Here is a 42,096-nt window from a genome sequence, read left to right on the forward strand (position 1 = left end):
AATACACCATTTTTTGTTTAAACCCCAAAGAAAATTTCAGGTTTTAATCTAAGCATTAAACAATATGCAGCCAAACTAGCTTGTTCTCTTGTGTAGTTTCTATTGCCTTGTATGTGAATGCATTCTTGTAAAAAGGTTCCATCTTTATACATAGCTCCTATGTAGATGGTGCCTGCTTTGGTATTTTTATCATTTTCTTCCCCAGCTACCCCACTAAGTGCTAAAGCAAAATCACAATTTGTGGTTTTAAAAACCCCTTTTAGCATAAAATAAATACAACGATCAGAGTATTCTCCAACACTTTCTAAGGTATCATTGCTCACCCCAAGCCAAGAATTTTTCAAACGATTAGAATAAGTCACCAAAGAGCCTTCAAAAATGCTAGAAATTCCAGAGATTTCAGCAAATTTTGAAGCACAAAGTCCAGCTGTGCAGCTTTCTGCAAAGGAAATTTTTAAGTTTTTTTCTAAAAGTTTTTTAGCTATAAATTTAATAGGATCATTCCCTAAAAATACTTTGCCCGTAAAAAGTTTAAAAACTCCCTTTAAAAAGCCTTCTAGTTTTCCATACTGACTAGTGCTTGCTCTAATACAAATGAGATTATCTAACAATGCACTTGAGCTAGTTTGAATTTCAAAAGAAGTAGTAAGTGTGCTAAGTAAGATATTTGCACTCATTTCATCTATATCTAAAAGACAAAAATAGGCATAATCAAGTTCAGGATTTTGTAAAATCATAGGCAATTTTTGCTCTATATTTATGTTTAATAAATTAATATAGCATTTTTCAAAAGAGCTTAAAAAGGAATTTTTTTCACGTAAAGCTTTTGAGGGTACTAAAGTATCATTTTCTAAGATTAAAACATCATCATTTAAGGTTGCTATGATTTTAGCTATGGTTGCATAGTATTCGCTAATGCTAAAAATGGTTATATAATCATATTCTTTAGAAAGTTTTTCAAGTAAAAAAGGAAGTTCTTTGTCAGGTTTGTTTATAAATTTTAGCTCATGAAGTTCTAAAAATTGTTTTTTGTATTCTTCTTGTATATAATGCATATAATTTTCATTAATAATAATTTCACTACCTATAATGATGATAAGATGTTTCATGGTTTTCCTTTTTTTCTTGCGATTATAACAAAAAAATAAGTGCAAATTAAAAGTATTTTAAGTAGAATTTACTATTTTTAAATTTTTCAAGGTGGATTATATGGATTATAAAGATACGCTATTGCTTCCAAATACGACTTTTGCAATGCGTGCAAATTTAGCAGAGCTTGAGCCTAAGCGTTTTAGCAAGTGGTTTGAAAACAACTATGCTTATGAAAAAATGAAACAAAAAAGACAAGGGGTAAGTGAGAGTTTTACTCTGCATGATGGACCTCCTTATGCTAATGGACATTTGCATATTGGCCATGCTTTAAATAAAATTTTAAAAGATATCATTATAAAAATGCATTATTTTCAAGGTAAAAAAGTGCGTTTTACTCCGGGTTGGGATTGCCATGGTTTGCCGATAGAACAGCAAGTTGAAGTTAAACTTAAAGATAAAAAGCAAAGTTTAAGTAAAAAAGAAATTCGTGAGTTTTGTAGAGAGCATGCGAGAGAATTTGTAAATATCCAAAGAGATGAATTTAAGTCTTTGGGTGTGATTGCTGATTGGGATGAGCCATACTTGACTATGAAAAATGCTTTTGAAGCTGACATTTACAAAGCTTTATGTAAAATCGCTAAAAAAGGACTTTTGTTAGAAAGAAGCAAGCCTGTTTTTTGGAGCTGGGCTGCTAAGAGTGCGCTAGCAGAAGCTGAAGTAGAGTATGAAGATAAAGAAGATTATTCTATTTTTGTAGCATTTGAGCTTGATAAAACTTCGGTTGAAAAATTAGGAGTTGAAAAAGCAAAAGCGGTAATTTGGACTACCACACCTTGGACTTTACCGGCAAATCAAGCTATATCTTTAAATCCAAATGAAAAATATGTTATCACTGAAGAAGGTTATATTTTTGCTAAAGCCTTGCTTGAAAATATGATCAATAAAAATTTCACTCAAGGAAAAATTCAAAAAGAACTTTTGGGTGTTGAATTTGAAAATTTAAGTGCTATTAATCCACTCAATCAAAGAAAATCCACTCTTATTTTAGGCGATCATGTTTTAATGGAAGGTGGAACAGGGCTTGTACATACTGCACCAGGACATGGTGAGGATGATTATTATGTGTGCTTAAAATATGGCATTGAAGTGATTATGCCAGTAGATGATGGTGGGTGTTATGATGAAACGCTAAGAGCTAAAGGGCTTTTGCCAGAGCATTTATTAAATGAGTTTATAGGACTTCATATTTTTAAAGCAAATGAGCGTATTTTAGAACTACTTGGCGAAGCTTTGCTTGAAAGTTCTAAATTTATACATTCTTATCCATTTTGTTGGAGAACACATAAACCAGTTATTTATAGAGCTACAAAACAATGGTTTATTTTAATGGATGAGAAAAAGTTAGATGGAAAATCTTTAAGAGAGTTAGCGCTAGAGCAGTTAAATAATGTGAAATTTCACCCAGAAAGTGGGGTAAAAAGACTTAGTTCTATGATAGAAAATCGTCCTGATTGGTGTATATCAAGACAAAGAGATTGGGGTGTGCCTATCGCATTTTTTAGAGATAAAAGCACCAAAGAAGTGATTTTTGATGATGATGTTTTAGATCATTTGGTGGGAATTTTTGAAGCAAATGGAGCTGATGCGTGGTGGGATTTAGAAATAAAAGATTTATTACCGCCAAATAGCAAATATGATCCAAATAATTTAGAAAAAGTTTATGATATTTTAGATGTTTGGTTTGATAGTGGTAGTACTTGGGAGGCAGTGTTAAACTCAGCTAGATACGATGCGGGAGAATACCAAGCTTCAATGTATCTTGAAGGAAGCGATCAGCACCGTGGATGGTTTCAAAGCTCACTTTTAATTTCCACTGCGATTAATCACAAAACCCCATATAAAAACATACTTACTCATGGCTTTACCGTTGATGAGAAAGGTCAAAAAATGAGTAAATCAAAAGGCAACGTGGTTTTACCTCAAAATGTAGCTAAAAATTATGGGGTAGAAATTTTAAGACTTTGGATAATGCTTAGTGATTATTCAACGGACTTAAAAATTTCAGATAATATCTTAAAACAAGTAAGCGAGCAATATAGAAAGATAAGAAATACTATAAGATTTTTACTTGCAAATACTAATGATATGGAATTTTTAGAAACAAAAAATTTCACACTTTTAGACAAATGGATCTTAATGCGTGCGAAAGTTGCTTTTGAAGCATGTGAAGCTGCTTTTGAAAAATATGAATTTGCAAAGGGCTTTAGTGTGCTTTTAAATTTCTTAAGTGCGGATTTAAGTGGAATTTATTTAGATGTGTGTAAAGATAGATTATATTGTAATGCAAAAGATGACACAAAGAGAGTAAGTGCGCAAAGTGCTATGGTGCTAATAGCTAGAAAACTTTTTACGCTTTTAGCTCCAAGTTTAACTTATACCATAGATGAAGCTTTAGAGCATGCAAATGTGGCTATTAAAGAAAATGCTAAAGATGTGTTTGATTTGGTGTTAAAAAATGGCTTTGATTATGAGTATAAAATCGAAGATGATTTATTTATAAAATCAAGAGAAAAATTCTTTGAACTTGTTGATGTATTAAAAAAAGATAAAATCATCAAATCAACTTTAGAGTTAAGTTTGCAAACAAGCGCAAATGAGCTTTTGAGTGAAGATATTGAAGAAGTAGCTGATTGGTTTATGGTAAGCTTGGTAGAAAGCTTAGATGAAAAAGAAGCTTTGAGTGAGTTTAAAATAGATGATCATAGTTTTAAAATCGTGCGTTCTTCATTACACAAGTGTCCAAGATGTTGGAAGTTTTTAGCAAAAGAAGAAGAATGTTTATGTCCAAGATGTAATAGCGTGGAAAAAGCAAAAAATGTTTGAGCAAGCTTTACCTTTTAGCGTGGTAGTGATTACTTTATTAGGCTTTTTATTTATCACGCTTTTTTTGTTTTATTTGGTTAAAAAATTTAAGGATAAATAATGGTAACTTTAAAAGAAGCTTTGAAATTTTCAAATGAAGAATTAGAAAATCTAAAAAAAGAATTAAATGAAAAAGCACATCAGCAAAAGCATTTGGGTGCTTATGTAGAGCAGTTTTTAAATAAAGACTTAAGCACTTCAGGCGCTGGCGTACCAGTAGCTATAAAAGATAATATTAGCGTAAAAGATTGGGAATTAACTTGTGGTTCTAAAATTTTACAAGGCTATGTAGCTCCTTATGATGCAAGTGCTATTGTGAATTTACGCAAAAATAATTTTGCTCCATTTGGAAGATGTAATATGGATGAGTTTGCTATGGGAAGTACGAGTGCGACTTCTTTTTATGGTAAGACTTTAAACCCGCTTGATAATACTAAAGTTCCAGGTGGAAGTAGTGGAGGGAGTGCTGCTGCAGTTGCTGCGGGGATAGCTTTGGCAAGTTTGGGCTCAGATACGGGTGGTTCGGTAAGACAGCCTGCTGCATTTTGTGGTTGTGTTGGGTTTAAGCCAAGTTATGGAAGAGTTAGTAGGTATGGTTTAGCAGCGTATTCTTCAAGTCTTGATCAAATCGGAGTTTTAACGCAAAATGTTGAAGATGCTGCGATTTTGTATGATGCTATTGCAGGTTATGATGAAAAAGATAGCACAAGTGCAAACATAGCTTTTGAACCAACTGCACCAAAACTAAATGCAAATAAAAAGCTAAAAATAGCTGTGATTAAAAACTATGTAGAACAAACCAATGATGATGTAAAACAAGCCTTATTAAAAACCATAGATATGTTAAAAGCAAATGGACATGAGATTGTTTATAAAGACTTAATGGATTCTACATTTGATGTTGCAGCTTATTATATCATAGCAGCAGCTGAAGCAAGTGCAAATTTGAGTCGTTATGATGGTGTAAGATATGGTAGAAGAAGCGAAAAATGTGATAATCTTAGCCAAATGTATGTAAATAGCAGAAGTGAAGGCTTTGGCGAGGAAGTAAAAAGAAGAATTTTACTAGGAACCTTTGTTTTAAGTAGTGGGTATTATGATGCATACTATATCAAAGCACAAAAGGCTAGAAGATTTATCAAGCAAAAATATGAAGAAATTTTAAATGATTGTGATTTGATTTTTATGCCAGTTGCTCCAAGTGTTGCTTTTGGCTTTAATGATGTTAAAACCCCTATTCAAATGTATTTAGAAGATGTATTTACTATTTCAGTGAATTTAGCAGGACTTGGTGGCATTAGCGTGCCAGTAGGAAAAAATGAAAATGGACTTAATATCTCTGCGCAGCTTATCTGTAAAGCTTGCGATGAACAAACTTTACTAGATGGCGCTTTAAGCTTAGAAGAAATTATTAAAAATAAATAAAGGAAAAATTATGAAAATCATCAAACGCGCTTTGACTTTTGAAGATGTTTTACTAGTTCCTCAATATTCTGAGGTTTTGCCTAAAGAAGTAGATATCAAAACAAAACTTACAAAAAATATTACCTTAAATATGCCTTTAATTTCAGCTGCTATGGATACGGTTACTGAGCATAGAGCAGCTATTATGATGGCAAGACTTGGTGGTATAGGGGTGATCCATAAAAATATGGATATAGCTTCACAAGTTAGAGAGATAAAAAGAGTTAAAAAAAGCGAAAGTGGCGTGATTATGGATCCTATTTACATAGGGGCTAAAGCAAGCGTTAAAGAAGCGCTAGAACTCATGGCTGAATATAGAATTTCAGGAGTTCCTGTGGTAGATGAAAATAAAACCCTAATAGGAATTTTAACTAATCGTGATTTGAGATTTGAAACTAATTTTGATAATTTAGTAGAAAATGTAATGACAAAAATGCCTTTAATCACTGCTAAAAAAGGCTCTACTTTAGATGATGCAGAAAGGATTTTCTCTACTAATAAAGTAGAAAAACTTCCAATCGTAGATGAAAATAATCGTTTAGAAGGTTTGATTACTATAAAAGATTTAAAAAAACGTAAAGAATATCCAAATTCAAATAAAGATGCCTATGGAAGATTAAGAGTAGCTGCAGCCGTGGGTGTAGGTCAGCTTGATCGTGTAAAGGCTTTAGTGGAAGCTGAAGTTGATGTTATAGTAATGGATAGTGCGCATGGACATTCTAAAGGTATTATTGATACATTAAAAGCAATTAAGGCTGAGTTTAATGTGGATGTGATAGTAGGAAATGTTGCAAGTGCTAAAGCGGTTAAAGATTTATGTGAAGCAGGCGCGGACGCTGTTAAGATAGGTATAGGGCCTGGAAGTATTTGTACTACACGCATTGTTTCGGGTGTGGGTGTGCCTCAAATTTCAGCCATAGATGAATGTGCGATAGAAGCAAGTAAATACGGCGTGCCAGTAATCGCTGATGGGGGTATAAAATACTCAGGCGATATTGCAAAAGCTATTGCAGCAGGTGCAAGTAGTGTGATGATAGGTTCACTTTTAGCAGGAACAGATGAGAGTCCAGGTGAGTTATTTACTTATCAAGGAAGACAATATAAGAGTTATCGTGGTATGGGAAGCTTAGGTGCTATGCAAAAAGGAAGTTCAGATAGATATTTCCAAGAAGGTACAGCTCAAGATAAACTTGTGCCTGAAGGTATTGAAGGTAGGGTGCCTTATGTAGGAAGTATAAAAAGTGTAGTGCATCAACTTTTAGGTGGGCTTAGATCTTCTATGGGTTATGTAGGTGCAGTAGATATCAAAGCTTTCCAAGAAAGAGCTGAATTTGTAGAAATCACCGCAGCAGGATTAAAAGAAAGCCATGTGCATGATGTAACTATCACTGCTGAAGCACCAAATTATAAGGTAAGTAATTAATGGAATTTGAAGATCATATCAAACAAGCCGAGCTTTCTTTGGAAAAACTTAATGATAAAGATTTGGACCTTAAAACTTGCGTAGAAATTTATAAAGAAGGTTTAAAAAGTATCAAGCAAGCAAGAACTATGCTTGAAAATGCTAAATTAGAAATCGAGCAAGTAGATGAGTAGTGTTGTAGCTTTACAATTTCCCACTTTGGCTTTGAGTGAATCAAGGCTTGATTATTATCTAAAAGCTGCTAAGGAAAGTGGTGCGAATTTGGTGGTTTTAGGCGAGTATGTTTTAAATAGCTTTTTTAGTGAGCTTAAGAGCATGCCAAAAAGTATGATTAAAGAGCAAAGCCAAAGTAAAAAGGCAAGCTTGATAAAACTTGCTAAAAAGTATGAATTAAACATCATTGCACCGTTCATAAGTGTAGAAAATGATGGTTTAAAAAAACTATGCTTAAAGGTAGGCCCGCAAAATGTAAAAATGTATGAGCAACAAATTTTAATGCCTTATGCACACTGGAATGAAGAAAAATTTTTTAATAATAAAAAAACTGATAAACTTAAACTTTTTACTTTCACGCATGAGGGTTTAAAATGCGCTTTGCTTTTTGGCTTTGAGGCGCATTTTGATATCTTTTGGCAAATGATTATGAAAAAAAAGATAGACTTAGTCATCATTCCTACAGCTAGTACTTTTGAAAGCAATCAAAGATGGCTAGAGCTTTTAAAAACAAGAGCCTTTTTAAACTCAACAAGCATTTTAAGGGTTAATCGCATAGGTAGCCCAAAGCAAGAAAATGATTGGAAATTCTATGGAGATAGCTTTTTTATCAATGCTTTTGGGGAAGTGCAAGAACAACTTGGTGATCAAGAAGAAATGCTTGTGATAGAAGTTAGCAAAGCAAATGAGGCTAGAAATTTATGGGGCTTTGATAAGCTTGTGAAAAATTATGAAGAGTAATCTTTTTAACAAGAAAATATTATTAAAGGTGTATAATGAGAAAAATTTTATTGCAAATTCTTTCTTTTAGTTTTATTTTTATGGGAATTTTTGCTTTAGTTAGGTTTTTGATGATAAAAAATTTAACCAATGAAAGTGAAAATACCTTAATGGTATATGTATATGGACTAGGTCATGATATGAGAACCTTTAGTGCTATTTTTTTACCTCTATTTTTGTGTGGTTTATTTTCTTATATAAGTTTGGTTTTTAAGGATAGAAAATACCACGCTACGGGGGGGGGGTAATCGCTAAATTTTATATTTATCTTTCTAGTTTTTATGTAGCTTTTATAGCTTTTGTTGTTTTAATTTCTGCGTTTATACATTATTATTACTTTCAGCTTTATGCAAGCAAAATTGATATTTTTATTTTTGGTTTAAAAGATGATAATACTAAGGCGATATTATCTATAGTCTTTTCTGATTATCCCATTATAAAAGCATTGTTATTAGCTGTAATTTTTAGCGTATTTTGTTTTTATCTTAATATTAAAATTCTTAGCTTAAAACTAGAGACTATTAAAGTAAAACTAGTATTTTTTGTTTTATTAAACATTTTGCTAATTTATGCTTATGTTATAGCGCTAAGAGGACATTTTACTTATAATGCATTGAGAGCTTCAAATTATGAATTTAGCACCATAAAAGCTTTTAATGAAATTTCTACAAATCCTTTGATGGCTTTTTCATGGGCATATAAAGAGTATAAAAATCAACAAGAATTTAAAAGCGTGGATATAAAACAGCTTAATCAACTAGAAGAAAAGCTTTTTCCTATGTTTGATACTACTTTGATACACCAAAATCATGCTAAAAATCATATTTATATTAATATTATGGAAAGCTTTGGCTTAAATTTAGCTGAGTTTGGCACTGAAAATACTAATCTTTTGGGAAATTTAGAAAAACATTTTGAGCAAGATATTATTTTTACTAGATTTTTATCCAGTGCAAACAATACCATAGAAAGTTTTAATCGTTTGGTTTTTTTAAGTCCAAATATTATTTCAAATGGATTATATCAAAAAGAAAAATTAGCCTTTACGCCTTTGCAAATTTACAAGAATGCAGGGTATAAAATAGTTTTTGTTTATAGTGGTAATGCTTCTTGGTATAATCTTGGCAATTATTTTAAAAATCAAGGTGTAGATGAAATTATAGATGAAAATACACTGATGCAAGATTTTCCACAAGCTAGAAAAACAAAACATAAATACGGTATAGCCGATGAGTTTATGTATAAAAAAATATATTCTATATTTGAAAATGCTAAAAATCCTACGTTAGTTATTTCTCTTAGTATTTCCACTCATAGACCTTATATACACAAAAGCAAAACACAACTTATCGATGAGAATGCTTTAGATAAAAAGATATTAAATCAATTTATTATCGGTGATTTTATAGGTGCTTTAAATGCTTATGCGTATGCAAATGATGAATTTGGAAAATTTTTAGATCGCATAAAAGAAAGTAGTTTTGGGGAAAATATTATTATTGCTGCTACAGGTGATCATAGATTTAGAGATATTAAAATGGATATAAAATCCCAAAAAGCTTTTGCTTATAGTGTACCTTTTTATTTATATCTTCCAAAGTATTTAAAAAATGATATTTATTATGATAAAAATCGTGTGGGTTCGCATAAGGATATTTTTCCAACGCTTTATAATCTTACTCTTAGTGATACAAAATATTTAAGTTTAGGAGGAAGAGATATATTAGCACCTATAAAAAACGAAAAGCTAGAATTTGGTTTTAATGAGCTTGTTTGGATTGATCAAAATGGAGTGTATGATGGAAATAATGGTTATTATTTTGAAAATAATACTAGTATAAAAGATACAAATAAGGCTTTTGAGTTAGATTTATATCATAAAAATTTTTCAAAAAATTATAAAGACTTGTTTCAAAAGCAATTAAATTATAGACTAATTAATCTTAAAACATCAAACAATGGTGATTAGATTTTATTTATAAAGATTTTTTATATTTTATTTTTAGTAAATAAATGATAGAATTTTGCCTTAAATTTTCAAAAAATTTGAGGCAAGAATGCAAAAAATTCATTTTATAGGTATAGGTGGTATTGGAATTTCAGCTTTGGCGAGATTTTTAAAAGAACAAGGCTTTAAGATTAGTGGTTCTGATATCAAAGAAAGTAAAATCACAAAAGAATTAGAAAAAGAAGGTATAAATATAAAAATTCCTCATCATAAAGACAATGTCAAAGATGTGGATTTAGTGGTGTATTCAGCTGCTATCAAAGAAGACAATGAAGAATTAATTAGTGCAAAAAAACAAAACATCACAACACTTTCAAGAAAAGAAGCCTTGCCTATGATTTTAAAAGACAAGAGAGTTTTTGCAGTTGCGGGAGCTCATGGCAAAAGCACAACTTCAAGCATTTTAGCAAGCTTGATAGAAGCCTCTGTGATTATTGGTGCGGTGCTAAAAGAAAGTGGCACTAATATGCTTTATAAAGAAAGTGAAAATCTCATCTTTGAAGCTGATGAGAGTGATAGTTCTTTTTTAAATTCAAATCCTTATTTAGCTATAGTGACTAATGTTGAAGCAGAACATTTAGATCATTATGGAAACGATCTTGCAAGATTACACAAAGCTTATGAAGACTTTTTGCATTTGTCTAAAATTCAAGTGATTAATGCTGAAGATGAGTTTTTATCAAGTTTAAATTTAAATAATGCAAAAAAGCTTTATCCAAGTAAAGATATCACAAATATTTATATGAAAGTAGAAAATTTTAAGCCAAAAACCTATTTTACGCTTAAAGATTTAGGTGAATTTAGTGTTTTTGGTATGGGTGAGCATGTAGCGATGGACGCTGCTTTGGCTATTTTGGCTGCGAGTGAATTTATAAATATAGAAGAGCTAAAAACTAAGCTTTTAAAATATCAAGGGATTAAAAAAAGATTTGATATTTTGTTTGCAAATGAAAATATGGCTTTGATTGATGATTATGGACACCATCCAACAGAAATCAAAACAACACTTAAAGCAGCAAGTGAGTATGCAAGGCTAGCTGGATATGAAAAAATCATAGCTATTTTTGAGCCTCACCGTTATACGCGTTTAAGTGCAAATATAGAGTATTTTAGCGAGGTTTTAGCAAATGTTGATGAGCTTTATATTTTACCTGTGTATGCAGCAGGGGAAGCTAAGATAGAAATTAATATGCAAAAATACTTTCCAAAAGCTAAATTTATAAAAGAAATCAAAAGAGAAGAAAATGCTATTTATCTTGATGATGAGTTGATTGAAAATGGTTTGGTAATTGGCTTTGGTGCGGGAGATATAAGCACAAAGCTCAGGGGCAAGTATGTTTAAGATTTTTTTATATATCTTAGCTTTTTTTGCGATTTTGCTTTTTTTCATTTTTTTGCGTAAAAAAATAGGCAAGATTAGTAATTATCTTTTGATTTTAGTCTTGATTTTAATGATTGCTTTTGCGATTAAATTTGAGCTAAGTGCTACAAGAAGTGGGGTTTTAAAAAAAGAAACACTCAATGCATTTTTACAAGGACAAAGTCTAATTTGCAAAGATATTAATGTCACTAAAGAGTATTTTAACTTTGAGCATGGAACACAAAGTTTTATTTCAAATGGTAAAAATAAACAATTTAAAGCCTATGTTTTTGATATAAAAGATTGCAAGGTAGATAAATAATGCAAGAGCAATTTTTTAAAAAGCTAGATTTAGATGGCTATATAGAAGACTTTAAAGGGCTTTTTGCAAGAGATAAAGAAATTTTTTTACAAGGTGATAGCAAGCTTCATTATAAAAGGATTAACGAACTTTCGTTGATTGATTTTAATCCTCCGCCTATGATAGAAGAGTTAAATAGTGCTTTAACTCATCTTAGCAAGCAAGGAATTTTACATTTAAGCCAAAGCTTTGAATTTATTAAAATCTGTATGTATTTTAGTTACTTAAAGGGCTTAAAATTTGAAGAAAGTTTAAAAGAGTGGCTTTTAAAAATAGAAATTCCACAGGCTATTTTGGAGCTTTTTGAGTATTTTGATGAAAAGGGTGAGATTAAAGAAAGTGTTGATGAAAGACTTGTTAATCTAAATTTAGCTCTAAAAATGAAAAAAGAAAGCTTGGTAGCTGAGTTTAAAAAACTTACCTATACTAAAAATCTTAGCGCTTATTTAATTGATACGCAAATTCATCTTATCAATGGTATGGAAGCTTTGCTTTTACGTGGCGGGTTTAATCATGTCTTAAAAGCAAAAATCATAGGTAGAAGTAGCGGCGGTGGATTTTATGTGGTGCCTTTAAGTGTAGAAAAAATCCAAAGTCAAATAGATGAAATCAAAGATGCCAAAGAAGAAATTTTTTATGAATATGCTAAAAAAATCAGTTTGATTTTTTATAAAAATTTGATGTTTTTGAAATTTATTAATAATGCTTTTGATTTATTTGATCATTATAGTGCTAGAGTTATGATGGCTAAAAAACATGATTATGAGTTTGTTTTAGCTGATAGTTCTAATAATTTAAGCTTATATAACTTCGCACATCCGGCTTTAAAAAATGCAAAAAGCGTTAATATAGAGTTTAATAAAAAAGTTTTAATCATCACAGGTGTAAATGCGGGTGGTAAGTCTATGCTTTTAAAAGGAATTTTAAGTGCAGCTTTACTTGCAAAGCATTTGCTTCCTATGAAAATTAACGCACAAAAAAGCCAAATAGGGAATTTCAAAGAATTTGATGCGATTTTAGAAGATCCACAAAATGTAAAAAATGATATTTCTACTTTTGCAGGAAGAATGTTGCATTTTTCTAAGCTTTTGGGTAAGAAAAATGTTTTATTAGGGGTTGATGAGATAGAGCTTGGGACAGATTTTGAAGAAGCTGCGTGTTTATATACTGAGCTTATTTCTAAGCTTTTAGAGCAAGATAATAAAATCATCATTACAACCCACCACAAACGCCTTGCTATGCTTTTGGCCAAAAATTCACAAGTAGAACTCATCGCTGCTTTGTATGATGAGGAACTATCACGCCCAAAATATGAGTTTTTAAAAGGCACCATAGGTAAATCTTATGCATTTGAAACGGCTTTAAGATATGGTATAAGTGCAAATTTAGTGCAAAATGCTAAAAAGCTATATGGAGAAGATAAAGAAAATTTAGAAGAAATGGTAAGTAAAAATATCAATCTTGAACTTTCTTTACGCAAGAAAAATGAAGAACTTGAGAAAAAAGAAGCTAAGGTAGATGAAATTTTACTTTCACTCAAAGATCAAAAAGAAAAAAATGAGCAAGAATTTAAAAAGCTTGTTTCTAATTTAGAGTTTAAATATCACAAAGCCATAGAAGAAGCTAAAAAAACAATAAATCTAAAAGATATTAAAGAAAAACAAAGAAGTTTAAACAAAGCTAATGAGCTTAAAAAAAGCATTGTTTTACCAAGTATGGAGCAAAATGAAGAACTTAGAGTTGGGGATTTTGTAAAATATGAAAAAATCAAAGGTAAAATCACTGCAATTTCAAAAAATGATGCGATGATTCAAAGCGATGGTTTAAGTTTGCGTGTGCCTTTAAAGCTTCTTAAAAAAAGCAATCAAACTCCTACACAAAAGGTAAAATCAAGTGTCAATATAACCCGTCCAAGTGCTTTAAATATGACTTTAGATTTACACGGCTTAAGAAGTGATGAGGCGCTTGAAAGATTAGATAAATTTATCTCTGATGCTTTGATAGTAGGTTTTGATGAGGTGATAGTTTATCATGGTATAGGTACAGGAAAATTAGCTTTTGCGGTAAAAGAGTTTTTAAAAGCTCACAAAAGTGTAAAAAGCTTTAATGACGCTCCGATTAATCAAGGTGGTTTTGGTGCTAAGGTGGTTAAGCTTTAAGTAAAATTATAGTAAAACCTTTAAAACAATAATGAGGTTTATTAAATGAAACAAGTGATGATTTTAAGTGGAGCAGGTTTATCCGCTCCAAGTAGTATAAAGACTTTTAGAGCTAGTGGTGGACTTTGGGAAGAGCATGAAGTGATGGAAGTTTGCTCTGCAACTGGCTTTAGAAAAAATCCTAAAAAAGTTTTGGGATTTTATAATAAAAGAAGAAAAGAACTAGCTAGTGTTAAGCCAAATCACGCACATAAAATCATCGCTTTATTAAAACAAAAATTTCCAAAACAAATTAGCATTTTAACGCAAAATGTAGATGATTTGTTAGAGCGAGCTGGCTGTGAAGAAGTGGTGCATTTGCATGGCTTTTTACCTGAACTTAGGTGTTTAGAGTGTGAAAATATTTTTAACATAGGCTATGAAAGTAGTGATGATAAAATTTGTCCTAAATGTCAAAGCAAAAGTGTAAGGCACAATATCGTGATGTTTGAAGAAATGGCACCAAATTATAAGATTTTATATGAAAAATTACAAAATTGTGATTTATTTGTATGTATAGGCACAAGTGGGCAGGTTTTACCCGTGGGAGAGTATGCAAGAGTATGTAAGCAAAGTATATTAAACAATCTTGATGAGGATAAATATTTAGAAAGTAATTTTACTAAAGTTTATATAGAAGATGTTTGCTCGGCTATTGATAAAATCAAAACTGATATAGAAAATTTCTTGGAAGAAAAATGCTAGAAGTAATCTTACAAGGTATAGTTTTGGGTATGGGCGTGTCTGTACCTTTTGGACCCGTGAATATTTTGATCTTAAATACTGCTTTATCTTCTTTTAAAAATGCCTTTTGTGTGGGGCTTGGTGCTTTAAGTGCTGATGTATTTTTTTTGATTTTGATCCAATTTGGACTTTTAGGCTTTGCAAATAATGAAATTTTTAATAAAATACTAGCTGTTTTTGGCTTTTTCTTTTTGAGTTTTATGGTATTTTTAATGCTAAGAAAAACAAGAAAAGTCGATCTTAACAAGGTAAATAAAACACATCCTTTAAAAGGTTTTAGTAAAGGATTTTTCTTAAATGTTACAAATCCTTATGTTATAGGCTTTTGGGTGAGTGTAGCAGGGCTTAGTATGCAGAGTAAAAACTCTTTTGCTTTGCTTTTTGGTTTGGTGGGTTTTATTGTATTTTGGATTTTTACTCTATCGTTTTTTGTGTCTAAATTCAAAGCCCTTGTGAAAAATAAACATATATTTTACATTAATCTTTTTTCAGCGTTTATTTTAGAGTATTTTGCTCTTTCTATGCTGTATAAAGCTTTTATAGGATAAAACATGCAAGTAGTTGAAATTTTTAAAGAATTAAGTAAATTTAAATCCATCACTCCAGATGATGATGGAGCGTTAAATTATATCGCAGTGGAGTTAAGTGATTTTGAAGCTTTTTTTATAGAAAAAGAAGGTGTGAAAAATCTTTTGCTGACTAAAAAATTTAGTGATGATGGGGAACATTTGGCTTTTGGTGGGCATGTGGATGTAGTGCCTGCGGGAGAGGGTTGGAGTAGTAATCCTTTTGAGCCTTTAGAAAAAGATGGGTTTATTTATGTAAGAGGCGCGCAAGATATGAAAAGTGGTGTGGCTGCTTTTATGTGTGCGGTTAAGGAAGTGGAAAATTTCAAAGGAAGAATTTCGCTGATTTTAACAAGTGATGAAGAAGGCGAGGCTAAATTTGGTACGCTTGAAGTGCTTAAATTTATGCAAGAAAAAGATATGTTACCTGATTTTGCTGTGGTTGCTGAGCCAACTTGTGATAAAAAATTTGGAGATAGTATTAAAATAGGGCGTCGTGGCTCTATCAATGCAAAATTACTCATCAAAGGCAAGCAAGGTCATGTAGCATACCCACAAAAATGCATTAATCCTGTGCATAATTTTGCTTTTGCTTTGAAATTTTTAGCAGGATTTGATCTTGATCCAGGCGATGAGGTATTTGCACCATCTAAAATTGTTATTACTGATATACGCGGTGGTATGGAAGTGTGCAATGTAACTCCAAATGATTTAAAACTGATGTTTAATGTAAGAAATTCTCCACAAACTAGCTTAGAAGATGTAAAAGCTTATGTAGAAAAGACTTGTGAAGGACTTGATTATGAATTAAGCATAAATCAAAGCTCAAAGCCTTTTTTAACACAAAGTGATTCTAAAATCGTACAAAAACTAAATGAAAGTGTGCAAAAAATCACCCAAATAGTACCAGAACTTAATACCAAAGGTGGCACAAGTGATGCAAGATATTTTGCTGAGTTTGGTGTGAAGGTAGTAGAATTTGGCGTGTGTAATGAGAGAATTCATGCCATTGATGAGAGAGTGAGTGTAGAAGAGCTCGAAAAATTGTATTTGGTTTTTAAAGACTTGATAGAAAATTTTTAAAGGTTTAGAATGATTGAGGAAATTTTAAAAGATAGTGATTACAAGCTAGATCTATTTAGTAAAAAAGCTATTGCTGAATTGGAAACTAAAATTATAGTTAAAACAAACAAAAATAATCAAATTATATACTATACTAATTGTCTTATCCGCGATAAAGAAATTAAACTCACGCCAGAAGAAATTGTGCGTCAACTTTATATCGATAAACTTTTAAATGAATATAACTATCCTAAAGATATGATAAAAATTGAATTTGGTGTGCATTTTGGACGCGAAGTAAAAAGAGCTGACATTGTGATAATGGATAAAATCCAAATTACAACCCCATATATTATTATAGAAGTAAAAAAGCCAAAGTTGAAAGATGGTAAAGAGCAGTTAAAAAGTTATTGTAATGCTACAGGTGCAACTATGGCAGTGTGGTGTAATGGTAAAGAAATTAGTTATTATCATAGAAAAGATCCAAATTATTTTGAATCTATTCCAAATATTCCTGCATCAAACCAGACATTACCAGATCTGTTGAAAGTAAAATTTACCTTCGATGATTTGATCAAAGAAGATATTTTAAAAAGTCAAAAGCGAAGTTTAAAGAATTTAGTTACAGAAATGGAAGATGAGGTGTTGGCAAATGCCGGAGTTGATGTATTTGAAGAATGTTTTAAACTTATATTTATAAAACTTTTTGATGAATTAGATGGCGCAAGAGATAGAACAAAGAGTTTAGAGTTTAGAAATTATGGAGAATCTGATTCTGAACTTAAGCAAAAAATAGAAAATCTCTTTGATAAAGCAAAGAAAAAATGGGAAGGTGTATTTAATAATGATGAGAAAATTAAACTTTCTCCTTCACACCTAAGTGTGTGTGTGTCATCATTGCAAAATACAAAGTTATTTAACTCAAATTTAGAAGTGATTGATGATGCTTTTGAATATCTAGTGAATAAATCCTCAAAAGGTGAAAAAGGGCAATATTTTACTCCGCGTTATGTAATAGATATGTGCGTAAAAATGCTAAACCCTAAAAAAGATGAAAGTATGATAGATACTGCAAGTGGAAGTTGTGGATTTCCGATACATACTTGTTTTTATGTGTGGCGTTCAATTTATAAAGAAAGAGGTATAGAAGCAAGTCATCTCTTTACAGCCGAAGAAAAGATTTCTGAGTGTCAAGACTATGTAAAAGAAAAAGTGTTTGGTATAGATTTTGATGAAAAAAGCGTGCGCGTATCAAAAATGCTTAATCTAATCGCAGGCGATGGGCATACGAATGTCTTGTATTTAAATTCCATTGACTTTGATAGATGGGATGAATGGGTAAGAGATGATGAAGATTGGCAAGATGTGTATTTTGAGGGATTTAAACGCTTAAAAAAATTAAGAGCTACTAAAAACCAAAATAGGGATTTTAATTTTGATATTTTAATGGCAAATCCACCTTTTGCTGGAGATATAAAAGAAAGTAGAATTTTAGCTAGATATGAGTTAGGCAAAAAAGAAAATGGCAAACCTCAAAGTAAAGTAGGAAGAGATATTTTATTTATTGAACGAAATTTAGATATGTTAAAGCCTGGTGGTAGAATGGCTATTGTATTACCACAAGGGCGTTTTAATAATTCAAGTGATAAATATATAAGAGAATTTATCGCACAAAAGGCTAGAATATTGGCAGTCGTAGGACTTCATGGAAATGTCTTTAAGCCACATACTGGGACAAAAACAAGTGTATTGTTTTTGCAAAAATGGGATGATAAATTATGTCCAAAGTGCGAGGATTATAATATCTTCTTTGCTACGATGAGTGAGCCTAGCAAGGATAATTCAGGCGAAAAGATTTATTATCCACTTTTAGATTCTCATGATCATTTAGTAGTAAAACATGATTTATTTCATCCGCATTTAGAAGGAGATGAACCTATAAAACAAAAAGATGAAAGCCAAGAAGATTTTGATAAAAGAATGCAAGAATATAGGTTAAATGTAGAAAAATACAAAGACTTGCAAAAAGATGGCATAGCTGAAGCTTTTATTGAATTTGCAAAGAGTGAAAATTTGAGTTTTTGGAGGTTATAATGGCAAGCAATAAATCAATGTTAAGTTCAGATGAAATAACCAATATATTAAAAGAAAAACAAAAAAATATTAAATATGATACAAAAGATTGGTCTATTGAGTTAGTATTAAGCAAATTTCATAAACAGACAGAAAAAAATCAAACTGAAATTAATATACCATTTTATCAAAGAGGATTTGTTTGGACATCAGATCAAATATCTAAATTGATTGAAACAATTTTATTAGGATTACCATTGCCTTTGATTTTTTTAGAGCAAACAGATGATGGGTTGCTTGAAGTGATTGATGGATCACAGAGAATAAGAGCTTTGGATAAATTTTTTAACAATGAACATAAATTAAATAAATTAGAAATTTTGGGTGATTTTAATGGTATGAAATTTGAAGATTTTCCACCTTCGATTCAGCGAAAAATGAAAGATAGTTCATTGAGAATTATTGTATTAGAATCCAATGAAGAAGAAAATGCCAAGGATATTGCAAACAAAATATTTGAGCGCATTAATACAGGAGGAACAAATGCTACAGCTATGGAAGCAAGAAAAGGATCAAATTACGGTAAATTTGTTGAATTTGTTTATAGTGAATGTTCTACTGAAGAATTTGAAAATATAGCTAAACTTGGAAAAACAGCTTCTTTAAGGGGGTATCAGCAAGAGCTTATTATTAAGTTTTTTGCTTATTATGATTTATATATTAAAAATAACAAAATAGAATTTAATGAAACTATAAATGCTGTGCTTGAAAATTATATGAAAGAAAAAAATAAGAGTTTTGATAATGATGATAAAAACAAAGACGAGCTTCTAACATTATTTAAAAATGTAATCAAGATTATAGAAAGATGTAAGATTACAGAAAATGATTTTTACAAATTAAGAAAAAAAGATAAGCTTTTGCCTATTATGTTAGCAATTGCAATTTATATTAAGGATAATCCAAATTATGCTAATAAAACCTTTAATGTTTGGTCTCAAGATTTTATAAGCAAATCAAACAACAGTAGCTTACAAACTCTTAATAATAATATTATGTTAATCTTAGATAGTTTAAAGCAATAAAGTCATGGAATCTTGGACAATATATAAAGAACAAAAAAGTTTTTTAAAAGATTTGTTAAAAGATATGGAAACGATGGATAAAGGAAACAATAATGCTTTTTATAATAAATATGCACAATCAATGAAATCAAAGTTTGTGATTATGCTCTATACAATGCTAGAAAGTGTAGTTATGCAAAGTTTGCAAGATATTTTTGATCATATTAAACAAAATAAAATCAGTTTTTATGATTTACATGATAATATGAAGAAGATTTATTTCCGAGCAAAAATTAAAAATAAAGAAAGACATTTCAACGCTATTGTTGCAGATAATTTAATTGAGGTAATAGAACAATTAAACAATGGTATGGTAGAAATTAATTTAAAAAAAGATTTCAACAGCGAAAACCCATTTAATGCTGGCTCTTTAAATTATAAGAATGTTAAAGATAATATCCTCGCGATACTGATGTCATCAGATAGTATTGATAGCAATATAAATAAATTTAATAAATATTTTAAAATTAATATTCAAGAGATAATTGGAGCAAATACCAAAGATAGAAACAAACTTGCTCATGGAGAAAAAAGTTTTCAAGATTTTGGAAGCAATATAACTGTAGATGATTTAAAAAAAAGATATATCAGTATTATTATATTTTTGCATAAATATCTAAAAAATATAGAATACTATATTATTAACAAAGGCTATAAAAATGCTTAACCAGACTTTGCAGGAAAAATACCCGCATTTAGAAATTAGCGTATTAAAGCTTAGTGAAGTTCAAAAGGATAATGAGAGTAAAAGAATAGATTCTGAGTTTTTCAAGAAAGAATATTTTGATGCTATGGAGACTATACAATTAAATCAAGTTGAATATTTGGGCGATAATATGAAATTTAATTCTCGGTATTCGCAACCGAAATATGACGAGACAAGCAAGATGAAAGTTATCAATAGTCAATATATTAGGAATGAATATATTGACTATGAAAATGCAAAAAGTGGGTATGGAAAAATTGTTCCAAAAGAATCTGTATTGATAAATGCAACAGGTGTAGGAACTTTAGGTAGAGTATTTATCAATATACTTGATTTTGATTTTAGTATAGATAGTCATATTAATGTTATTGTTGTTAAAGATAAAACATATTTAAACCCTTGTTTTTTGACTATTTTTCTGCAAAGTTATTATGGTCAGATTCAAATAATCAGATATTATAGTGGAACTTCCGGGCAAATTGAAATTTATCCTAGAGATTTTAATTATTTTAAAATCCCCATTCTTCCTATAGAATTTCAGTTAGAAATTGAAAAAATGGTAAAAGATTCTCACAAAGCATTAGAAGAAAGTAAGGAGTTATATAAAAAAGCAGAGGAAACTCTATACTTTGAGTTGGGGATTGATGTAAAAAATCCATTGCAAAGTTTTCTAGATTCTAAAATAGATTATTCTGCAAAATCACTCAATATCTCTATACGCACTCTAAAAGAATCTTTTCTAAAAACAGGAAGATTGGATTCTGAATATTATCAAAGCAAATACGAAGACATAGAAAAATTTATAAAATCTTATCCAAATGGATATGATAGCTTTTCAAACATTATAAACAATAAAGACGCAAATTTTACTCCTAAAAATAATGAAAATTACAGTTATATAGAGCTTGCGAATATAGGCAATAATGGCAATATTAGTGAGCCAATTAGTGATTTTGGGAAAAATTTACCCACAAGAGCAAGAAGAATGGTATGCAAGGGAGATGTAATTGTTTCAAGTATCGAAGGCAGTTTATCAAGTTGTGCTTTAATCACCCAAGAATTTGACAAGCATTTAGTTTCAACAGGATTCTTTGTATTAAATTCAAAATTATTAAATGGTGAAACTTTGCTTGTAATGTTTAAAAGTCAAATGTTTCAAGAATATTTAAAGAAATTTCCAAGCGGAACAATACTTTGTGCAATAAATAAAGAAGAGTTGTCTAAAATCCTTATCCCTAAAATAGATCCTACAACTCAAGAAAAAATTGCAAAATATATACAAGAAAGCTTTAATTTAAGGAAAAAATCTAAACAATTATTGGATAATGCAAAAATTAAAGTAGAAGAGCAAATACAAGGAAAAACATGATTATTAATGGGCAAAAGCTTGAGTTAAAAGAGCTTAGATTTATGGATTATGTTAAAGAAAAGCAATTAAAAATAGAATTTATTGCTTTAGAATTAAACGGAGAAATTATCCCAAGGGATAAATTTGAAAATTTAATTTTAAAAGAAAATGATAAAGTAGAGATTGTTACTTTTGTAGGTGGTGGTTGATGAGAATTAAATTTAATGGTAGTATGATAAACACGCATTTTAAAAACACTTTGGAATTTTTTCAAAGTGTGAGTAAAAATGAAAATGATGTATGGATAGTCAATGGTTTTGCAACAAAAGAAAGTTTGGATCTAAAAGAAAATGATGAGCTTTTTTGTATAGAAAAAAATACTTTACCACCATATGAAGCTCTTGATGCTATGATGAGGGCAAGACATACTCCAAAACTTCATGATAAGCTTAAAAAGGCAAGTGTGGCAGTGTGTGGGCTTGGTGGACTTGGCTCGCATATAGCTATAAATTTAGCAAGAAGTGGGGTTGGTAAGCTTCATTTGATTGATTTTGATGTGGTTGAGCCAAGTAATCTTAACCGTCAAGCTTATATGGTGGAAGATTTGGGTAAATTTAAGGCTGAAGCTTTAAAAGATCAAATCACTAAAATTAATCCTTTTATAGAAGTATTTGCACAATTTTTAAAAATAGAAAAAGAAAATATAGCCGAACTTTTTACAAATGATGATATTGTTTGTGAAGCCTTTGATAGTGCAAAATATAAAGCTCTTTTAGCACAAAATTTTCACCAACATTATCCTCAAAAAACATTAATTTGTGCTTCTGGTTTAGCAGGATATGGCGATAGCAACAGTATACAAACAAGAAAAATTGCAAAAAACTTTTATGTTTGTGGTGATTTAAAAAACGAGGCAAAGGTAGGCAATGGACTTATGGCACCGCGTGTAAATATTTGCGCAGGACATCAAGCAAATTTAGTTTTAGAACTTTTAGCGAGCGAGTAATGGAAAAATTAAAAATAGGAAAATATGAGTTTAATTCTAGGTTTATTTTAGGTTCTGGGAAATTTTCTTTTGAGCTTATAAAATCAGCCATTGAAGAAGCAAAAGTTGAGATTATCACCTTAGCTTTGCGTAGGGTAAATGATAAAGGCATAGAAAATATACTTGATTTTATCCCAAAGCATATTAAGCTTTTACCAAATACTTCAGGTGCAAGAAATGCTAATGAGGCATTGCGTATAGCAAGACTTGCAAGAGAGCTTGGTTGTGGAGATATGATTAAGGTTGAAGTAATTAGCGATAGTAAATATTTATTACCGGATAATTATGAAAGTATAAGAGCAGTAGAACTTTTAGCAAATGAGGGTTTTACACCTTTAGTTTATATGTATCCTGATTTATATGCAGCACGTGCTATGGCTAATGCAGGAGCCGCTGCTATAATGCCTCTTGGAGCTCCTATAGGAAGCAATAAAGGCTTAAAAACTAAAGAATTTATACAAATTTTACTTAATGAAATTAGCTTACCTATTATAGTAGATGCAGGTATAGGAAATCCAGCACAAGCTTGTGAAGCCATGCAAATGGGAGTAAGTGCAGTGATGGCAAATACCGCCATAGCTCAAGCTAAAGATGTAGCAAAAATGGCAAAGGCTTTTGCTTTGGCTATAGAGGCAGGATATAATGCGTATTTAGCAGGTATAGCAATTGAAAGTACGCCAAGTGCAAGCTCGCCTTTGAGTGGTTTTTTAAGAGATTAAAATGCAAAAATATCCTCATATGCAAAGTATTGAAAGTGAAATTTTAACCAAGGTTTTAAAAGAAGTTGAAATTTTTGATGAAAGTAAATTTAGCGCTTTTGATGTAAAACAAGCTTTAGCTAAAGATTATCTTAACTTAGAAGATTTAAAAGCCTTGCTTTCAAGCACAGCGGAAGATTTTATAGAAGATTTGGCGCAAAAATCAAGCAAGATTACTCAAAAATATTTTGGAAATTCCATTTTGCTTTTTACACCTTTATATCTTTCTAATTTTTGCAATAGCAAATGTACTTATTGTGGATTTCAAAAAGGAAATAACATTAAAAGAGCTAAGCTAAATGAGGCTGAAATTCACAAAGAAATGCAAGAGATTAAAAAAAGTGGTTTGGAAGAAATTTTACTCTTAACAGGTGAGGGTAGGGAGTATGCTAGCGTAGAATATCTTGCCAAAGCTTGTGAGATAGCAAAAGAGTATTTTAAAGTCGTTGGGATTGAAGTTTATCCTATGAATGTAGATGAGTATGCACTGCTTCATGAAAAGGGTTGTGAATATGTAAGTGTTTATCAAGAAACTTACAATCAAAAAACTTATTCTAAAATTCATATTGAAGGTGAAAAAAGTGTATTTGAGTATCGCTTTCATGCGCAAGAGCGAGCGTTAAAAGCGGGTATGAGAGGGGTTGCTTTTGGAGCTTTACTTGGTATAGATGATTTTAGAAAAGATGCTTTTGCCACGGCATTGCATGCGTATTTTTTACAGCAAAAATACCCTCATGCTGAAATAGCTTTATCTATCCCTAGATTAAGACCTATTATTAATAATAAAAAAATTCATCCAAAAGATGTAAGCGAAACAAGACTTTTGCAAGTTTTATGTGCTTATAGATTGTTTTTACCTTTTGCAGGTATTACGATTTCTACGCGTGAAAGAGCAGGATTTAGAGATGGGGTTATTAAACTTGGAGCTACTAAAATGAGTGCAGGTGTGAGCGTGGGAGTGGGTGAGCATCAAGGTGATAAAAAAGGCGATGATCAGTTTCAAATTAGTGATATGCGTAGTGTTGATGAGGTTTTAGCTATGTTAAAAAATGCAAATTTGCAAGCTATAATGAGCGATAGTATTTATGTGGGATAAAAAAGTCATTGCTATTAGCGATAGTCAAAATACCCAAGGAGATTTTTTAAATTTTATTGAAAAACTAAGTCAAAGTAGTATTGATGCTTTGGTGCTTAGAGAAAAACATTTAGATGAGTTAGAATACGCTAAATTAGCCAAAGAAGTATTAAAAATTTTTAATAAAACTCAAAAGATTTGCTTTTTGCATTATCATTATGAAGTTTGTTTAAAATTAAATCATCAATTTTTTCATGCTCCTTTATTTGTTTTACAAAATTGCCTACAAAGCTATAAAAAATTTGAGCTTTTGGGTGCTTCTATCCATTCTAAAGAAGAATTAGATTTAGCTTATAAGCTTAAAGTAAGTCATGCTTTTTTTGGACATGTATTTAAAAGTTCTTGTAAGGTTGATTTAGCTCCAAAAGGTATTAAGAATTTAAAAGATTTGTTAGAAGTTTCAAAAATACCCATTTATGCCATAGGTGGCATAAATACTCAAACTATAAAACACTTAAAAGATTTAAATTTAGCAGGTGTGTGTATAAGAGAAGCTTTGTATAAAAGTGAAAATGTAAAAAAATATATTTTAAGATGTAAAGACCTTTTAGTCCAAAAGGACTAAAAGATTATAACCAGAAGAAATATGCAATTATTGCAAGGCTAATTGAACAGAATATATTTAGTATAATTCCTACTCTTACCATTTCTTGTTGTTTGATATGGCCAGTACCAAAAACTATAGCATTTGGTGGTGTAGCAACTGGTAGCATGAAAGCACAAGAAGCGCCAATAGCAATAATCAAAGCAAGTCCTAAAGCAGGAACACCTAAAGTATCTGCTATAGAGATAAACAAAGGCACAAGCAAGGCTGCTGAAGCAGTATTTGAGGTAAATTCTGTTAAGAATACTATAAAAAATGCTATGATTAAGCCTATAACAAATAAATGTCCATTTTCTATAAATGAAATAATGGTATCAGCCATAACCTTGCTAGCACCTGAATCCTTTAACACTACACTTAGAGTAATACCTCCACCAAAGAGCATTAACACGCCCCAATCAGTATTTTTTTGTACATTTTTCCAATCAATCACTTTAAATGCACATACTAAAACAGCTGCAAGCAAGGCAATAATTGCATCAAGATTTGCTATTTTATGTCCAAAAATACTTGTGATGATAGGACCTATATTACCACTAAAAATCCAAGATAGCGCAACCACTAAAAAGATTATTAAAGTGATGATTCTAGGTCTTGTAAGTTCTATATTTTCAGTGTGTAAATCAACTTGTAGATTAAATCTTGGTTTAAACATAAAATACAAAATCAAAATCATTGCAGGTAAAAAGATTAAAACAATAGGAATACCATATTTTAACCATTGTGCAAAACTAATGTGTAATTGAGTAGCAACAATAGCATTTGGTGGAGTTCCTACTATAGTGCCTATACCACCTATGCTTGCACTAAAAGCTATACCTAAAAGAATGAAAACATAGGTATTTCTATCTTTTTGTGGATCAAGTGAAGCTAACATACCTATAGCAAGCGGAAGCATCATGGCTGCGGTTGCAGTATTACTCATCCACATAGATAAAAATGCAGTAGTGATAAAAATATATAAACTTGATAAACCTAAATGTCCTTTTGCTAGGGTTAAAATTTTATGTGCAATTAGCTTATCTAGCTTTTGATGATGCATGGCTGCTGCTAGAGCAAAACCGCCAAAAAATAAAAAGATATTAGAATCAGCAAACCCTGTTAAAGCCTTAGCAGTAGGTAATAATCCTAAGATGGCTGCTAAAACAGGTACTAAAATAGCTGTAATAGTAACATGCAAAGCTTCGCTAAGCCACAATATAGCGATAAAGATCAACAGGGATAATCCTTGGTTTACCTTAGTTTCGCCAAAAGGGGAGAAATAAAGCAAAGCGATAAACAACACTAAATCAGCAATAACTATAAGTGTTTTTGTGTTTGAACTCATTTAACAACTCCTTTAAAATATTGTAGTTTTGTAACATATTCTAAATGAATTTTCTTTTAAATATTAATTTTTATATAATTTTTTTTTACAAAATTATTTTTGTGTGAAAAAAAGTAATTTTTAGTAAAATTCATTTGTTTTTGGTATAATTTTTGCTGATTAAAAATCATCTTAATCAAAAAGATGATTGCTTTTAAGGAAAGATAATGTTTAAAAAAATGTTCGTATGTATTTTAGCTTTGTTTTTTGGCGCTTGTACTATAAACCCTAAAAATCAAGGTGTAGCTAAGGTTAATGAAGTTATAAAAATCCAAGCACAGTGTTATAATCCTTCTGATTCTAAAGCATATGAAGCAAAAATTAAAGGTCTTGTGTATATTAGTGATGTAGGACTTAAGTATTGTACAAATAAAAGAACAATTGATAAAAGTGCTTCTTTGAAAAAAGTTTATATTCATAGAGTGTATGATTTAAATGAGAATTTGAAATATTCTTCTTCTAATGGAAATAATTATTATATTAATGAAAATTTTAACTACTATTTTTATGTGTTTTTAAAAGAAGAATTAGAAAATAGAGGTATAGTAGTGGTTGAAAATACACAAGATTCTCCTTATGTTTTAAGAGTAGATTTGAGTTTTAATGATTTTTATTCTAAATTTGATTCTAATTCTTTATTTTCAATTATTGCTAGTCAGCTAACATTAAAAGATATTAACACTAATAAAACTATTAACATTAAAACTAAACAAGAAGTTAAAGGTTTTTATAATATTAAAGATCTGCCTTTCTTCACTCAGCTTCTTATAAAGCAAGTAGCTAATAAATCTGCAGATATTATCAGCTCTTTGTGAGGTGTTTTAGTTGCCATGGATTTTCCTTTGCGAGCTTTTGTCCAGCTTGCAAGGAAGAGCTTTTAGAATATTCTTTAGGTATAAGAGAACTTGATAAAGGTTTTAAGGTTTATTATTTTTATCAATATGAACAAATTAAACATCTAATTTATTTTAAACACAAATTTCAAGGATATTTTGTTTTAAATACGCTTGCAAAATTAAGTTTTGCTAAATTTAAAGATTTTTTTCAACCCTCTTGTAAAATTAATGCCATAGCCTTGGATGATAAAACATATAAAAACTACTCTCATACTGCTATTTTAACCAAACATTTAAAAACTCAATTTATAAAACCTATGTATCATGCTTTGCAAGCTAATTCAGAATTTAAATATAGTGGAAAAAGTTTGTAATTTCGTAAAGATAATAAAAGATCTTATAAGCTTTTAAAGCGTCCAAAATATCCTGTGATTTTAGTAGATGATGTTGTAACTACGGGATTAAGTTTGCTTGAAGCAAGAGAGCTTTTAGAAAAAAATAATATCGAAGTACTTTTTGCTTTAGTTTTAGCTAACGCAAAAGAATAATCTGCTAAAATACAAAGATTAATTTTAAGGATTTTTATGGAAAATATTTTTACTAAAGATTCAGATATTGAAAATATAGATATAGAAAGTTCTATAAAGAGTAGTTATTTAGATTATTCTATGAGTGTTATTATAGGCCGTGCTTTACCTGATGCTAGAGATGGGCTTAAGCCTGTTCATAGAAGAATTTTATATGCTATGAATGATTTAGGTGTTGGAAGTCGTAGTGCGTATAAAAAATCAGCGCGTATAGTGGGTGATGTTATCGGTAAATACCATCCACATGGTGATACAGCTGTATATGATGCTTTAGTAAGAATGGCACAAGATTTTTCTATGCGTTATCCAAGCGTAGATGGGCAAGGAAACTTTGGTTCTATTGACGGTGATGGTGCTGCTGCGATGCGTTATACTGAAGCTAGGATGACGATTTTAGCTGAAGAACTTTTGCGTGATATAGAAAAAGATACAGTTGATTTTATACCAAATTATGATGATTCTATGAGTGAGCCTGATGTTTTACCTGCTAGGGTGCCAAATTTATTACTTAATGGTTCAAGTGGTATTGCAGTAGGTATGGCTACTAATATTCCTCCGCATAGCTTAAATGAGCTTATTGATGGTTTGCTTTATTTAATTGATAATAAAAATGCAAGCTTAGAAGAAATAATGCAATTTATCAAAGGCCCTGATTTTCCAACCGGTGGTATTATCTTTGGTAAAAAGGGTATTATAGAAGCTTACCGCACAGGTCGTGGTAGGGTAAAAGTAAGAGCAAAAACCCATATTGAAAAAAGAGCTAATAAAGATATTATTGTAATAGATGAACTTCCTTATCAAACCAATAAAGCAAGATTGATAGAGCAAATTGCTGAACTTGCTAAAGAAAAACAAATCGAAGGCATTGCTGAAGTTAGAGATGAGAGTGATAGAGAAGGAATTCGCGTAGTAATTGAGTTAAAACGCGATGCTATGAGCGAGATTGTGTTAAATAATCTTTTTAAATCTACCACTATGGAAAGCACTTTTGGTGTGATTATGCTTGCTATACATAATAAAGAACCAAAAGTTTTTTCTTTAATTGAACTTTTAAATTTATTCTTAAATCATAGAAAAACTGTAATTATTAGAAGAACTATTTATGAGCTGCAAAAAGCTAGAGCTAGAGCGCATATTTTAGAAGGTTTAAAAATTGCACTAGATAATATTGATGAAGTGATAGCTTTGATTAAAAACTCTCCTGATAATCCAACGGCTAAAAATTTATTAATGCAAAAATTTGGCTTAAGCGAGCTTCAATCTAATGCGATTTTAGATATGAAATTAGGTCGTTTAACAGGACTTGAAAGAGAAAAAATCGATAATGAATTAAGAGAATTATTAGCAGAAATAGAGAGGCTTGATCAAATTTTAAAAAGCGAAATTTTGCTTGAAAATTTAATCAAAGATGAGTTAAAAGAAATCAGAACAAAATTTGATGTACCAAGAATTACTCAAATTGAAGATGACTATGATGATATTGATATAGAAGATTTAATACCAAATGAAAATATGGTAGTTACTATCACTCATCGTGGCTATATTAAGCGTGTTCCAAGTAAGCAATATGAAAAACAAAAACGCGGTGGTAAAGGTAAGGTCGCGGTTACAACTTATGATGATGATTTTATAGAAAGTTTCTTTACGGCAAATACACATGATACTTTGATGTTTGTTACTGATCGTGGACAGCTTTATTGGCTTAAGGTTTATAAAATTCCTGAAGGAAGTAGAACTGCTAAAGGCAAAGCTGTGGTTAATCTCATTAATCTACAAGCAGATGAAAAAATCATGGCAATTATTCCAACCACTGATTTTGATGAGAGCAAATCATTGTGTTTCTTTACTAAAAATGGTATCGTAAAACGCACAAATTTAAGTGAATATCAAAACATTAGAAGCGTGGGTGTAAAAGCGATTAATCTAGATGAAAATGATGAACTTGTTACTGCAATTATCGTAGCAAGGGATGAAAATGAAATTGTAAATATAAATACAGACGAAAACTTAGAAGCAGAAGATAATCTGGAAATTGAAACAAATGAAAATAGCGAAGAGTTTGAAATTGTTAGTGGTAAAATGCTTTTTGCAGTTACTAAAAAAGGTATGTGTATTAAATTCCCACTTACTAAAGTTAGAGAGATTGGCCGCGTAAGTAGAGGGGTGACTGCGATTAAATTTAAAGAAAAAGATGATGAAGTTGTGGGTGCTGTTGTTATAGAAAATGACGCGCAAGAAATCTTAAGCGTAAGCGCAAAAGGTATAGGTAAGCGTACTGATGCAGGTGAATATAGACTTCAAAGTAGAGGTGGTAAGGGTGTAATATGCATGAAACTTACTGCTAAAACAAAAGATTTAATCGGAATAGTTATAGTCGATGAAAGTATGGATTTAATGGCATTAACAAGCAGTGGTAAGATGATACGCGTTGATATGCAAAGTATTAGAAAAGCAGGTAGAAACACAAGTGGTGTGATTGTTGTTAATGTTGAAAATGATGAGGTTGTAAGCATTGCTAAATGCCCTAAAGAAGAAGATGAGGAATTAGATGCTGAAACTAATATGGATTTAAATTTAGAATAGTAAAATTCTGGAATGCTTTTTGCTATCTTAAATAATATCAAATAAATTGAAGGTGTAAAAATGAAAAAAGTTATTTTTATGTTTTGTTTGGCTTTAGGTTTTAGTGCGTGTGCACTAGATCAAAGAGGTGCGAAACCTGCTCAAGCTCAAGCTACTCAAGCTGCAAGTTCTGATGTTGTAGTTCAAAAAGTAGACAAAGATGATGTGCGTAATATCATTAGAGAAGAAAAAATGCTTGCAAATGATACAAGCACAGACAATGATTTAACTTTTACAGCAGTGGGTGAGGGTATTGCTCCTTTAAATACAGTTTCTGTTGGTCAAGCTTTGGCCTTAGCTAAAAGAGCAGCAATCACTGATGCTTATAGACAATTAGCTAGTAAGTTATATGGTGTAAGAGTTAATGGTAAAGATACAGTAAAAGATGCAATGCTTAAAAGTTCAACCATTACAGCACAAGTAAATGGTTTGATTAAAAATGCAAGTGTAGTTGATCAAGACTTTAAAGATGGTCTTTATAGAGTAAATGTAGAACTTAAAATCGATGCTGACAAGTGGAAAGAATTGTTTGCTTATTAATCCTTATAATTTTTAATGCTACTGCCCAAGATGAGTTTATATTTTGGGCAGAACTCTCTAATAAAAATTTAATCCTTTTTCATCAAAATGAAACTATTTCTATGGCTATGACCAAGAGTAAAAAAAAGAATTTAGAATATGCTTGTGAGTTAGTTTATACACCAAGTGACTTGAAGTCTTTAGTGCGCAATGATTTTGGTATGATAGATGAAGAGAAAATGACAAAATTAGATAAATTTAACTTTTTAAATAATCACAAAAATGATTTAATTGATTGCTTTTTTAATTCAAAAATAGATGTAAAAGATTTTGTAAAAAGTGAACAAGCAAGCGCGCAAAGCGAAACTTATGTAAGAATTTTGCCACTAAGATTTATAGTTGAATTTCATGATAATAGTGCCTTTGTATATTATCTTAAATAAATACAAAGCTAGCTTTTATAAAAATCAAGTTAAAATACTTAAAAAAATATTAAGAGTATAAAATGCAAAAAAGTATCCCTCGTTATTTATTATTTAAATATTTGCGTTTTGATAAAGATCAACCCTTTATCATGCTTTCAAAAATTTTAGCCTTTTTAGGTGTGAGTATAGGGCTTTGCGTGCTTTTAGTTGCAATGGCTATTATGAATGGTTTTGATAAGGAATTTGAAAGAAAACTTTTTACTATGAATTATCCTATCACTATATTGCCACGTTTTGGAGCAAGTGTGGATGATAAATTATTACAAGAATTAAGAATCAAATTTCCAAATTTATTATTTAGTCCTTATATTGCCACTCAAGTCATAGCAAGAAATGATTTAAAATTAGAAGGCGGTATGCTTTTTGGGGTTAATTTTGAAGATGAAAAAAAGATCAATGAAGTAGTAGCTCAAGCTTTAGGAGATAAAAAATTAGATAATTTTGATATTTTAATTGGTAAGGGTTTAAAAGAAGAATTTGGACTAGATTATAATGAAAAAATAACTCTAATTTTTTCCAATCTTAATGCTAGTGGTCTTTCGCTTATCCCGCAGGTTAAAAGATTTGATGTTAAGGCTGATTTTTCTTCAGGGTTATTAGCCTATGATAAAGCTTATATGTATACAGATGCTAAAGCCTTAGCTAAAATTTTATCATATCCTCAAGGAAATTATGATGGAGTGCATGTGTATTCAAATAAACCCTTTGAAGATATTAAACAAATTGATGCTTTTTTGGGTGCAAGATATGCTAGCATCGGTTGGTGGGAACAAAATGGAAATTTCTTTGCAGCTCTTGCTTTAGAAAAAAGAGCTTTGTTTATAGTATTGATGTTGATTATTTTAGTTGCAAGTTTAAATATAGTAAGCTCTTTATTGATGATAGTGATGAATAGACGCAGCGAAATAGCTTTATTGCTTTCCTTAGGTGCTAGTAAGCTAGAGATTAAAAAAACATTTTTTTCTTTAGGATTTTTGATAGGTGGAAGTGGTATCGTAGCAGGTGTGATACTTGCAGCTATTGCTTTGTGGGTACTTGGAAATTTTGACATTATTTCTTTGCCAAGTGATGTTTATGGTATGAGTAAATTGCCTTTAGAACTTTCTTTAGTTGATTTTTGTATTACACTTTTTGGAGCTATTGTGATTGTAAGTTTATCTTCTTATTATCCTGCTAAAAAAGCAACTCAAGTAGATATTTTAGATACTTTAAGAAACGAATAAATTGTAAAAATTTATTCGTTTAAGAATTTTTGAATTTCATTGAAAAAGTTTTCATAACTAATATCTTTTATGGTTTTAATAAATTTTCCATTCTCATCAATCAAATAAAATTCGCCACTATGTGCTATAGAATATCCCATAGCAGAATCTTTAAGATTGATTTTTTCATATACTACGCCATAATTTTTAGTAACTTTTTCTAATTCTTTTTCATCTTTAGCAACCAATGCAGTTGAATTTGGGTAAAAATACTTAACCCATTGGCTAGTTTGAGTTAAGTTGCTATCTCTTGCTGGATCTAGTGAGATAAATACTACATGAGCTTTTTCTTTATTTGGCATTTTTTCTAAAACATTAGCAATCAAGGCAAGCTCACCAGGACAGACATCAGGACAATATGTATAGCCAAAATATACAATTAGTTTTTTACCGATAAAATCTTTTAGACTAAGTATGCCTTTTTCAGAATTTAAGTGAAAATTGTATTTGTTGTTTTCAAAATACTGCACAGATATAAAAAACACCCCAAAAATTACCACAATTAATAAAAAAATATTTATTTTTTTCATATTTTACCTTTTTACATCAAAGTCAAAATAAAAATCTAGTGGAGTTTCATCATCAAAAAGCTCTATTCTAAAACGCATCACATCTAGCGTACAAGAACTTAAAACTAATTTAGCATGATAAGTGTTGTTGATTTTTTTAAATTGTGGAACAATATCTCCCATATACATATTAAGCCCATAAACTCTAGCGTTTAGTTTTTTAAACTCACCTAAATTAGTGATATTTAAATCAAGTTCATTTAGTGTAGTTATAGGCTTTGGATTTAAATTTATCAAGATTTTTTTATCTTTAAAATTATACTCACACTCTTGGATATTTAGATCGCATGCTAAAGGCGTTAGAGTGGTGATTAACTCTCTTTTTTTCCCAGAATTTGTTGAATTAGTATAAAAATAAGCCCCGCATATAGCAAAGATTATAGCTAGGGCAAAGATAAGTAGATTTTTCATTATTTTTTAATGCTTCTTGACTTAATATCTTTTAGTTCAATTGTGCTATTATCATCAAAATAAAGTGTTAAATTAGCTTTGGTTTGAGGTGTGATATTTTCTTTAAGATTTAGTATCATAATATGCATGCCACCTGGCTTAAGTTCAGCGCTTGAATTGGCTTTTATGGTAATTTGAGGGATTTGCACCATCATTTTTTTACCATTTTCCATGATATGATCGTGAATTTCAGTTGTATCACTTAATGAGCTTTGAGCTTTTATTAGTTTTATATCTTTATCAGAGTTGTTTTTAAGTTCCAAAAAAATTGCTGTTGTTTTAGAATTTGGCGGAGTTTGTCTAACATAAGGATCATTTATAGTGATTTCATTTGCAATAGCAAAGGTGCTTAATATAGCTAAACTAAGTAATTTTTTCATTATCATTCCTTTATATTTTTTAGTCAATCATAAACATTATACACGGAAAAAATTAAAAATATATTTATTGTAAAAATATTATAATTATCTCTTTGTTGTTTTAAATTTTAATAGAAAGGTATAAATTGTTTAAAACTATATTAGTATTATTTAGTCTGGTTGTATTTGTAAATGCAAGTGATCTTGCAAAAATTTATTTAAATCAAGGTATTGATGCAGTTGAAAAGGTGTTAGAGCAAGAATTAAGCAAGAAAGATTTTTGGCTTGATGAGATAAAAGATAAAAATGTTAGCCTTGGTTACTACGAAGAAAATGTAGCTATTGTATTGACTAATAAAAGCGACAAAATCATTAGAGTTTATCATTATAATGATGGAAAAGTAGAAAAGAAATTTATTCAAAAAGATGTTTTAACTGGTTTGGCTGGAGATAAAGAAATAGAAGGGGATTTAAAAACTCCTATAGGTTTTTATGAGCTTGGAAAGAAATTTTATCCTGGTGACCCATATTATGGACCATTTGCTTTTGCGACAACTTATCCAAACGTTTTAGATAAAACTTTAGGTAAAACAGGTGGTGGAATTTGGATTCATGGATATCCTTTAGATGGAACGCGTTTAGATACTTATAAAACTAGAGGTTGTATTGCTGTACAAAATGATTTACTAGAAGATTTTAATAAATTAGTCGCTGATAGAAAATCATATGCAATGACAGAGGAAAAAAATAAAGTAAGAACAAACCATGAAGAAGTTGCTATTTTGTTAGCAAATTTATTTGCTTGGAAAGACAGTTGGCAAAAAAGTGACATTGACAAATACTTATCTTTTTATGATCAAAAAATATTCAAGCATAAAAATAAATTTTCATATGAGCAGTTTGCAAAAAACAAACAAAGAATTTTTGCTAAAAAAGAAGAAAAAACTATTAAATTTTCAGATCTTAGCATAAGTCCTTATCCAAATGAAAAAAATGAGAAGATTTTTAGAATAGGATTTTATGAAGATTATCGTAGTACTAATTATAAATTCAAAGGAGAAAAAGTTCTTTATGTTAAGCTAGTTGAAGATAAAATGCAAATTTTAGCTGAACAATAATGGCTTATATAAAAATCGATCGCTTAGCTTATGAGTATAATCTTGACCTAATAGCCTCTAAGGCTGGAGGTTATGAAAAAGTAATTTGTGTTTTTAAAGATAATGCTTATGGTCATGGAGCTAAACTTTTAGCTCCTATAGCTAGAGCAAAAGGTATAAATTTTATAGCCGTAAAAAATGAAGACGAAGCAAAAGAGCTTGAAAATATTTTTGATAATATCTTAATTTTATCTCATCATCCACATGGTAATGAAAGTGAAAAATTTATTTATGCATTAAATGCAAAAAATGACATAAAAAAGCTTAAAAAAAATACAAAAATTCATTTAGTCATGGATACAAATATGCATAGAAATGGAATTTTACCTGAAGAAATTCAAGAAGTGATGCAAGGGTTAAAAAGTAATAATTTGATACTTCATGGAGTGATGATGCATTTTGCAGGAAGTGATGAAGTAGATGCAAGTTATTTTGTGCAAAAACAAAAATTTCAATACGCTAAAAAGTTAATTTATGATTTATTACAAGAAGAGGCTAAGAACTTAGTATTTCATTCTCATAATTCTGAAGCTTTATTTAGAGCAAATACTTTAGAAGATGATGAGTATTGTAGAGTAGGGCTTGTACAATTTGGTTATGCGCATTTTAATAAAGATTTGCGTAAGGTTTTGAGTTTATGGGCTGAAAAATTAAGCCAAAGAGTGTTAAAAAAAGGTCAAAGTGTTGGTTATGGTGGAATGTATAGTGCAAAAGAAGATATCGAAATAGCAACTTATGATTTAGGTTATGCTGATGGGCTTTTGCGTTATGATGGTAAAAAAGATTTTTTTCTTCCTAATGGTAAAAAAATACTTGGAAAAATGTCTATGGATAGCTTTTCTTGTGAAAATGATAGTGAGGTAATTTGTGTTATGAATGATGCAAATGTTATGGCTAACTTTTTTAATACTATTAATTATGAAATTTTAGTAAAACTTTCTCCAAATTTAAAAAGAATTGTAATTTAAGATAAAAAGTACTAATATATCTAAAGAAAGGATAAATATGGCATTTTTAAATTGGGCTATTTTAATTTTATTTTTATTTATAGTGTTTTTGCTGATTAATCGTTATGAAAGAAAAATAAAGATTTTGCATAAAAATATAGAGATTTTAAAAAATGAATGCAAGAAAAATAGTGAAAACATAGAACAAAATAGAATTTTAATAGAAAAAAATAGATCAAACATTGAAGATATTAAACATCAAGATTAGTTTTAATCTTGAAGTGTTTTAGCTATAAGTTCTAATGGGTGTAAAAATCTTGTGGAAATTTTTTCATGCTCTAATGCATTTGAAATTTGCATTCTACAAGCTGAGCACTCTGCGCTAATGATTTCTACATTACTTTTTTGTATGTTTTGAGCTTTTTTTATGCCAACTTGCAAAGCTTTTTCATAATGATCAGTTTGTATGCTAACTCCACCAAAACCACAGCACTCGTTTGACTTGATAAGTTCTTTAAAAGCATAATTTTGCTTTAGTAAAGCTCTTGGTTCTTTAAAAACCCCTTGCATTTTTCTTGCATGGCAAGGATCATGATATGCGATTTTTGTATTTATTTTTTTCTTTGTTTTTAAAAGTTCTTCTAAATTAGTGTATTCATAAAAATATTTTGTTGCAAGTAATATTTTACTGGAAATATTTTTAGCTCTTATTGCCCATTCTTCATCATTTTGCATATGGAAAAAATGTTCATAGTCTATATTAATCATCGCAGAGCAGGTCGCTTCTGGGATAATGATATAATCTAGTGTTTTTAATTTCTCCTCAAAATAAATGATATTTTTTTTAGCTAATTTTTCTACACTGTTAAAATCTCCGGTAAAATAATGAGGAGCACCACAACAAGATTGATCTTTTAATAAATCTACATTGATTTTAAGATGTTTACAAATTTCAAGCAAGGCAAAACCTGTATTAGTGTAGGAATAATTAGATAAACAACCTATAAAAAGTCCTATAGTTTTTTCGCCTTGATTGTTTATAAAATCAGGATTAGAGGCTAAAAAACTTTTCTTAGCTAAAGAAGGCAATAAGCGGTCTTTTTTGATTAATGGTAGGCTAAATTTAGCTTTCATTCCTAAATTTTTATGTTGCAAGCTAAAAGCACAACTTTGAAAAACATAGCCTAATCTTGCTAAGATATCTAAAATCTTTCTGTGTCTTAAAAAAAAGAAAGCAAGCTTTTTATACCATGCTATGCCAAATTTTTGAGCTATATCAAAGCGCGCTTTTTCAATAGCACTATCTACTCTTAAATGACTTGGACAAACTTCAACGCAATTTGTGCATAAAAAACATGATTCGAAAGTTTTTTTAAGATTTTTATCAAGTTCTAGTTCTTGATTTTTATAAGCACTAATTAAATCCAAAAAACCACGAGGAGAAGTGCTCTCATCGCGGTTTATCTCATGTATAGTACAAACTGGTATGCATTTGCCACATTTTACGCAAGCATTAGAAATTTCATTAACATTTAGCATATTAAACCGTTTTAGAAAATACTTTTTTATCTTCACTAATGCGTTTTAAATATTTATCAAAACACATAGCAATATTACGTATTAAAAGTACTCCTGTTTCATTAACTTTGATATAATTTTCATCTATAGTGACAAATTCGCTAAGTTCTTCAAGTTCTTTTAAATCTTGTTTAAAATATTCAAAAAAATCAATCTTAAATTTATTTTCTATATTTTTTATATTAAGGGCAAAATTACTCATAAGTTCCATAATAACAGCTTTTCTTAATTCATCATCATCATCAAGCATAATACCTTTTTCACAAGGTAATCTACCTTCATCAATAGCTTTTTCATAACTTGGCATGTCTTTGAAATTTTGCATATAATGTCTTTGTCCTTCGCCTATACTTGTTAAGCCAATGCCAATTAAATCAGTTCCACCTTTTGTAGTATAGCCTTGGAAATTTCTATGCAAGCTACCATTTTCTAAAGCTTTAAAAAGTTCATCTTGTGGTTTTGCAAAATGATCCATTCCTATCATTTTATAACCATTTTGAGTTAAAAATTTTTCACAGTATTCTAAAATCTGAAGTTTTACATCAGGGCTTGGTAATGTACTTTCATCGAATTTTCTCATATTTTTTTTAAGCCAAGGTACATGTGCATAGTTAAAAATAGCAAAACGATCAGGATTGATTAGTAATGCTTTTTCTAAAGTTTGCTTAAAACTTTCTAGGCTTTGATAAGGAAGGCCATAAATTAAGTCCATATTTACTGAGTTAATTCCCTTTTTTCTTACCATATCTACTGCATTTTTGGTTAATTCAAAAGGTTGAATTCTATGAATTTCCTTTTGAACCTTTTCATCAAAATCTTGCACGCCAAAACTGATACGGTTAAAACCATTTTGAATCAAAACATCAGCTTGTTCTTCATTTAAAAATCTAGGATCAATCTCACAGCTTACTTCACTATCTTGGGTAAAATTTGGAAAAACACTTTTAATTTTTAAAATCAAACTTTGCAATTGTTTAGCGCAAAAGAAAGTAGGGGTGCCACCACCAAAATGCATTTGAGCTACTTCTCTTTGGGTGTTGATGATATTTGCTAAAAGATCAAGCTCTTTAAAAAGATAGTTTAAATATCTTTCTTTGCTTTCTTCTTTAGCAGTATATATTACATTACAACCACAAAAATAGCAAGCGCTTCTACAAAAAGGCAAATGAAAATACAAAGACAATTGTGCTTTTTGATCTTTTAAAATTTGTATATAATCTTCATATTTAAACTGAGTGTTAAATTCCACTGCAGTAGGATAAGATGTATATCTTGGGCCTGCTTTGGAGTATTTAACAAAGCTTTTATAATCTTTCATTTGGTTTTACCTTTTGCATCATTTCTTTCATATTAATAAACAAATTAGGATGTTTAGCATGAATATTGCTAATTAGTTGATCTAAATCAATATTTACTTCTTTTACGCCTTTGGCAACTTGATGTTTAATCTCATCCATAGCAACCGTCCAAACATCGTTAAAATCAATAGGAATTTGTTGATAAATAGCCTTTTCTAATTTGAGTTCAAAATTATCTTTTTGCACCTCTTTGGCATTTTGTAAAAACTCAATTAGGGTTTTTACTGAAAACATAGTTTTAACTTCGCCATTTTCATCTACTATAAACCATGGTTCAGGTGCTAATTCATGGCCATTTTTTAAGCTTAATTTTTTTTCTTTTTCGTTTATATGAGTTAGATGAAATATGGTTTGATTGTGTTTTTCTATACCCAAATAATTTGATAATTCATTAATGATATCTTGAGAACTTTTTTTACTTAGACTATCCAATCTTACTCCTTGTTTAATAATTTTGCAATTTCTTTTGCATGATAAGTTATGATAAGCTTAGCTCCTGCTCTTTTGAAAGCAAGCATAGTTTCAAGCACTATTTTTTCATAGTCAATCACACCTGCTTTTTGACCTGCTTTTAATAAAGCATATTCACCACTTACATTATATACACAAAGTGGAAGTTTGGAATGATTTGCTATATCTTTAACTACATCTAAATACGCAAGTGCTGGTTTAACCATCAAAATATCAGCACCTTGTTTTTCATCTTCTAAGCTCTCGCATAAGGCTTCTTTACCATTAGCAAAATCCATTTGATAGGTTTTTCTATCCCCATAGCTTGGCGCAGAATCAGCCACATCTCTAAAAGGTCCATAATAAGCTGAGGCAAATTTAGTAGAATAAGCCATAATAGGTAAATTCTCAAAACCATTTTCATCTAAAGTTTTTCTTAAAGTTTCAATAATGCCATCCATCATACCGCTTGGTGCTATCATATCAGCGCCATTTTTGGCATGAATTAGAGCTTGTTTGGCTGAAATTTCTAAAGTTAAATCATTATCCACACTTTTGCTTTTTGGATCAATAATACCACAATGACCATGATCAGTATACTCACAAAAACAAAGATCGGTAATCACTACTAAATTAGGAAATTTTGCCTTAATAGCTCTTAGACTTGTAGCAATCAAACCATCATCGCTCAATGCATCACTTCCACAGCTATCTTTTTTAGAACTTTCTAGCACACCAAATAAAATAATAGCTTTAATGCCAAGATTAATTAGTTCTTCGCATTCTTTTAAAATTTCATCTAAGCTCATTTGAAACACACCTGGCATAGATGCGATTTCATTTTTAATATTAGTACCATTTACAACAAAAAGGGGGTAGATTAAATCATCTAAATTTAAAGTATTTTCTTTTACTAGACTTCTAATATTCTCATTTAGTCTTAATCTTCTAAAGCGTTTAAACATAAATTTCCTTTTTGTTTGTTAAAATTGCTTAAATTCTAGCATATTTTTTGTAAAAAGGTGAAGAAAATAATGACTATTCAAATTTCTGAAATAGCAAAACTTCCCACTCGTTTTGGAGAATTTAATATACAAAGTTTTAAAGAAAATGACAAAGAACATCTTTGTATTTTTAAAGGAAAATTAGAAAAAGAAGTTAATATTAGAATCCATTCAGAATGTTTAACAGGTGATGTTTTAGGAAGTTTAAAATGTGATTGCGGTGAGCAACTTGACTTTTCATTAAAATATATCCAAGAGCATGGTGGTATGGTGATTTATCTAAGACAGGAAGGAAGAGGTATAGGACTTTTTAATAAAATTAATGCTTATGCTTTACAAGATAAGGGTTTTAATACTATAGAGGCAAATCATCAATTAGGATTTAAAGCAGATGAGCGTAGTTATGAAATAGTAGATTTTATACTTAAACATTATCAGATTACTAAGATTAATCTTTTGACTAATAATCCTGAAAAACTTAGCTCTTTAAAAGGAAAAGTAAATTTAAGAATTCCTATTTTAATTGAAGCAAATCGTTTTAATAAAGATTATTTGGAAATTAAACATACGCAAATGGGGCATTTAAATTGAAAATTTATGAAGAGCAATTAAATTTTTTAAAAGATTTTGCAAATAAAGATGATTTTTACCAAAGAATCGCGCTTTATAAAGAGTTGTTAAAAAAATTTAATGCTGTGCATAATCTAACTCATCTTGAAAACATAGACGACAATATTATTGATAGTATAAAAATTTTAGACTATTGTGATTTGACTGATAAAAAAAAGATTGTTGATGTTGGAAGTGGGGCTGGTTTTCCTGCAATATTTTTAGCATGTATTTTGGAAAATAGTAATTTTTTTCTATTTGAACCCAGTGTTAAAAAGGCTTCTTTTTTAAGAGTGATTAAAACTGAGCTTAATTTGATAAATATAAATATCATAAAAGAAAAATTACAAAATCATCCACCTTTCAAAGTAGATTTAATCACATCAAGGGCTTTGATGGATATAAAACCTTTGATTGAAATTTCAAATGGTTTTTATGATGAAAAAACTTCATTTTTGCTTTATAAAGGTAGCGAGGTTTATGATGAACTACAAGGAATGAAAGATTATAAAATTTTCAACCGCGGTTTTAGAAATTATTGTCTTTTAAAAGTAAAGGAAAAGCTATGTTAATTTTTGGACATCCTTTGATAAATATGCAAAAATTTAGTCATTATGAAAATATTTTTATTAAAACCAATGTGAATTGTTTTGAATATGATGAATCGGTTATTAAAAATGCAAAAGATGAAAAAGTAGATTTTGGTATTTTTGTTAAAAACGAAGAAGAAATTTTACTTTCTAATGCATTGGGTGCAAAATACATTTTAATAAAAGATGAAAATTTGGCAAAAATTGCATCAAAGATGGCCGAGTTTTATATGTTTGATTCTAAAATTTTATTTTTGCTTGATACTTTAAAAAATAACCTGAAAAAAGCTTATGAATTAAATGTAGATGGAGTTTGCTTAAAATCCTTCATCAGCTAAACTAAACCCATTAAGGGTTTAGTC

Annotated in this window: 42 protein-coding genes and 1 pseudogene; 34 read left to right on the forward strand and 9 right to left on the reverse strand. The window is 30.0% G+C overall.

What is annotated here, in order from left to right:
* Window positions 1-17: 17 nt before the first annotated feature.
* Entirely contained in the window at window positions 18-1,109 is a 1,092-nt protein-coding gene (locus L8X36_RS07150; protein ID WP_263664224.1) for a CinA family protein, read from the reverse strand.
* 100 nt (window positions 1,110-1,209) lie between these two features.
* Between L8X36_RS07150 and ileS the strand changes: the two genes are divergently transcribed.
* From ileS to L8X36_RS07260, 22 genes are all read left to right on the forward strand, one after another.
* Window positions 1,210-3,975 carry an isoleucine--tRNA ligase gene (gene ileS / locus L8X36_RS07155; RefSeq protein ID WP_263683215.1) on the forward strand — a complete coding sequence of 922 codons (2,766 nt, stop codon included), beginning with the start codon at window positions 1,210-1,212 and terminating at the stop codon, window positions 3,973-3,975.
* Window positions 3,976-4,074: 99 nt separating this feature from the next.
* Window positions 4,075-5,439 carry an Asp-tRNA(Asn)/Glu-tRNA(Gln) amidotransferase subunit GatA gene (gatA, locus tag L8X36_RS07160; RefSeq protein WP_263683216.1) on the forward strand — a complete coding sequence of 455 codons (1,365 nt, stop codon included), beginning with the start codon at window positions 4,075-4,077 and terminating at the stop codon, window positions 5,437-5,439.
* A gap of 10 nt (window positions 5,440-5,449) precedes the next feature.
* A complete protein-coding gene (gene guaB / locus L8X36_RS07165) occupies window positions 5,450-6,901 on the forward strand; it encodes an IMP dehydrogenase (protein ID WP_263664221.1) in 1,452 nt (483 codons plus the stop codon).
* Entirely contained in the window at window positions 6,901-7,074 is a 174-nt protein-coding gene (gene xseB, locus L8X36_RS07170) for an exodeoxyribonuclease VII small subunit (protein ID WP_039628709.1), read from the forward strand. The genes guaB and xseB overlap by 1 nt, the downstream gene beginning before the upstream one ends.
* The gene (locus tag L8X36_RS07175) at window positions 7,067-7,855 is read left to right on the forward strand and encodes a carbon-nitrogen hydrolase family protein (protein WP_263683217.1); all 789 of its coding nucleotides are present in this window, start codon (window positions 7,067-7,069) and stop codon (window positions 7,853-7,855) included. The genes xseB and L8X36_RS07175 overlap by 8 nt, the downstream gene beginning before the upstream one ends.
* 35 nt (window positions 7,856-7,890) lie before the next feature.
* Window positions 7,891-8,142 (forward strand): hypothetical protein, encoded by a 252-nt coding sequence (locus L8X36_RS07180; RefSeq protein ID WP_263683218.1) that lies wholly within the window; start codon window positions 7,891-7,893, stop codon window positions 8,140-8,142.
* Window positions 8,143-8,339: 197 nt separating this feature from the next.
* Entirely contained in the window at window positions 8,340-9,863 is a 1,524-nt protein-coding gene (locus L8X36_RS07185; RefSeq protein ID WP_263683219.1) for an LTA synthase family protein, read from the forward strand.
* Window positions 9,864-9,951: 88 nt separating this feature from the next.
* Window positions 9,952-11,244, forward strand: a complete 1,293-nt coding sequence (gene murC, locus L8X36_RS07190; RefSeq protein ID WP_263683220.1) for a UDP-N-acetylmuramate--L-alanine ligase — start codon at window positions 9,952-9,954, stop codon at window positions 11,242-11,244.
* A complete protein-coding gene (locus L8X36_RS07195; RefSeq protein WP_214100544.1) occupies window positions 11,237-11,584 on the forward strand; it encodes a hypothetical protein in 348 nt (115 codons plus the stop codon). The genes murC and L8X36_RS07195 overlap by 8 nt, the downstream gene beginning before the upstream one ends.
* Window positions 11,584-13,782, forward strand: coding sequence for an endonuclease MutS2 (locus L8X36_RS07200; protein ID WP_263683221.1), 2,199 nt, complete (start codon window positions 11,584-11,586; stop codon window positions 13,780-13,782). Before L8X36_RS07195 ends, L8X36_RS07200 begins: the two co-directional genes overlap by 1 nt.
* Window positions 13,783-13,827: 45 nt before the next feature.
* The gene (locus tag L8X36_RS07205; RefSeq protein ID WP_263683222.1) at window positions 13,828-14,526 is read left to right on the forward strand and encodes an SIR2 family NAD-dependent protein deacylase; all 699 of its coding nucleotides are present in this window, start codon (window positions 13,828-13,830) and stop codon (window positions 14,524-14,526) included.
* On the forward strand, window positions 14,520-15,113 hold the full coding sequence (locus L8X36_RS07210; RefSeq protein WP_263683223.1) for a LysE family translocator: 594 nt from the start codon (window positions 14,520-14,522) through the stop codon (window positions 15,111-15,113). Before L8X36_RS07205 ends, L8X36_RS07210 begins: the two co-directional genes overlap by 7 nt.
* 3 nt (window positions 15,114-15,116) lie before the next feature.
* A complete protein-coding gene (gene dapE / locus L8X36_RS07215; protein WP_263683224.1) occupies window positions 15,117-16,214 on the forward strand; it encodes a succinyl-diaminopimelate desuccinylase in 1,098 nt (365 codons plus the stop codon).
* Between the two features lie 9 nt (window positions 16,215-16,223).
* Complete coding sequence (locus L8X36_RS07220; RefSeq protein ID WP_263683225.1) at window positions 16,224-18,287, forward strand: N-6 DNA methylase; 2,064 nt, start codon at window positions 16,224-16,226, stop codon at window positions 18,285-18,287.
* Window positions 18,287-19,351 (forward strand): DUF262 domain-containing protein, encoded by a 1,065-nt coding sequence (locus L8X36_RS07225; RefSeq protein WP_263683226.1) that lies wholly within the window; start codon window positions 18,287-18,289, stop codon window positions 19,349-19,351. Before L8X36_RS07220 ends, L8X36_RS07225 begins: the two co-directional genes overlap by 1 nt.
* A 4-nt stretch (window positions 19,352-19,355) precedes the next feature.
* Window positions 19,356-20,057, forward strand: a complete 702-nt coding sequence (locus L8X36_RS07230) for an MAE_28990/MAE_18760 family HEPN-like nuclease (RefSeq protein ID WP_263683227.1) — start codon at window positions 19,356-19,358, stop codon at window positions 20,055-20,057.
* On the forward strand, window positions 20,050-21,465 hold the full coding sequence (locus L8X36_RS07235; RefSeq protein WP_263683228.1) for a restriction endonuclease subunit S: 1,416 nt from the start codon (window positions 20,050-20,052) through the stop codon (window positions 21,463-21,465). The genes L8X36_RS07230 and L8X36_RS07235 overlap by 8 nt, the downstream gene beginning before the upstream one ends.
* Entirely contained in the window at window positions 21,462-21,653 is a 192-nt protein-coding gene (gene thiS / locus L8X36_RS07240) for a sulfur carrier protein ThiS (protein ID WP_066006795.1), read from the forward strand. The genes L8X36_RS07235 and thiS overlap by 4 nt, the downstream gene beginning before the upstream one ends.
* Entirely contained in the window at window positions 21,650-22,450 is an 801-nt protein-coding gene (thiF, locus tag L8X36_RS07245; RefSeq protein ID WP_263683229.1) for a thiamine biosynthesis protein ThiF, read from the forward strand. The genes thiS and thiF overlap by 4 nt, the downstream gene beginning before the upstream one ends.
* The gene (locus tag L8X36_RS07250) at window positions 22,450-23,208 is read left to right on the forward strand and encodes a thiazole synthase (RefSeq protein ID WP_263683230.1); all 759 of its coding nucleotides are present in this window, start codon (window positions 22,450-22,452) and stop codon (window positions 23,206-23,208) included. The genes thiF and L8X36_RS07250 overlap by 1 nt, the downstream gene beginning before the upstream one ends.
* A gap of 1 nt (window position 23,209) precedes the next feature.
* The gene (thiH, locus tag L8X36_RS07255; protein WP_263683231.1) at window positions 23,210-24,343 is read left to right on the forward strand and encodes a 2-iminoacetate synthase ThiH; all 1,134 of its coding nucleotides are present in this window, start codon (window positions 23,210-23,212) and stop codon (window positions 24,341-24,343) included.
* Complete coding sequence (locus L8X36_RS07260) at window positions 24,333-24,947, forward strand: thiamine phosphate synthase (RefSeq protein WP_263683232.1); 615 nt, start codon at window positions 24,333-24,335, stop codon at window positions 24,945-24,947. Before thiH ends, L8X36_RS07260 begins: the two co-directional genes overlap by 11 nt.
* Window positions 24,948-24,951: 4 nt before the next feature.
* Here L8X36_RS07260 and L8X36_RS07265 read toward each other — a convergent pair whose 3' ends face one another.
* The gene (locus L8X36_RS07265) at window positions 24,952-26,313 is read right to left on the reverse strand and encodes a DASS family sodium-coupled anion symporter (protein ID WP_263683233.1); all 1,362 of its coding nucleotides are present in this window, start codon (window positions 26,311-26,313) and stop codon (window positions 24,952-24,954) included.
* Between the two features lie 206 nt (window positions 26,314-26,519).
* Between L8X36_RS07265 and mapA the strand changes: the two genes are divergently transcribed.
* The 6 genes and pseudogenes from mapA to L8X36_RS07295 all read left to right on the forward strand — a co-directional run bounded on the left by mapA (window position 26,520) and on the right by L8X36_RS07295 (window position 32,624).
* A complete protein-coding gene (gene mapA / locus L8X36_RS07270; RefSeq protein ID WP_263683234.1) occupies window positions 26,520-27,167 on the forward strand; it encodes an outer membrane lipoprotein MapA in 648 nt (215 codons plus the stop codon).
* Window positions 27,164-27,736, forward strand: a pseudogene (locus L8X36_RS07275) (ComF family protein). The gene mapA and the pseudogene L8X36_RS07275 overlap by 4 nt, the downstream one beginning before the upstream one ends.
* 36 nt (window positions 27,737-27,772) lie before the next feature.
* Window positions 27,773-30,358 (forward strand): DNA gyrase subunit A, encoded by a 2,586-nt coding sequence (gyrA, locus tag L8X36_RS07280; protein WP_263683235.1) that lies wholly within the window; start codon window positions 27,773-27,775, stop codon window positions 30,356-30,358.
* A gap of 60 nt (window positions 30,359-30,418) precedes the next feature.
* Window positions 30,419-30,937, forward strand: a complete 519-nt coding sequence (locus L8X36_RS07285) for an LPP20 family lipoprotein (protein ID WP_257397303.1) — start codon at window positions 30,419-30,421, stop codon at window positions 30,935-30,937.
* Window positions 30,913-31,359: a hypothetical protein gene (locus L8X36_RS07290; protein ID WP_263683236.1), complete on the forward strand. Its 447-nt coding sequence runs from the start codon at window positions 30,913-30,915 to the stop codon at window positions 31,357-31,359. Before L8X36_RS07285 ends, L8X36_RS07290 begins: the two co-directional genes overlap by 25 nt.
* A 62-nt stretch (window positions 31,360-31,421) precedes the next feature.
* Window positions 31,422-32,624, forward strand: coding sequence for an ABC transporter permease (locus tag L8X36_RS07295; protein WP_263683237.1), 1,203 nt, complete (start codon window positions 31,422-31,424; stop codon window positions 32,622-32,624).
* Between the two features lie 11 nt (window positions 32,625-32,635).
* On the opposite strand, the gene L8X36_RS07300 is transcribed toward L8X36_RS07295, so the two are convergent.
* From L8X36_RS07300 to L8X36_RS07310, 3 genes are read right to left on the reverse strand one after another with little or no spacing between them, the layout of a single operon-like run.
* Window positions 32,636-33,193: an SCO family protein gene (locus L8X36_RS07300; protein WP_263683238.1), complete on the reverse strand. Its 558-nt coding sequence runs from the start codon at window positions 33,191-33,193 to the stop codon at window positions 32,636-32,638.
* A gap of 3 nt (window positions 33,194-33,196) precedes the next feature.
* Window positions 33,197-33,643 carry a hypothetical protein gene (locus L8X36_RS07305; protein ID WP_263683239.1) on the reverse strand — a complete coding sequence of 149 codons (447 nt, stop codon included), beginning with the start codon at window positions 33,641-33,643 and terminating at the stop codon, window positions 33,197-33,199.
* Window positions 33,643-34,062, reverse strand: coding sequence for a copper chaperone PCu(A)C (locus tag L8X36_RS07310; protein WP_039668649.1), 420 nt, complete (start codon window positions 34,060-34,062; stop codon window positions 33,643-33,645). Before L8X36_RS07310 ends, L8X36_RS07305 begins: the two co-directional genes overlap by 1 nt.
* Window positions 34,063-34,172: 110 nt before the next feature.
* On the opposite strand from L8X36_RS07310, the gene L8X36_RS07315 reads away from it, so the two are divergent.
* Genes L8X36_RS07315 through L8X36_RS07325 form a run of 3 tightly spaced genes read left to right on the forward strand, consistent with a single transcriptional unit; the run spans window position 34,173 to window position 36,413 of the window.
* Window positions 34,173-35,159 (forward strand): L,D-transpeptidase family protein, encoded by a 987-nt coding sequence (locus L8X36_RS07315; RefSeq protein ID WP_412175032.1) that lies wholly within the window; start codon window positions 34,173-34,175, stop codon window positions 35,157-35,159.
* Entirely contained in the window at window positions 35,159-36,166 is a 1,008-nt protein-coding gene (locus L8X36_RS07320) for an alanine racemase (RefSeq protein ID WP_263683240.1), read from the forward strand. Before L8X36_RS07315 ends, L8X36_RS07320 begins: the two co-directional genes overlap by 1 nt.
* Before the next feature lie 37 nt (window positions 36,167-36,203).
* Window positions 36,204-36,413 (forward strand): hypothetical protein, encoded by a 210-nt coding sequence (locus L8X36_RS07325; protein ID WP_012661838.1) that lies wholly within the window; start codon window positions 36,204-36,206, stop codon window positions 36,411-36,413.
* Window positions 36,414-36,415: 2 nt separating this feature from the next.
* On the opposite strand, the gene L8X36_RS07330 is transcribed toward L8X36_RS07325, so the two are convergent.
* From L8X36_RS07330 to hemB, 4 genes are read right to left on the reverse strand one after another with little or no spacing between them, the layout of a single operon-like run.
* The gene (locus L8X36_RS07330; protein WP_263683241.1) at window positions 36,416-37,684 is read right to left on the reverse strand and encodes a (Fe-S)-binding protein; all 1,269 of its coding nucleotides are present in this window, start codon (window positions 37,682-37,684) and stop codon (window positions 36,416-36,418) included.
* Window position 37,685: 1 nt separating this feature from the next.
* Window positions 37,686-39,041 (reverse strand): oxygen-independent coproporphyrinogen III oxidase, encoded by a 1,356-nt coding sequence (hemN, locus tag L8X36_RS07335; RefSeq protein WP_263683242.1) that lies wholly within the window; start codon window positions 39,039-39,041, stop codon window positions 37,686-37,688.
* Window positions 39,028-39,513, reverse strand: a complete 486-nt coding sequence (locus L8X36_RS07340; RefSeq protein WP_257397313.1) for a DUF2603 domain-containing protein — start codon at window positions 39,511-39,513, stop codon at window positions 39,028-39,030. Before L8X36_RS07340 ends, hemN begins: the two co-directional genes overlap by 14 nt.
* Window positions 39,514-39,515: 2 nt before the next feature.
* Window positions 39,516-40,496: a porphobilinogen synthase gene (gene hemB / locus L8X36_RS07345; protein ID WP_263683243.1), complete on the reverse strand. Its 981-nt coding sequence runs from the start codon at window positions 40,494-40,496 to the stop codon at window positions 39,516-39,518.
* Between the two features lie 69 nt (window positions 40,497-40,565).
* Here hemB and ribA point away from each other — a divergent pair, with 69 nt between their 5' ends.
* From ribA to L8X36_RS07360, 3 genes are read left to right on the forward strand one after another with little or no spacing between them, the layout of a single operon-like run.
* The gene (gene ribA / locus L8X36_RS07350) at window positions 40,566-41,126 is read left to right on the forward strand and encodes a GTP cyclohydrolase II (RefSeq protein WP_263679656.1); all 561 of its coding nucleotides are present in this window, start codon (window positions 40,566-40,568) and stop codon (window positions 41,124-41,126) included.
* Between the two features lie 2 nt (window positions 41,127-41,128).
* Window positions 41,129-41,716, forward strand: coding sequence for a 16S rRNA (guanine(527)-N(7))-methyltransferase RsmG (gene rsmG / locus L8X36_RS07355; RefSeq protein ID WP_412175677.1), 588 nt, complete (start codon window positions 41,129-41,131; stop codon window positions 41,714-41,716).
* A complete protein-coding gene (locus L8X36_RS07360) occupies window positions 41,710-42,072 on the forward strand; it encodes a hypothetical protein (protein WP_263683245.1) in 363 nt (120 codons plus the stop codon). Before rsmG ends, L8X36_RS07360 begins: the two co-directional genes overlap by 7 nt.
* Window positions 42,073-42,096: the final 24 nt, after the last annotated feature.

This window comes from Campylobacter sp. CNRCH_2014_0184h, from assembly GCF_025772985.1.
In the GTDB taxonomy this organism is placed as follows: domain Bacteria; phylum Campylobacterota; class Campylobacteria; order Campylobacterales; family Campylobacteraceae; genus Campylobacter_D.

What these genes read in the sequence shown, in the direction of transcription:
- L8X36_RS07150 (WP_263664224.1), bottom strand. Translation starts at nt 1,109, where the DNA reads ATGAAACATCTTATCATCATTATAGGTAGTGAAATTATTATTAATGAA.
- ileS (WP_263683215.1), top strand. Translation starts at nt 1,210, where the DNA reads ATGGATTATAAAGATACGCTATTGCTTCCAAATACGACTTTTGCAATG.
- gatA (WP_263683216.1), top strand. Translation starts at nt 4,075, where the DNA reads ATGGTAACTTTAAAAGAAGCTTTGAAATTTTCAAATGAAGAATTAGAA.
- guaB (WP_263664221.1), top strand. Translation starts at nt 5,450, where the DNA reads ATGAAAATCATCAAACGCGCTTTGACTTTTGAAGATGTTTTACTAGTT.
- xseB (WP_039628709.1), top strand. Translation starts at nt 6,901, where the DNA reads ATGGAATTTGAAGATCATATCAAACAAGCCGAGCTTTCTTTGGAAAAA.
- L8X36_RS07175 (WP_263683217.1), top strand. Translation starts at nt 7,067, where the DNA reads ATGAGTAGTGTTGTAGCTTTACAATTTCCCACTTTGGCTTTGAGTGAA.
- L8X36_RS07180 (WP_263683218.1), top strand. Translation starts at nt 7,891, where the DNA reads ATGAGAAAAATTTTATTGCAAATTCTTTCTTTTAGTTTTATTTTTATG.
- murC (WP_263683220.1), top strand. Translation starts at nt 9,952, where the DNA reads ATGCAAAAAATTCATTTTATAGGTATAGGTGGTATTGGAATTTCAGCT.
- L8X36_RS07195 (WP_214100544.1), top strand. Translation starts at nt 11,237, where the DNA reads ATGTTTAAGATTTTTTTATATATCTTAGCTTTTTTTGCGATTTTGCTT.
- L8X36_RS07200 (WP_263683221.1), top strand. Translation starts at nt 11,584, where the DNA reads ATGCAAGAGCAATTTTTTAAAAAGCTAGATTTAGATGGCTATATAGAA.
- L8X36_RS07205 (WP_263683222.1), top strand. Translation starts at nt 13,828, where the DNA reads ATGAAACAAGTGATGATTTTAAGTGGAGCAGGTTTATCCGCTCCAAGT.
- L8X36_RS07210 (WP_263683223.1), top strand. Translation starts at nt 14,520, where the DNA reads ATGCTAGAAGTAATCTTACAAGGTATAGTTTTGGGTATGGGCGTGTCT.
- dapE (WP_263683224.1), top strand. Translation starts at nt 15,117, where the DNA reads ATGCAAGTAGTTGAAATTTTTAAAGAATTAAGTAAATTTAAATCCATC.
- L8X36_RS07220 (WP_263683225.1), top strand. Translation starts at nt 16,224, where the DNA reads ATGATTGAGGAAATTTTAAAAGATAGTGATTACAAGCTAGATCTATTT.
- L8X36_RS07225 (WP_263683226.1), top strand. Translation starts at nt 18,287, where the DNA reads ATGGCAAGCAATAAATCAATGTTAAGTTCAGATGAAATAACCAATATA.
- L8X36_RS07230 (WP_263683227.1), top strand. Translation starts at nt 19,356, where the DNA reads ATGGAATCTTGGACAATATATAAAGAACAAAAAAGTTTTTTAAAAGAT.
- L8X36_RS07235 (WP_263683228.1), top strand. Translation starts at nt 20,050, where the DNA reads ATGCTTAACCAGACTTTGCAGGAAAAATACCCGCATTTAGAAATTAGC.
- thiS (WP_066006795.1), top strand. Translation starts at nt 21,462, where the DNA reads ATGATTATTAATGGGCAAAAGCTTGAGTTAAAAGAGCTTAGATTTATG.
- L8X36_RS07250 (WP_263683230.1), top strand. Translation starts at nt 22,450, where the DNA reads ATGGAAAAATTAAAAATAGGAAAATATGAGTTTAATTCTAGGTTTATT.
- thiH (WP_263683231.1), top strand. Translation starts at nt 23,210, where the DNA reads ATGCAAAAATATCCTCATATGCAAAGTATTGAAAGTGAAATTTTAACC.
- L8X36_RS07260 (WP_263683232.1), top strand. Translation starts at nt 24,333, where the DNA reads ATGTGGGATAAAAAAGTCATTGCTATTAGCGATAGTCAAAATACCCAA.
- L8X36_RS07265 (WP_263683233.1), bottom strand. Translation starts at nt 26,313, where the DNA reads ATGAGTTCAAACACAAAAACACTTATAGTTATTGCTGATTTAGTGTTG.
- mapA (WP_263683234.1), top strand. Translation starts at nt 26,520, where the DNA reads ATGTTTAAAAAAATGTTCGTATGTATTTTAGCTTTGTTTTTTGGCGCT.
- gyrA (WP_263683235.1), top strand. Translation starts at nt 27,773, where the DNA reads ATGGAAAATATTTTTACTAAAGATTCAGATATTGAAAATATAGATATA.
- L8X36_RS07285 (WP_257397303.1), top strand. Translation starts at nt 30,419, where the DNA reads ATGAAAAAAGTTATTTTTATGTTTTGTTTGGCTTTAGGTTTTAGTGCG.
- L8X36_RS07295 (WP_263683237.1), top strand. Translation starts at nt 31,422, where the DNA reads ATGCAAAAAAGTATCCCTCGTTATTTATTATTTAAATATTTGCGTTTT.
- L8X36_RS07300 (WP_263683238.1), bottom strand. Translation starts at nt 33,193, where the DNA reads ATGAAAAAAATAAATATTTTTTTATTAATTGTGGTAATTTTTGGGGTG.
- L8X36_RS07305 (WP_263683239.1), bottom strand. Translation starts at nt 33,643, where the DNA reads ATGAAAAATCTACTTATCTTTGCCCTAGCTATAATCTTTGCTATATGC.
- L8X36_RS07310 (WP_039668649.1), bottom strand. Translation starts at nt 34,062, where the DNA reads ATGAAAAAATTACTTAGTTTAGCTATATTAAGCACCTTTGCTATTGCA.
- L8X36_RS07320 (WP_263683240.1), top strand. Translation starts at nt 35,159, where the DNA reads ATGGCTTATATAAAAATCGATCGCTTAGCTTATGAGTATAATCTTGAC.
- L8X36_RS07325 (WP_012661838.1), top strand. Translation starts at nt 36,204, where the DNA reads ATGGCATTTTTAAATTGGGCTATTTTAATTTTATTTTTATTTATAGTG.
- L8X36_RS07330 (WP_263683241.1), bottom strand. Translation starts at nt 37,684, where the DNA reads ATGCTAAATGTTAATGAAATTTCTAATGCTTGCGTAAAATGTGGCAAA.
- hemN (WP_263683242.1), bottom strand. Translation starts at nt 39,041, where the DNA reads ATGAAAGATTATAAAAGCTTTGTTAAATACTCCAAAGCAGGCCCAAGA.
- hemB (WP_263683243.1), bottom strand. Translation starts at nt 40,496, where the DNA reads ATGTTTAAACGCTTTAGAAGATTAAGACTAAATGAGAATATTAGAAGT.
- ribA (WP_263679656.1), top strand. Translation starts at nt 40,566, where the DNA reads ATGACTATTCAAATTTCTGAAATAGCAAAACTTCCCACTCGTTTTGGA.
- L8X36_RS07360 (WP_263683245.1), top strand. Translation starts at nt 41,710, where the DNA reads ATGTTAATTTTTGGACATCCTTTGATAAATATGCAAAAATTTAGTCAT.